The sequence below is a fragment of the Sulfitobacter sp. GN1-4 genome, assembly GCF_055693825.1.
This window is the reverse complement of sequence record NZ_JBVFUQ010000003.1, coordinates 3,863,238-3,919,180: the sequence shown is the minus strand read 5'-3', so window position 1 is coordinate 3,919,180 and position 55,943 is coordinate 3,863,238. Positions and strand designations below refer to the sequence as shown.

The window sequence follows — 55,943 nt, the reverse complement described above, 5'->3', positions numbered from 1 at the left end:
ATGGGCAGCACGTCTTCGGGGGAGGTGCCCCAGGTCACAACGGGTGCGATGTCTTCGCCTTTGAGCGTGATGACCATGTCCCATTCTGCGTCGTCGTCGGAATAGAGCGTTTTCCACCATTCCATCGCCGCTTCCCACTGGGCGCCTTTTGGCGCGTGGGGACGGCCCATGCAGTATTCAAAGGTCTTTTCATCTGGCGCAATCAGACCGGCGCGCGCGCCGCCTTCGATGGCCATGTTGCAGACGGTCATGCGGCCTTCCATGCTGAGATCGCGGATCGCTTCGCCGCAATATTCGATCACATAGCCGGTGCCGCCTGCGGTGCCGGTTTTGCCGATGACGGACAGTGTGATGTCCTTGGCGGTCACACCGGGGCGCAGTTTGCCGGTGATCTCAACCTTCATGTTTTTGGATTTCTTCTGGATCAGCGTTTGGGTGGCCAGAACATGTTCCACCTCAGACGTGCCAATCCCGTGGGCCAGCGCGCCAAAGGCGCCGTGCGTGGCGGTGTGGCTGTCGCCGCACACAACCGTCATGCCCGGCAGGGTCCAACCCTGTTCGGGGCCCACGATGTGCACGATGCCCTGACGGACATCAGAGACGGGGTAGTAGTGGATGCCAAAGTCTTTGGCGTTTTTATCAAGGGCGGCCACCTGGATGGCCGAATCCTCGGTCATGTTTTTGGGATCTTCGCGCCCGGCTGTGGTGGGCACGTTGTGATCTGGCACCGCGATGGTCTGATCGGGGCGGCGCACCTTGCGGCCGGCCATGCGCAAACCTTCAAAGGCCTGGGGGCTGGTCACTTCGTGTACGAGGTGACGGTCAATATAGAGCAGGCAGGTCCCATCCTCGGCTTCGTGCGCGACGTGGGCATCCCAGATTTTGTCATAGAGTGTTTTGGGGGACATGTGGTCCTCTCCCGAATAAGTGAGTTGTGGCTGTGTGGCTGCGGACGTGCCGCGAAGGCACGCTTATAGTCGGGCCAGCACCGTGTGGGTGGCGCCGAAGAAACGTTCGCGCAGGCGCGCGCGGTCAGTTGAATCGAAGATGCGTTTCATGGGACCGGCATACCTTCCCTGCGCCTTTGTCGCAAGGGTCTCAGGGTTGCGGCAGGTGGATCAAACATGCGACGATTCCAGCCATAGGAGATCTGATGACCGAAGAGACAGACCCGTTTTTCGAATTTCTGAGCCTGCTGCAAGAGCTTTGGATCAGCGCGCAGAGCTTTTTGCTGGGGGTTTTGACGCCGGGGTGGCGGCAGAACCAGCTGATCATCGTCTTAGTTTTGGCAGCGGTAGCGTGGGGGCTGCACCGGTTATCTGACCGGCGTGTGCAAGAGTATGTGCGGGCGCGGGAAGGCTGGCAGAAGTGGCAGCTGCGGTTGATCGTGCAGGTGCGGCGCAGGCTGGGGCTGATTTGGTTCGCGCTGATGGCTTATGGCGTTTACCTGGTGATGCAGCAGATCACCTGGCCATCGCGTTCTTATCTGATCGGCGTTGCTGCGGCCCTGTCAGGTGTGCTGGTGGGCATTTCCATTGCCACGCAACTGGTGCGCAACAGGCCGCTGAGGCGGATCGTGACCTGGGCGCTGTGGATCTATGCCACGCTGTATCTGCTGAACTTGTTGGAGACCTTTACCGCGTTTCTGGACGGTCTGGCGCTGGAGTTTGGCGAATTTCGGCTGTCTGTTCTGACGTTGATCACGGCGCTGGTGGTGCTGGGTGTGCTGATGGCTTTGGCGCGCTTGGGCAGTCAGGCGGTGTCTTCTACGATCCGGCGCAATGATGAGATCAGCCCCTCCATGCAGGTGTTGGCCGTCAAGGGTGTGCAGGTGGCCTTTTACGGGTTGGCGTTCATTTGGGGCGTGCGGGCGGTTGGTATTGATCTGACCGGTTTGGCGGTTCTGTCGGGTGCGATTGGTGTGGGCCTTGGCTTTGGTCTGCAAAAGGTCGTGTCGAACCTGGTGTCGGGTGTGATCATCCTGCTGGATAAGTCGATCAAGCCCGGAGATGTGATCAGCCTGGGCGAGACCTTTGGCTGGATCCAGACGCTGGGCGCGCGCTATGCCAGCGTGGTGACCCGTGATGGGCGTGAGTATTTGATCCCCAACGAAGATCTGATCACCGGGCAGGTGGTGAACTGGTCGCATTCCAATGACTTTGTGCGCTTGGATATCTATTTTGGCACTGCCTATGACGATGATCCGCATCTGGTGCGCAAATTGGCGATTGAGGCGGCGCGCGGCGTGGACCGGGTGCTGGCAGACCGCCCGCCTGTTTGTCATATCGTGGGGTTTGGCGACAGTTCTGTGGATTACATCCTGCGGTTTTGGATCATGGACCCCACCGGCGGGCTGACCAACATTCGCGGCAATGTGTATTTGGCGCTGTGGGATACGTTTAAGGCGCATGACATTTCCATTCCGTTCCCGCAGCGTGAGGTGAAGGTGTTGGACGACAGCCAGCTAACGCTGAGCAAAGCGGCGCTGGACTGACGCGGATTGGCGGCTATCTGTGGCCCCGGACGAAAAGGGGTGCGGTATGGCAGCGGATGGACCGGTCGTTTTGATCTTGGGCAGCGGGCCGAATGTGACGGCGGCGGCGGCCTGGCCGAAGGGCTGGTTTGACCAGGTGATCGTGATGAACAACGCCTGGCGGGTGCGGCCCGATTGGGACGCGCTGGTGTTTCCCGAAGATTTCCCGAGCGACCGGATGCCGCCCAAGATCGGTGCAGCGCAGCGGTTGGTGGAGGCGGATGCCTTTGTGCCGGCGCAGAACCGGTATGGGGGGTTTGTTTTTGCGGGGGCGACGATGGCCTATACCACCGGCTACTGGGCGCTGGATGCGCTTAGGCCGCGGGTGATGGCGTTTATGGGATGCGACATGGTTTATCCCAAGGCGGGGGCCACGCATTTTTATGGCACGGGCGCGCCGGATCCGTTGCGCGATGATGTGTCTTTGCGGGATTTGGGGGCGAAATCAGCGCGGCTTGGGGCGATGGCTGCGGCTGAGGGATGTGCTTGTGTGAACCTGTCGGCTGATCCGTCCTCACTGCTGTTTGAGCGGGCAAGCGCGCTGGCGCTGCGGGGGTGGCAGCCGGAGGCGGCGGTCGACAGTGCGGCGGTGGCGGAGGTGCGCGCGCGGGAAGACGCGTTGGGGTATTTCACGCCTGAGGGGCGCTATGACGTCACTGGTGCCGCATTTGACCTGGCGGCGCTGGACGCATTGGACCGCGACTGGCGTGCGGTGTTCGAAGGTCGGGCCCCGTAGCGCCAAGCGTTATAGGGGCAGCTGGGGCCCGTAAGCAGCTACCCCCGACATGGACATCGGCGCAGGCATAACCTGGCCGGGCAAGGTGAAGATCACCTTGGTCCCTGATTGCCGGACACGGTTAGAGACCTTGAACGTCCCACCGCGCGCATGGATCAACCTGCGAATGCCCAAGAGGCCAAAGCCCCCTTTGCCGAGGATTTCTGTCCGCTGAGAAACAGCATCGTCGGATCATCAATGCCCAAGCCATTGTCATCCACGACGACTTCGACAAAGTCTTCATCAAGTTGGCGCAACTGGATGCTGAGAATGCTTTGCCCGTCTTTGAGGGGGCGGCCATATTTCAGCGCGTTGTCGATCAGGTTGCGCAGGATGATCTGTGTTGCGGTTTGATCGCCCCGCAGCCAGGCCTGAGTACATTCGACTTCTGCGGTTGCGTGGGGGTCCATCAGCCCGGCCAGATCTGCGACCAGCGCCCCAAAATCAAATTCCGTTTCACATATGCCAAGCGAGGCCGTTTGCGCATGATCCAGCACGTCGCCGATCAGACGCAAGGCGCGTTCGCCCACCTGGTCCAGCATGTCGATCATCGGGGAGAGGGCGGCGTGTTCTGCGCCGATGTCTTCGCGCAGGAAACTGGCGATCTGGCAGATTTGCAGCATCGGAGAGCGCAGATCATGGGCCGCCATGCTGATGAACTGCTCCATCTCGGCGTCCATTCCGCTGTGGTCAACCTGGCGGGCCTGAAAGACCTGGGTGCCTGAGATATCAGCAGAGCTGCCGACGATACGGTCAAGCGTGCCATCGGGGTGCAGCACGGGGCGCAATGTGGTGCGGATCAGCGAGTTGCCCTGATCCAGCGGCAACATGATCTCATAGGCGGTTGGTTGCAGGGTTTCGGCGCAGATTACGTGATGGTTATAGGCGATGGCCCCCAGCCTGCCGGGATAGACCTCTGATGCGGTGTGCCCGATAATCTCCTCCATCTCTCTGCCAATGACCCTGGCGGCAAAAAGGCTCATCCCGCAATAGCGTGGGATGCCCGTCGTATCGGGTTTGAGAATGAAAACGGCATGCTCCATCGAGGCGAGCAAAATGTCATCTGAGTTTTGCATAGGCAGGATGCTCCTTGCGGCCTTGCATAAGCGGGTAGGCGTAAGGAAGGGCTTAACCGGGCGGGGATTTGGCCGCACACCTTTCCGCCCGCCCGCGCGCGCGCCCCGTTTGCAACAGGCCGCCGATGTTGCCACGGGTGTCATTGAATTGTCATCTGCGCCTTGATACGTTGGACATAACCCCAGCGCCGGGGGTGAGCGGCGCGCCACCATGGAGGACGTTGTCCTGGCAACCCTGACAGACGCACCTAAAACTGCGGACACCGAAGCGGCCCTGATGGCGGCTTCTGATACGGCCACAAGCGATACGATCCTGGCCACCATCCTGAAATCCCTTGATGACGACAAAGCCGAAGACATCGTGCAGATTGATCTGCGCGGCAAAACGGAAATTGGCGATTACATGGTCATCTGTTCGGGCCGGTCCACGCGGCAGGTTTCCTCCATCTCGGAGAAGCTGGCGCAAACGATCAAGGATGCGTATGGCCGGACACCGAAGGTGGAAGGCAAAGACATCGGCGACTGGGTCTTGATCGACACAGGCGATGTGATTGTGCATGTCTTCCGGCCGGAAGTGCGTGAGTTTTATCAGCTGGAAAAGATGTGGATGGACGGCGGCGAAGTCGCGGCCCCACAGAACTGATCCAGACGCGGGAAGACCCCATGCGCGTGCACATTTGTGCGGTGGGCCGCCTGCGCGGCGGTCCCGAAAAAGACCTTATTGACGACTATCTGATGCGATTTGACCGCACCGGGCGGGCCTTGGGCCTGGGCCCGGCGCGGGTGATTGAGGTGGAGGATAAAAAGGCGCGCGGGATGCGGGCAGAGGCAGCGCTGCTGGAAAAGGCCATTCCTGCGGGGGCGTTGATCTGTGCGCTGGATGAGCGTGGGCGGGTTGAGCCTTCGCCTGCTTTTGCCAAACGTCTGGGCGGCTGGCGGGATGCAGGGCGCGGGGATGTGGCCTTTGTCATTGGCGGGGCGGACGGGATTGACCCAGGCCTGCGCGCCCGTGCCGATCACGCGCTGTCCTTTGGCCAGATGGTGTGGCCGCATATGTTGGTGCGGGTGATGCTGAGTGAGCAGCTTTACCGCGCCGCGTCTATTCTGTCAGGCGGCCCGTACCACCGGGTGTAACGTATGCTGGTGCCCCGCAGGGGCGATGGTTGAGTTTTAGCGCAGTTTGACGGTGGTGATTTGTGGCCCCCAGCCGGTGACGTTGTCACGGGCTTGAATGCCCACCTCGGTCACGCCTTCGGGGATTTGCACGCCAGAGAGGGACCGCGTGAACGGTTGTTCGTTCACATGTGGATGGGCCAGGTTGCGCAGGCCCAGTTCCTTGCCGTTGCTGTCCAGCACACGCCAGCCATCGGCATAGTGATCCCATCCGGTATCGCCGTGGCTGAGGGTGACGTCAAAGCGCCACAGATCGCCCGATTTGTTGACGGTGACAGCATTGATCACCGGCGGGTCGGCCGCCGCGGGCAGGGCAAGCAGGGAGAGGGTGAGTATCAGACGTTTTAACATGGCTCTGACCTTTGGGAGAGACTCATACCATACAGGTATATAAATCGCTGTACTACTTTTCCAAGAGGATGCTACGGGAATGTGAAGCGAACTCTCGCCGCCAGATGACGATGAGCGTGACCAGCGCGCTGCCCATCAAAAGGACCGGCCCGCCCAGCCAGGCCACCGCGGCCAGGGCGAAATACACCGAACGCAGGCCGCGGTTAAAGCTGCGGGTGGCGGTGATGTTCACCTCTGCCGCCTTTTGCGCCATGCCTTCGGCGCGGGGGTCTTCGGGTTCATTGGGCACGGCGGCCATGATGACGGAACAATAGCCAAAGAGGCGGTTGGACCAGACGAATTTCAAAAACGCGTTGGTCAGAAAGAAGACGATCAGCAGCAGTTTGATTTCCCACACGATCAGCGGATGGCTGACCAGCGTGAGATCCTCTGCCACGTTCACCAGGTTATCCGCGTTGCCAATAAGCGCCAGCACTGCGCCAAGCGCGATCATGCTGGTGGAGGCAAAGAAAGACGTGCCCTGGCGCAGGGTTGAGATGGTTTGCGCATCGAAGATGCGGGGCTGGCGCGTGATCATCTGGCGCATCCATTCGCGGCGGTAATCGGCCATGATCATCGAGACGGATTTGGATTTGAACACCGGGCTTTCGATGCGCCAGGAGATCAGCAGCCAAAGCGCGATCAGCATCGCCAGTGCGGCGTAATCGAGGGGGGAAAAGTGGGTCAGCGCAACAGAGAGGTTCATGCCCCGCTGATACGCGAGGCGTAAGATCATTGCCAATTGGAAAAATTGGTAATATAAATTTACCAAACCGATGCTGGAGGGACTCTCATGGAAATGCCAACACCCAATCCGCAGGTGCTTGCCCGCAAAGACCGTGTGATTGAACGGCTGTCGAACGTGCTGCCTCAGGATGCGGTTATTCATGATGTGCGCGAGACCAAAGCCTATGAGTGTGATGCGCTGACCGCTTATCGCTGTCCGCCGATGGTGGCGGTGCTGCCAGCCTCCACCCAGGAGGTGTCGGATGTTTTGCGGATTTGTCACGAAGAGGGGGTGCCGGTGGTGCCGCGTGGGTCGGGTACATCGCTGGCGGGGGGCGCGCTGCCGACGGCGGATTGCGTGATCCTGGGCGTGGCGCGGATGAATGAGGTTTTGGAGACCGATTACGACAACCGGCTTATTCGGGTGCAGACCGGGCGCACGAACCTGAGCGTGACAGGGGCAGTTGAAACGGATGGGTTTTTCTATGCGCCTGACCCGTCGTCGCAATTGGCCTGTGCGATTGCGGGCAATATCGCGATGAATTCAGGGGGCGCGCATTGTCTGAAGTACGGCGTGACCACCAACAACCTGCTGGGCGTCAAAATGGTGATGATGGACGGCGAGGTGGTTGAGATTGGTGGCGGGCATATGGATGCGGGGGCTGGACCTGTTGGGCTTGATCTGCGGCTCAGAAGGGCAGTTGGGCGTGGTGACAGAAGCCACATTGCGCATCCTGCCCAAGCCCGAAGGGGCGCGGCCTGTGTTGATGGGATTTGATGACAATGAGGTTGCCGGTGCCTGTGTGAGCGACATCATCAAGGCAGGTGTTCTGCCGGTGGCGATTGAGTTCATGGACCGGCCTTGCATTGAGGCCACGGAGGCCTTTGCCAAGGCGGGGTATCCGATGTGCGAGGCGCTGTTGATCGTGGAGGTCGAAGGCTCAGACGCGGAGATTGATCATCAGTTGAGCCTGATCAAACAGATCGCATTGCGCCACAACCCGGTTGAGCTGCGCGAGAGCACGAGTGCGGAGGAATCAGCCGCGATCTGGCTGGGGCGCAAATCGGCCTTTGGGGCGATGGGGCAGATCAACGATTATATGTGTCTGGACGGGACAATCCCGGTGTCGAGCCTGCCGATGGTGCTGCGCCGGATTGGTGAGATGTCTGAGGAGTTCGGACTGAAGGTGGGCAATGTGTTCCATGCAGGTGACGGCAACATGCATCCGCTGATCCTGTTTGATGCCAACAAACCTGGCGATCTGGAGCTGTGTGAGGCCTTTGGTGCGGAGATCCTGAAGCTCTGCGTCGAGGCGGGGGGCTGTCTGACCGGGGAGCATGGCGTGGGCATTGAAAAGCGCGATCTGATGACCGTGCAATATGCGCCTGAGGATCTGGAAGCGCAGATGGCGGTGAAGGATGTGTTTGACCCCAATTGGCTGTTGAACCCGGCCAAGGTGTTCCCTTTGGCTGTATCAGATCCCCGCCGCACGGTGGCTGTGGCGGCAGAGTGAGCAGAAGGCCCCAAAGGGGCCTGTGAGGGCTCTGCCCTCAAACTCCCGGAATTGTAGTGGAAAGATGAAGCGGTGATGGAAACGGAAGCGGCCCTGGCGGCCTTTGTGGCAGAGGCGAAAGCGCCCATGCGGGTCATGGGCGGTGGCACGCGCGGGTTTGCGGCTGAGGGGGAGGCGCTGTCGGTGTCTGGGCTGTCGGGTGTGACGCTTTATGAGCCTGGCGCGCTGACCATGGTGGCGCAAGCGGGCACGCCGGTGGCGGAAGTGGAGGCGGCGTTGGACAAGCAAAACCAGCGGTTGGCCTTTGAGCCGATGGACCATCGCAGCCTTTTGGGGGGGCAGGGCACGCCGAGCATTGGCGGGGTTTTTGCAGCCAATATAAGTGGCCCGCGCCGGTTGAGCGTGGGGGCCGCGCGGGATTTCTTGCTGGGCGTGCGTCTGGTGGATGGGACGGGCACCGTGATCAAGAACGGTGGTCGGGTGATGAAGAACGTCACAGGCTATGATCTGGTGAAGCTGATGGCGGGGTCTTTTGGCACATTGGGGGTGTTGACTGAGGTGTCCTTTAAGGTGCTGCCCAAGCCCGAGACGCAAGCCAGCCTGGTGATGCATGGATTGGATGAGGCCGCAGCGGTTGCGGCCATGAGCAAAGCGATGGGCAGCCCCTATGAAGTCAGTGGGGCCGCGCATGATGGGCAGGCGGGCCAGACTGTGCTGCGGCTTGAAGGATTTGAAGACAGCGTGGCCTACCGTTTGGACGCGTTGAAAACGCTTTTGGTACCGGATGTGGCGCAGATGTCGGTCCTGGCGTGGGAGGCATCCGTGGCGTTTTGGGCGGCACAGCGGGATGTGCTGGCCTGGGCGGATGCGCCGGGCGATGTTTGGCGGGTGTCGTGCAAGCCTTCAGATGCGCCAGCTTTGGCCGAAAGATCAGGGGCTGAGGCGCGGCTTTTTGACTGGGCGGGCGGGCTGATTTGGTTGCGGGTTGCGCCGCAGACGGATCTGCGCGCGCGACTGGGCGCCTTTGACGGGCATGCCACGCTTGTGCGTGCCGCCCCTGAGACCAAAGCCCAGTTGGGCCAGTTTCAGCCGCAGGCGGCAGGTGTGGCGCGGCTGAGTGCGGGGCTGCGGGCGCGGTTTGATCCAAAGGGTTTGTTTAACCCCAACCTTTTGGCTGCGGCCGGCTAGATTTTCGGAGACATCATGCAGACGACTTTTACGCCAGAGCAGTTGGAAAACCCCGGCATTGCGCGCAGCAATGAGATTTTGCGGGCCTGTGTGCATTGCGGGTTTTGCACCGCCACCTGCCCGACCTATCAGGTTTTGGGGGATGAATTGGACAGCCCGCGCGGGCGCATCTACCTGATCAAGGACATGTTGGAGAATGACCGCGACCCCGATGCCAAGACGGTCAAACACATCGACCGTTGCCTGTCGTGTTTGGCCTGTATGAGCACCTGCCCGTCGGGGGTGCATTACATGCATCTGGTGGATCATGCGCGGGAATATATCGAAGAACGCTATAAGCGGCCTTTGGGTGACCGGGTGTTGCGGTGGATTTTGGCGCGCATCCTGCCCTATCCGATGCGGTTTCGTGTGGCGCTTTTGGGGGCCAAGATCGGGCGGCCATTTGCGCGGTTGATGCCGGATGCGCGGTTGAGAGCGATGTTGGAGATGGCGCCATCGGTGATCCCGCCGGTGAGCCGCAACGATGATCCGCAGACCTTTGCCGCGCAAGCGCCGCGGCGCAAGCGGGTGGCGCTGATGACGGGCTGTGCGCAAAAGGCGCTGAACACCGATATCAACGATGCCACGATCCGTTTGCTGACCCGGATGGGCTGTGACGTGGTGGTGGCCGAAGGGGCGGGGTGTTGCGGGGCGCTGACCCACCATATGGGCAAGACCGCTGAGAGCCATGCGACGGCAGCCAAGAACATCCGCGCCTGGGCGGCGGAGATGGATGGCGACGGGTTGGATGCGATTGTGATCAACACCTCGGGCTGTGGCACGACGGTGAAAGATTACGGACATATGTTCCGCAATGAGGCTGGGTTGGCAGAGGACGCCGCGCGCGTGTCTGCGATTGCCAAAGACGTCTCAGAGGTGCTGATTGATCTGTCCAAAGACGCCCCAGCCCCCAACGCGGGCAAGGCCCCGGAGGAGATGGTGGTGGCCTATCATGCGGCCTGTTCGCTGCAGCATGGCCAGCAGATCAAGACGTATCCTAAGGATTTGCTTAAAGCGGCGGGTTTTACGGTGGTGGAGCCTGCGGATCCGCATTTGTGCTGCGGGTCGGCGGGTACGTACAACCTGATGCAGCCTGAGATTTCGGGGCAGTTGAAGGCGCGCAAGGTGCGCACGTTGGAGGCCAAGAACCCCGATGTGATCGCGGCGGGCAACATTGGCTGCATGATGCAGATCGGATCGGCCGCAAAAGCGCCGATTGTGCACACCGTTGAGCTGCTGGATTGGGCGGCTGGTGGGCCACGTCCGCCCGCACTTGATGCCGATAATATGCCGAAAGCTGAGATTCCGAAACTTCGTTGACACATTTGCCCTAATTTTGCCTCAACTCTGAGTTACGCAGATTCGTACAAATTGAATTGGGGAGTGTTTGTGCGACGCTGGATGTCTCTTTCGTTGATGATTGTCGTGGTTTCTTCTGCGTCCTTCGCACAGGACGCAAAGATGAAACGGCTGAACTCTGGCGTGGATGCGGGGGTCTGGGAGGCGGTTGGCCGCTTGGACATCGGCGGGGCTGGTTTTTGCACAGGCGCGCTGATTGCGCCGCGGCTGGTTTTGACGGCGGCGCATTGTCTTTTTGACCGCGACACCAAGGAACGGATTGATCACCGCAATGTGCAGTTTCTGGCCGGGTGGCGGAACGGGCGCGCGGGGGCGTACCGTGATGTACGCCGGGCGGTGGTGCATCCAGATTTTGTCTATGATGGCGCGGTGTCTTCGGACCGGGTGCGCAACGATCTGGCCCTGCTGGAGCTGCAACAGCCCATTCGGAACACCACGATTGAGCCCTTTGGCACCGCCGCACAGCCCCGTCCGGGAGATTCTGTGGGCGTTGTAAGCTATGCCAAGGACCGGGCGGAATCACCTGCGTTGCAAGAGGTTTGTTCGGTTATTGCACAGCAGGATGGGGTGCTGGTGACCTCGTGCTCCGTTGATTTTGGATCGAGTGGTGCTCCGATTTTCACCATGTCCAACGGCGTGGCTCAGATCGTATCGGTGGTGTCGGCCAAGGCTGAGGTGGAGGGCGAGAACGTGTCGCTTGGCACCTCATTGGGGGCCTCGCTTGCGGTGCTGCAGGCTGAGCTGGTGGCCGGTAAAGGTGAATATGAAGGCGATGACGGACCGCGGCGCAAGCGGGTGGTTGTCGGCAGTGCAAACGCCCGCACGGGTGCAAAATTTGTAAAGCCATGAGGGGCGTTGCGATATGGGGTTTGGTGTCAGCGCTGCTGATGCTGGTGGCCAGCCTGGCGCAGGCGGATTCCACGTCGCTGCGCAAATTGAACACCGAAAATGACGCGCTGGCCTGGCAGGCGGTTGGGCGGTTGGACATCAAGGGATCGGGCTATTGCACGGGCACGTTGATTGCCCCTGATTTGGTGCTGACAGCGGCGCATTGCATTTACCGCAAATCGGACGGGGCGCTGGTGGCACCGGAGGACCTGACCTTTCAAGCTGGGCTGACCCATGGCGCGGCGGCCGCCAAGCGGGTTGTATCGCAGGTTGAGGCGCATCCGGGGTATAACCCCAAGACCCGCCTGAACCGCACGAACATTGAGCATGATCTGGCACTGGTCCGTTTGGCGCAGCCCATTCCCACCCATGAGCTTGCGCCTTTTTCCGTCTATCCCGGCAAGTTGCCCAACGGGCCGGTGAGCGTTGTTTCTTATGGTCAGGGACGCTCTGACGCGCTGTCGCGGCAAAATGCCTGTCAGGTGCTGGGCGAGCTTGAAAAGATCATCGCGCTGGATTGCGATGTCACCTTTGGCTCAAGCGGGGCACCGGTGTTTACCCATCTGAATGGCCGCGGGCAGATTGCGTCGGTGATTTCGGGTGGCGGGGTTTATGACGGCGATCGTGTCGCCTTTGGCATGGCCTTGCCTGAACGTATCGCAGAGTTAAAGCGCCAGATGTACGCCAACAAGGCGCGTCCCACCGCCAAGGTCCGCCGCCTGGGTGTTGGGGCCAACAAATCCTCTTCGGGGGCGAAGTTTGTGACCGCCAAAGGGTCTTGAAACCGCCAATCCCTCTTCCCAAATAAGCGATACCGGGGTGCCGCAGACGGGCCCTGGTGCTGAAAATCGGGCCTGTCCAATGGTGGAAGGTCCGCACATTCAATCGCTCAAAGATGAGGATGAACATATGCGTACGTTTGATTTTGCACCCCTTTACCGTTCCAGCGTTGGGTTTGACCAAATTGCCAACATGATGGACCGGGTGCTGAGCACCGATGGTGCGACCCCAAGCTATCCCCCTTACAACATCGAAAAAACAGATGATGATGCCTATCGCATCTCCATCGCGGTCGCCGGATTTTCCGACGCGGACCTGTCTGTTGAAGTGCGGGAAAAATCCCTGATCGTATCGGCCAAGAAGGTCGAGGACGATGCAGAGAAAACCTATTTGCACCGCGGCATCGCGACCCGCGCGTTTGAGCGTCGGTTCCATTTGGCTGACCACGTGCATGTGACAGGTGCCGCCCATGAAGACGGCATGCTGCACATTGAGCTGGAGCGTCAGGTGCCTGAGGCCCTTAAGCCACGTCGCATTCAGATCACGTCTGATACCCGCGTTCTGGAAAAGGACGTGGTGGATGCGAAATCCGTGAACTAAGGCAAAGGCCTTTGTGATCTAGACCTGAACCTGTCCCCCCAGAGAAGGTCTGATAAGGCCCGGTGCGTTATGCACCGGGCCTTTGTTTTCAGGGCGATCTGCGGCTGGGCTGTACCGCTATTGCGCCGACAGGCTTTCGGCCAGGCGCATCAGTTGAATGGCCTCTGCGCGGTAGCCAAAGGGATCATCGCCCTTGGTGGCATTGGCCAGTGCGATGGCATCCGTAAAGCGCCAGTCGCCCAGATAGGGGCTGCCCCGCAGCAGTTGTCCAAAGCCCGCGATGCTGGCGGCGAAACTGGCGGTGCCGGTGATATCTGCGCGGATCGGCGTTTCAATCAACGTGCTGTCGCTGGCACCGGGTTCTTTGTAGCGCAGGCGCAGGAAGGCCAGCTCATCACTGGTGTTGATGGCGGGTGTGGGTGCGCTGTAGCGCAGATCATCGTTCAGGATGGCAGGAGAGCCAACGGGCGTGACCTCATAAAGCGCGGTGACTTGGTGGCCTGCGCCGATGTCGCCTGCGTCCACTGCATCGTTGTTGAAATCCTCGCGGCGCAGGGCGCGGGTTTCATAGCCGATGAGACGGTATTCAGCCACTGTGGCGGGGTTGAACTCCACCTGAATTTTCACGTCATCGGCGATGGGGAAGAGCGCGCCGGTCAGCTGATCGACCAGCACTTTTTGCGCTTCGCTGAGCGTGTCGATGTAGGACGCGGTGCCGTTGCCGTTCTGGGCCAGCGCCTGCATCGTGGTGTCATCCAGATTGCCACGGCCAAAGCCAAGCACACTGAGGTACGTCCCGCTGTTGCGTTTTTCGGTGATGTATTCCTTGAGCAGTTCGGGGTCAGAGAGGCCCACGTTAAAGTCGCCGTCGGTGGCCAGCAGAATGCGGCTGACCTCACCTTCTGCGGCCATAGACTGGGCCGTGGCGTAGGCCTGTTGCAGGCCGGCCTGCCCGGCGGTGGAGCCGCCCGCGTTCAGATTGTCCAAGGCGGCCAGGATCGTGCTGCGTTCAGACGCGGGGGTGGGGGCCGGGACCTGACCTGCTGAACCGGCATAAGTGATAATGGCCACCTCATCCTCGGGGCGCAGTTGGCCCAGCATCAGCCGAAAGCTTTGCTTGAGAAGCGGCAGTTTGTTGGCGGCGTCCATGGACCCTGAGGTATCTATCAGGAACACCAGATTAAGCGGAGGGCGATCCGCCACCGGCAGGTCGGCCCCTTGGATGCCGATTTCCAGCAGCTGGGTGTCTGCGTTCCACGGTGTCGGGCTGAGGGTGACGGTTGGCTGAAAGCCGGTGTCGCCTGTGGGGGCGGTGTATTGATAGTCAAAGTAGTTGATCATCTCTTCCACGCGCACCGCGTCTTGGGGCGGCAGTTGGCCCCGGGTCAGGCTGTTGCGCACAATGGCATAAGAGGCGGTATCGACGTCCACCGAAAAGGTAGAGACGGGGGTTTCCTGGGTGATGCGCTGGGGATTTGCGTCAGCGTTGGCGAAGTTTTCCGTGTCTGCCTCCAGCATCGGCATGGGAGGTTCCAGCGCCAGGGTGGTGGCCTGTGGCGCAGAAAGCTTGGCGCGGTTTTGCACCATTGGTGCGGCGGCCAGACTGTCATTGGCGGTTTGCAGCTCAACCATCGGGGCGGCTTCCTCTGCGATAGCAGGTGAGACGACTTCGGGTTCAGCCACAGCGGTGTCCAGATCGCTTTCCAGGACCGCGGAGGGGGCGCCCTGGCCGCGCAGATCACCTGTCATCAGCCGATCGCCCAAGGGTGATAGCATCACGATATAGACGGCAACCAAAGCGGTGGAGGCGGTCAGCAGGCCGCGGGTGGGAATGGAACTCAGCATGTTTCTTACTCCTGAAATGAGGCCCGTTTTCGGGCGTTCAGGAGTAGGACGTGCGTGCCCCCAGAATTCTTGGAGGTTGTCGAAATTTTTTTGCGCCAGGGCGATGTTTTCCGCTTTGCGCTGGGCATCGGGTTTGGGCGTGGCGGCGTTTATCATCGCCTTGATGTCATCGAGGTCGTCGCTCATTGCGTCTCCTCCTGTCGCAGGGCTGCGAGGTGTTTTTTGGCCTCAGACACCCGCCAACTGACGGTGCCTTCGGAAATGCCGAGGATGTCGGCGGTTTGGGCGTGGGTCATATCATCCAGGACAAGCGCCAGCGTGTCGCGCAGGTCTGGGGGCAGCTGGCGCATGGCCTGAGTGAGCCATTGGGTGGCCTCAGCCGCTTCTTCATTCGCAGCACGGCGGTTCACCTCCCAATCGCCCCAACCGGCAGCGGCTTTGGCGTGAGTGGCCTGTTTGCGGCGGCGGTCGTGGGCGGCGTTGACGCCGATGCGGTAAAGCCAGGTGGTAAACTGCGCCTCGCCCCGAAAGCTGGGCAGTTTGGCGGGCAGGGCGGCGCAGATGTCTTGGGTCAGATCCTCAGCCTCTGCCGCGCTGCCTGTGAGGCGAAAGCACAATCGAAAGAGCCGGTCATAATGGTTTTCCAACAGCACCGCGAAAGCGGCGGCATCGCCACCGGCGGCCGCCAGAGCGAGAGAGTTATCGTCGCGCGTCATGAGCATAACAAGAGTATGACGCGGCGCATCGGTCAATCCTTGGCGGGAATTGTAAGTTTTTTGATGTTTTTTGGACTCAGATGGATTTTGGTCAGGCCAGCAGATTCGCGCACTGGTTCTGCTTTGGGAAACAATGCGCCCCTTGCGGTTGTATTGGTCAGGGATCGTCAACAATGAACCGGCCCGGCGCTGCTTGAGCGGATCGCATTGCCGTGATGGTTAATTTCCGGGCGATTAATTTTTATTAACATTTTCAAATGTTTATTCAGCATCTCCCTGCGTGACGTCTGCGGTGAAGCGGCGCAGGGGGAAATCTCGCGCTTTTTCACGTCCCCTCTGCCGCACAAAAGTCTAAATTGCTGATCGACATCCAACACGGGTTGGATTTGTGGTTTGAAAGAGAAAGGGACGGAGTATGTCCGGTTTGAAATCAGTACGACTTGTGGCGTCAGCATCTCTTTTGGTGCTCAGCCTGGCGATGCCTGCGGCGGCGATCACCGGATCAAGCGAGCCTTCGGCGGCCCCTTCAAAAGGGGACAGCGGTGCCAGCGCGGGTGAGCAGGGCAACAGCGGCAAGGGTCAGGACACCTCTGGCAACAGCGGTAACAACGCACCGGATAAGTCCGAGCCTGAGACGCCTTCCACGCCGGAAACACCCTCCACGCCTGAGACGCCATCAACGCCTGAGACACCGTCCACCCCTGAGACACCCTCGACGCCTGAAACACCGTCCACGCCTGAGACACCATCGACACCGGAGACGCCGACAACACCGGAGAACCCATCGACCGTGCCAAACGATGGCGACCGGGAACGGGATCAGGTTACCACCAATGGCCGGCGTCCGGTCTGTGAGACATCTGATCCACGCCTGATTTCATCCGAAGGGGCGTTGGTTGGTAACATTGGCAAGATTGAGTGCTTGGCGGACGGCACGGTGCTTTACCACGTGCACCTTGTGCATCCCTTCAACGATGAAGCGCGCCGGGTGACCCTCAAGTCCACGGTACGTCCGAACCCGAAAAGCTATGTTCAGCTGGGGTTGAATAACCACCAGATCAGAAAGCTGATTTGGATGGCCGCGCCGCACTAAGGCGCGCATTGGATAAATGTCTCGGCCCGTTGGGGCGTATCACCTGAGACAGAAAAGGCCGACATCCATTGGATGCCGGCCTTTTTCTTTCGTGTTCTGCAGGCGTCAGACGCTCATGCAGATGTATTTCATCTCAAGGTAATCTTCGATCCCGTGGTGCGAGCCTTCGCGGCCCAGGCCGGACTGCTTGACGCCGCCAAAGGGGGCGACCTCAGTTGAGATGATGCCGGTGTTCACGCCGACGATGCCATATTCCAGCGCTTCGGCCACTTTGTAGACCCGCGACAGATCCTTGGCGTAGAAATAGCTCGCCAGGCCAAAGATCGTGTCATTGGCCATGGCAATCACGTCATCGACATCGTCAAATTTAAAGAGCGGCGCGAAGGGGCCAAAGGTTTCATCGGTGGCCACCAGCATGTCCTGGGTCACGTCTGTCATGATGGTGGGCGGCAGGAAGTTGCCGTCCATCGCGCCATTGCCGCCCAGAATCACTTGCGCGCCTTTGGCTGTGGCGTCGTCGATGTGTTCTTTTACCTTTTCACCCGCCGCAGGGTTGATAAGCGGGCCGAGATCCACGCCCGCTTCAAAGCCGTCGCCGATTTTCATCGCCTCAACACGCGCTTTCAGCTTGGCGGCAAAGGCGTCATAGACGCCGGATTGCACGTAGATGCGGTTGGCGCAGACGCAGGTTTGGCCGTTGTTGCGGAATTTGCACATGATCGCGCCTTCGACGGCGGCGTCGATGTCGGCGTCGTCAAAGACGATAAAGGGCGCGTTGCCGCCCAGTTCCATGGAGCATTTCATCACCTGATCTGCCGCCTGACGCAGCAGGATGCGCCCCACCTCGGTGGAGCCGGTGAAGGTGAGTTTGCGCACCGCTGGGTTTTCGCAGAACTCTTTGCCCACCGCAGAAGAGGACGAAGACGGCAGCACGTTGAAGACGCCAGCGGGGATGCCCGCGCGTTCGGCCAGCACGCCCATGACGATGGCAGAGAGCGGCGTTTCCGCCGCAGGGCGCGCCACAAAGGAACAGCCCGCAGCCAGCGCAGGTGCGGCTTTGCGCGTGATCATCGCGTTGGGGAAGTTCCACGGTGTGATAGATGCCGCCACGCCGATGGGCTGTTTGAGCACCATGATGCGTTTGTCACGCTGGTGGCCGGGGATGGTTTCGCCATAGATGCGTTTGGCCTCTTCACCGAAAAACTCGATGAAGGAGGCGCCATAGCCGATCTCACCCTTGGCTTCGGCCAGTGGCTTGCCCTGTTCGGCTGTCAGGATTGCGCCCAGGTCGTCCTGGTTGGCCATCATCAGGTCAAACCATTTGCGCAGCACAGCGGCACGTTCCTTGCCGGTCCATTGCGCCCATTCTTTCTGCGCTGTCTCAGCGTGGGCGATGGCCTGGGCCACCTGGGCGCGGCTTAGATCGGCCACTTGGGCGATGACATCGCCGCGCGACGGGTTGGTGACGTCAAAGGTGCCGTCCTCACCCGCGACCCATTCGCCGTTGATATAGGCGCGGGTTTCCAGCAGGCTGGGGTCCTTGAGCATTGATTTCAGATCTGTGGCATCGGTCATGTGGGTTTCTCCGCTTGCGATTTCGCCTGTGCAAAGCAAGTCTGCCCATGAATGTCCAGTTTGTTTGTTAAGACCAGATAGCCAGCGGGATCACGCCAGCCATGACCAATGCCGGACAGCCCACGCAAACAGGAATGCAGCGTAACCTGACGCTTTACCCTTGGTTCAAGGGGGCGCAATCGCTGCTGTTTTGGCAGGCGATTTGGTTTTTGTATTTCCAGGAGGCGCTTTCGCCCGCCGCGGCGATTGCGCTTTATGCGGTTTATGATCTGTCGGTGACCGTGCTGGAGGTGCCGCTGGGCGTGGTGTCAGACCGTTTGGGGCGCAAAAAGACGCTTGTTGCGGCGACGCTGTCGGCGGCTGCAGGGTCTGCGCTGCTGGCTCTTGGCGATAGTTTCGCGATTTTTGTGCTGGGTCAGGCCTGTCTTGGGGCGGGGGCGGCTTTTGCCTCGGGCACAGACAGCGCGCTTTTGTACGAATCCCTCGCCGCATCGGACCGGTCCGAGGATGTTGAGCGGCAAGAAGCCGTGGCGCAGCGGTTTTCGCTGGGCGGTTATGCGCTGTCGGCGTTGGTGGGCGGGGGAATTGCGCTTTGGTCCTATGAGGCGACGTTCTGGGGTGCGGTGCTGGCCGCGCTGGTGGCGATGGCTCTGGCGCTGCGGCTGACCGAGCCGCCCAAAACGCTGCGCAAAGAGCGCCAGGTGGCGCAGCTGCCTGCGTTAAAAGAGGCCTTTGCCCAGCCGGTGCTGCGGTGGCTTTTTGCCTTGGCGGTGGTGATGTACGGCTTTAGCCATTTGCCGTTTGTCTTTGGCCAGCCTTTCATGGACACCGCCCTGCGCGAAGTGGGGTTGCAAGCTCAGGTGCCGCTGGTGAGCGGTGCTGTGACGGCGGTGATGATGGGCCTGTCGGTGGTTGCGTCGTTCTATGCCATCGGCCTGCGTGCGCAGGTTGGTTTGACGCGCATCCTGTTGTTGGCTTTCGGGCTGCAGATCGCGTTGATCACGGTGCTGACGCTGACGCAAAACTGGCTGGCGATTGCGGTTCTGTTCTTGCGGATCGTGCCTGACGCGCTGTCACATCCGTTTCTGATGGGGCGGATCCAGCCGCTGTTGCGCGATGAGGTGCGCGCGACATACGTGTCCTTGCAGGGGCTGGGCGGCAAGCTGCTGTTTTCGATGTCTTTGCTGGTGTCGGCGGGGGCGGCATCCGATGTGGCGGCGCTGCCTTACGGGGATATCAGGATGATCTTGGGCTGGTACGTAGGCGCGGGCGTGCTGATCTGGGCCTCTTTAGCGCTGACGGCAAACCGTGCCGGGGTTCAGCCGTCTTGACCCTTTCCATGTGCGCGGAGTTTTGCGACACTTGGGCAGGTGGGGATGTAAATGGCCGTAACATTCCCTATATTACGATGAACGGATTGAAAAACAGGGGACAGGTGTGGCGAATTTAGATGCACAGGTGAAGGAATCTCAGGCGCAGGTTGAGGCCGCGCAAAGCAAGATTGCCGAACTGACCAGCCGGATTGAAACAGCGCGGGCGAAAATGAAGGCCGGCGACGACGCGGCGGCGATTGATATTGAAAACGCCACGCTGGAAGATGTGCATGCCCATACGGAAGTGATGAACGCCAATATCGCAGAGCTGATCATGGGGCTGGATGACGTCACCGCCGGGTTCAGCCGTGATTTTGATGAGATGCGCAACAAGACCGGCTGGGAGAGTTTTGTCGGGATTTTCAACCGCGCGAAATCAGACAGCATGCGGCAGGAACGGGTGCGCACGGCCTCTATCGACGACAAGCTGCAGGATTTGATTGCCAAGTCCGACACCATCGTTTCCCTGCTGGAAGGGCAGCTGAGCATGCTCGAAGAGCAGAAGGTGAAGGTGGAGGGCAATCTGTCTGAAACGCTGGATGAGCGGGAGCTGACTGTTTCAGAGTTGGAAACAATCAGGTCGGACATTCAAGGGATGGATCCCAACATCATCAAGCTGGAAAATGCCATCGCCTCTGAGACGGATGCGGCCAAACGCACCAAGCTTGAGACCGAGCTGGCCGAGGCCAACGCCAAATACAACGCGCTGGTTCAGGAAGAACAGGTGAAGCTGGCCAAGAGCCAGACGCTGGAGCGTTATATTGAGAAGGGCAAGACCTGGATCGACAGTTTGCAGAACCAGGCGGCGACGCAGATGGTTCTGATCAACAAGCTTCAAACTGACACCAAGCAGCGGGTTGTTCTCTATGATGCGCTGACTAAATCCCTAAAGACGGCGCAGCAGCAGGACGTGGCGCACCGGATCAATGAGATCGGGGTGCAGACAGACCAAGAGGCGCAGTCGGCCATGGCGGGCATTGGGGCCGCCACCAACGCGCGCATGGCAGAGATGATGGAGAAACACGAGGATCACATGGTGTTCGCGCGCGACGTGCTTGAGGCGAAAGCCAAGGCGGATGAGCGGTTTGCGCGGCGGTTCCAGGCGATCGTCGATAAACACGACAGCAATGCTTACGGAGCTTAAATGCGACTTCTTGAGACACGTTACGCCCCTTTGATGACCGCCGGTTTGATGATCGGTATCCCTTTGCTTTTGGCCTTTAAAGCGGGTGCGGGGGCGGGCACGGTGCTGGCCCCTTTGACCGACTTTGCCGGGACGCTGTGGTCCGTTTATGGCGGGGCCAGTTTGATCCTTGGGACGGCTTTGCTGGCCTGGACGTTGCTGTCTGCCTGGCGCGCCGGTGAACTGACGGGTTCAAACGAGCTGAATGACTAAGAACGCCTCATCGCGCCCGTTTTGGGCGCTCTTCGCACGGATGCGTCGCGGCTGATGGCGGATCCGGGACAAGACCACGTCGATCTGAGCGACACCTATGCCTCGCGGCGCTACTTCAAGAAGTTCGAAGGGATCATGCAGCATATGCTGCATGTGGCCGGTGTGTTGCGGGCCGAAGGGCAGTTGGATGAGGATGAAGTTGAAATCCTGACCCGCTACGCGGTCAAGCTGACACATACGTTCAAGGCGTTGGGGCTGAAGTATCTGATGGCCGGGCGCGACACGGGCCGTTTTGCGACTGCCCTGACCATTGACGCCCGCGACAGCGGTTTTCCGATTGCCGAAGAGATCATGACCATGGCCAATGACGCCCAGCAGGCGGCAGGCCATCTGGCGGGGATGGGCACGGCGGAGGGGTATAAGGACCAGATGGTGCAGACCATTCTGGATCAGCGCAAGGTGCCTACGAAGCTGCAATTCGCCCTGTCCCAGCGGCTTTATTACGAAGAGCTGGCGAAGGGGGACCTGTTCTGGGTGCAGAATGACGCGCAGTCGCAGTGGCTGGGCAATCTGGAAGATCGCCGCCGGCGGTTCCGGCTGCATTGGGCAAGCTATGACAGTCAGGTCAATCTGCCGGTGATCTACCTGATGGAGCTGGAGGACACGGGCCGCGTTGGCCTGCCCAAGGACCAGCGCCGCTGGCCCGAGGTGCAGGCGCATCTGTCGGCTCAGGCGTTGGGCGGGTTGCAGTTGTTGACCATCGCCAAGGGCTTTGACGAGGATTTTGACGATCTGCATCCCAAGCGGCTGCGGCGGTTTCATCTGGGGCCGATGTATTCCAATTCCTACACCCGTCAGGCGGGGCCCTTGCGCGTGGTCCTGTCAGAGGCGCAGGCCCCTGAGGGGCAGGATTGGTCGTTGGTTTGGACCGAGGAAGAACTGGTCAGTGACCGCGCGATTGAAGCGCGGTCGGGGTGGTTTTCAACCGTTGAGCGGCAGGTGTTTGCGCTGGATCCCTTTGCGCAGGCGAAGGGTGAAGATTTGGGGGCGACGCGCCAGGAGCGCAGCATCATCCTGCCGCAGCGGGTGTTTCAGGTATTGGAAGAAAAGCGCCCGCCGGGGTTTGGCGGAGTGCGCAAGTTTGTCGTCAATGCCTCGGGCCGGGTGTTGCAGTATTGAGGCCATCGCGCGGTGCGCGCGTGGCTATAAGTTGTAGTGGAAAGATGAAGCAGGGGGTGTGCCATGAGCCAGACGTCTGACGCGATGGAACTGCGGGAAGAGGATATTGAAGCGCATGTGGCCGTGGCTCAGGCGTTGTTGGAAGGGTTTGATCATGCGCCGCGCATTGGCCGGGCCAAGGATGCGCCTGCGGTTGAGCGGTCCTCTGGCATTGGGACGCGGCGGCGGTTTCGGTCCACAACGCCGGGGTTGGTGACGCAGCGGCGCGTGGCGGCGGGGGCGGTATCTGTGCTGGCTCGGGTTGAGGGGGCGGATGATGATGCGTTGATGACGCCCTTGCAGGCGACGGTGTTGCATGCGGTGCGCCGTGCCATCGCGATTGCTTTGGCGGTGGCGGAGAATGTGGCGGAAACTTCAGGCTTGGGGGATTTGAAGCGGGCGAACCTGGAAGGGTCTTTGCCGGGCGCGCGGAAGGCTGAGTTTGAGGAATTGCTGGGGGCCGAAGCGGTTGTGACGCTGTATGTCTTTGGCAATGCCTGTGCGTATCTGTTGTCGCCACATCTGCCAGAGGCCACCGTGGAGGTGGGCGATGTGGAGGAGGTGCTGGTTGATAACGGGCAGACCGCTTTGCATGGGGCGCTTTGGGAGTTGGATCAGGACATCGCTGCCTTTGCTGTGGATGATGCGAAGTTGGTGGCGACGGTTTCGGCTTTTGCAGAGGCGTTGATGGAGAAGGTGGCGTTGCGCGCGGCTGCCATGCCGCGGCTTGCGGGGTTTGAGGCGGCTTCCTGGCGGGTGGCGGCGGATGATTTCACGGTGAGCGGCTTTACCCCCGCGGCCAAGGCCAAATCCACCACGCTGACCATGACGTTCAAGAAGCCCAATGAGATCGTGGGCAACCATATTGCCAAGTATCAGGCGCTGAAGCTGTCGAAAATGCTGATGTGTTATGATTTTGAGCGGCGGTTGAACCCCTTTGTCGATCTGGGGGGCTTCATCTTTACGTTCATGGGTGACGGGGCTCCGGGGACCGGTAAGACGATTCTGATCCAGATGATGGCGGGGTTGATCAACGACTATTGCCAGAATGCGGGCTATCCGTTTCGCTATCAGAACCTGAGCACGGACAATATCGACAGCTATCAGGGCAAGTCAGGGCAGAATGCGAAGGCCTTTATCAACAACATCATTGATCCCTCGGTGATCGGCTTTGGCACGATTGACGATATTGATCAGCTGGCCGGCAAGCGGGGGGACCGGCAATCCTCTGCCGGGCAGTTGGAGATTACCGCCGTGTTGATGGAGAGTTTTGCCGGGGCCAATACCGTGGTGCGTGGGAATTGCACCTTTGGGATGTTTTCCAACTATCCTGAGAATGTGGATGACGCGCTGCGCCAGAGGGCGGGGGCGCGGTTTTTGGTCGATGGGCCGCAGACGCGGGAGGATTATGTCGACATCCTTTATCTGTTGATGGGCAAGAACCATGACATCCCGCTGGGCGATCATGAGGTCTTCGAGGCGCAGGAGATCAAGCGCGCGGTGGCGGCGTCATTTGACGCGCATGGTAAGCCGCATGAGGCGGGGTTGTTGAAGGTTTATGAGGATGTGCGCGCGCAGGTGGGCGAGCTGGATACTATCAACAAGCTGGGGACGTACCTGAAGGGCATTCAGGAGGCGGATGAGCGGTTCACGGGGCGGGCGATCAAGAACATCACGGACGCGGTGAAGGTGCGGGCGATGGATTTTGAACTGCCCGATGAGTGGATGGAGGAGCCGGACCTGTTCCTGTTCAAGGGGTACGATGAAAAGAAAGCGATGATCGCGGAGATGCGCCAGCCGATTACGGTGGAGATGGTGGTGCAGGAGATCAACCGCTACGCGGATAGTGAGTTCCGCTATGCGGATAAGTCGGACGAGGTGGCGATTGAGAATGCCGTTCGGGATATGGGGCGGATGGAAGAGGCGAAGAAGCGGTTTTTGTCTGGGGGTGAGCGGTGATTTCTCAAATCGAGCTCTGGTTGCAGCAGCATCAAGTACTTGCCTTTTCCTTGATTGTTCCAGTGATTAGCGGAATTGCCGCTTGGTTTTCTGCCGTTTTTTCAACCAAGCGGGCGATTGCTTCCGCGAATACTGAGCGCAATCTGCAGCGTCTCCTCAAACTGTCTGACTATAGACAGGAATGGATAAACGACCTGCGTTCTGAATTCGCTACATTTCTTGGACTTCTAAGCGGCACACAGCCAATGCCGCCTGAACGAATTGACGAAATGAGCCTGACATATTCTAGAATATTACTCCGCATGAACACTAGTGACCAAGACTATCGGAAGCTTGGAGAGCTCATGCAGGCTGCGATCCGAAGCGTTCGAACCGAGCCGGGAAATCAACATAGCGCAATAGCCGATCTTCTCCTTTTAATGAATTCGGTTCTAAAGCGCGAATGGGATCGTCTCAAAAGAGATCTGAATTCATTTGAGACCTTTGGTGACCTGGCATGAACCGCCTCATCCGCCACGGCCTTATGTCCTGCCACACCACCCCTACCGCATGTCATGCGCCCTTCCCCATGGGGGGAAGGGAAGGGCGCGCATCTGCTTTGCAGATGCAGGACAGACTGAGGGCGCAGTATGGCAGGGGGATGAAATGCAACGGTTGATAAAAAACGGCCTCATGTTTGGCAACCTGTTCCACGTCTCTTCGCCTGCGCTCATCGACCGATATAACCGGGCATTGGGGCATTTGACCGGGAAAGAGACGGCTCTGACCGATTTCCACATCGACATCTCCGGCTATTCGCCTGAGGTGGGGGACGAACTCCAAGACCATCTCTATCTCAACCACGCGGGTGTGAACCGGCAGTTCATTCTGCTGAGCGTCGAGCAGCGGCATTCACCGCTTCTCAACACCAAATTCTCCACCTCGCGCGGGATTCTGCGGCAGTTCATCGACACCAACGAGGCGCAGCTTTTTGCGCTCACCGCCCGCGACGCGGTGGCGGGGGAGTTGGTGAACTCGGTCTATGATGTGTCCTCGCCGCAAAAGCTGTTCGACATTCGCCGCATTGAGGTGGAGGCCGATACCGTGGGCGGCACGGTGCGCGATGCGGCCAAGCTGGGCGAGATGGTGGACCGCTTCAAATCTGAGCCGGATGGCTGGTACGATGACGTGTTGATCGCCCAGATGATTGAGATGGCGGGCAAAACCGGGGATGTGGTGCGCAATCCGGTGCGGCTGAAACAGATGGGGTTTGATCAGCGCAACTTTTGGACGGCGCATTTTGGCGGGCTTTATGTGTTTCAGGACGTGGACCACCCGGCGGTGATCGCGCCCAGCGGGGCCGGGCATCTGGGGGATCTACCGATCAAATACACCTTTGAGGCCAGCCAGCGGAACCAGATCGCCAAGTTCTTTGAATACAATGATCTGACAGAGACCCTGGTGGAGGGGCGCAAGGATCATGCGGCGGCGATTTTGCGTCAGAAGATGGATTTCATCCTGGTTGATGCGGTGGCAGACGAAGCTGTGGATCTGAGCGGGGCGACACGGTCAGACCTGCGCCGCTTGGCACGGCAGTATCAGAGCCTGCTGCCTGAGGAATGGCATGCGCTGGGCGCGCTGGTGCGCTGGGCTGAGAACGGGGGCAAGTGGCCGCGGATTTCATCGGATCATCCGGCCTATTTCTATACCCTGCGCGCGGCGGATACGCCGGATGCGGCGTTGGTGAACATGCTGCTGGCAGAGCTTGCCCCCAAGGACGCGCGGCAGATGTTTATCTGTCACAAAGAGCTCTTTTATCAGACCTACCAGCGCTGGCCGGAGGCCAAGAAGGCTTTCGTGGTTGATTTCCTGGTGGCCGAGTATCAGGTGGATAAGGCGGGTGCGCGTCAGACGCTTTTTGGCCATGATGCCCCGATGGAAGAGCCGCGGCCCAAACCGGTGCCGGATATGATTGCGCGGGTCGGCCCCTGGGGGCTGTGAGGAGGGGAAGATGATCGGATTTATACGCCTGGTCGTGATGCTCTTTGTCGCGCTGACGGTGATTTATGTGTGCCTGTCTTTCTATTCGCGGGCGGTGCGCAGATCGAAGCTGAAGAAAAAGTGGCACGATGGTAAGCAATTGGTGGACCGCGATACCTTTGTGCAGCGGGGCTTGGAGCGGTATGACGGCTCCATCCGGCGCAAGCTGCTGTTGGGGGTCTATGTGGTGCCGATGGTGGTGATCGCTGTGATCGTGTACCTGACTAATTTTACCTAAGAAGGATGTGATATGTTCACGGTGATCAAATGGGTGTTCTGGACCACCTTCTGGGTGCTGGTGGTGGCTATTTTTCACTACACGCTGCCGCAGACCGATATCGTGCGGGTGACGGACACCTATGAGAAGCGGATTGATCTGGGCGGTGAGAATTCGCTGTTCTGGGCGCAGGCGGATGTGGGATCAGACGCGACGGTCACGAACCGCGATGTGTTCTTTATCCAGACGCGGCGGGCCAAGGGTGACGTGATGGTCTACCGCAATGAGGACACCGGCTGGGGTTGGCCGCCCTATTTCAAGTTCGACACCTCAAACCTGCAGGCTGAGGCGGCAGACGCCAAAAGCACGGCGGATGCGCCACAGTATTACGCGATCAAGCATTACGGCTGGCGGAATGAGTTCTTCACGATCTTCCCCAACGCGATTTCCTTGCGCGCGGTGGAGGGGCCTGAGGCCTCTAAGGGCATTCCCTATCTGAACATCTTCATCATCATCGTCCTTGCCGCGATTGCCTGGGCGATCTATGTGCGCTGGCGGCGGTTCCGCATGGCGCGGATTGATCCCACGCTGGAGGCGATTGAGGACGACATGGCAGAGCGCAGCGGCGCGCTGCGCCGGTGGTTGGGCACCTGGCGGCGCAAAGGCTGACACCCGTCTGCGGGTGCTGATGTGCGTTAGGCGAAGGGGTCGTCGACCACACCAATGAGCTGGACCAGGAAGGTGCCGCCGTCCGACGCGCTGGCGCTTTCAAAGTCCGCGTCTGCCGCTGCCTTGGCCGCATCAATGCTGTCTTGGGTGCCATCAAACAGCGCCATCACCGATTGCGCATCGTTAAGATCGCTCATGCCGAGGATGGCAGAGAAATAGATGCCCACGTCGATCTTGTCGTTGAGGTAGGCAATGTCAGCGGCTTTTTGGTTGGCGAATTGCACAGAGGTGCCCGAGGGCGTTTCCGCGCGCGCCCCTTGCAACAGCGCCAGCACGAATTCGCCGCGCGTGACGTTGCCATTGTCCAGCACCGAGACCCAGAAGGCGGCCCCATCGCTGTCGGACGCCCGGCCCAACACGTTCTGATAGATCGTTTCAACGAACACGTCGGTTGTGGCGTTTGAGGGGTAAAGCGCTTGCGCTTCTGAGGAGGTGGCAAAGTGGCCTGCGATCTCTTGCATTGAGGTGCCAGAGGCGAAAGCGCTGGCCCAGAATGCCAGGCCCAGGGCGTCAGGTGCTCTGTTGAAATAGGCGATGTACATCTCAGTGAACGAAGTGAACTCAGAGGCGCTGAGGTTTGCGACGTTATCGAATTGCCACAGCGGCAGCGTGTTCTGGCCGTTGCCAAAGCTGAGGTTTTCGATGCTATGAAGCGTGTCCGTGCCAGTGGCGCCTGTGCGGTCCTCAATCTCAGTTGTGCGACCAATCCGCAGCGTAAAGCTGGAGACATCCTGGCTGTAGGCCACGGTGTCATAGCCGCTTCGACCAAAGATCGAATCGTTGCTGGCACTGCCTGGCACAACGTCATCATTGGTGGACCCAAGCCGAGTGACGCTGGGCAGCGGCCCAGGTGCTGGAGGGTCTTCTGCTGGGGGATCCTCAGCCTTTGGTTCCTCCGGTTCCGGTTCGGGCTCCGGTTCGGGCTCGGGTTCAGGTTCCGGCTCGGGTTCCGGTTCGGGTTCTGGCTCCGGTTCTGGCTCGGGTTCCGGCTCTGGCTCGGGTTCCGGTTCGGGCTCGGGCTCCGGCTCGGGTTCGGGCTCAGGTTCCGGCTCGGGCTCGGGCTCTGGCTCGGGCTCAGGTTCCGGCACTGGCGGCTCTTCGGGCGGGGTGCCGCCGCCGTCAACGATCGGGGTCAGATCGCCCTCATCGCGCAGGGTATCAATGTCTGAATTCCACTGCAGCGCGCCCAAAAGACCGCCGTCAGGCAGATCGGAAAAGTCGATCAGCAACGTGGTATAAAGATCGCCCACCGGATCCGCGTCGCCCAAGCTGACAACGCCAGAGTAGGTGGCTGAAATGCTGCCGCTTAGGTCTTCGTAATCGGTGCCCACAAGGAAGGGGAAACCGTTGTTGGAAGTTTGTGTTGATCCGCCATCCGGGTCGTCATCCAACGGGAAAGTCGTATCGAACACCGAATTGGCGGGCTTGAGGTCAATCTGCAGGCTTTCCAACCGCTTGGTTGTGGTCAGATCGTGGATCTCAAAGCCGAAATTCATGTCGATGTCGGTGCCGGTGGCCCCGCCAAAGGTATAGGGATCAAGCGCTGCCCAGGTCAGTGTCTCTTGGGTGCCGTCGGTGAAGACCGCGATGATCTCAGCGCCCGCAAGGTCCACGCCGCGCGATGAGGTGTCAGCGCGAATGCCGAATTCCGTTTTATACGGATCTACGTCGTTCCGCGTGATATTAATTGTGGGCATCGGGGGCTTCCCATTGGTTACTCAATACATGGTGCAGCGCCGTTGCGCACCTATTCGGAAGCGGGACGAGCGTTACTTTCGCCACGGTTGTATAAAGAGACATGGGCGATAATGGGGCGCAAGGCGGACCAAATTCGCACAAGTTCAACCATGAAGCGGCAGGTCTTAGGCGGTGGAACGGAGGTAAAGCGGCGGTGCCTTAATCGGCGAACAGATAGCTGCTTTGCGCAATTTCACGGGCTTTGTCCCGCGGGATTGCCAGGAATTCCTTGAGCGCTGCGGCATTCACCTCAATATCTGCGGTTTCCTGCATCAGGCTGAGGTGATCGAACTGCGCGTCGCGGATCATGTCGCTTTCGTGGACCATGTCGTTGCGAATGGTGGGCAGCAGACGTTCGAGGGTTTCATTTGAGGTTTGCTCCCCCGCCAGGCCAACGCGCATGGCGTGACCGGTCAGGTAGTCATCGCTGAACTGGCATTCGATTTCCATGATCCGGGTGGTCGACCGGTCAGAGGCAAAATCGTTCAGCAAATCAAGGCTGGCCGGATCCATGCAGACAATCAGCCGGTCCGTTTCATAATAGTCGAACAGCATCCGCATGAGCGCGCGGCGATGGCGGTGACGTTTTTCAAGCGTGTTCTGGATGCCGCCAAGGTCTGGTAGGGGCGTTTCAAGCTCATTAAACAGATACTCAATCGCCGGTACATTCGTGACCTGGCGAATGCGTTCCAGCACCCGCTTGGCGACGTGCCATTTTTTGCAGATGACGATCAGCAGTTCGCGGTCACGGCCCAGGGTGCTTTCTGTTTCCCAGAACCGTGTGGCAAAACGCCGGCCATTGCGCCCTTTGCCGGTGAGGAATTGAAACAGGCTGCGGCCTTCGTTGCTGATCTGAAAGTCGACGCCTTTCGCCACATAAAGCAATCCTAACCTACGCTTGAGGTCTTGTGCCTCTGGGCTGATTTTACGGGCAAAGAGGTAATCCTGCGACAGAAGCAAATCGTAGTGATCGTTGTAGAAGGTCACCGGCATGCCGTAGTCGGTGAACATCAGGAAGGTCAGCGTGCGCGACCGGATTTCCTCCCCCGGCACCAGATGGCGGACGAGGGTTTGAAAAACGTCTCATCCGGGATCCAGGTGGTTTTGAAGAACCGCACAACATCGCGGCGCTTTTTGATGAACTCCAGCAGCGCCTCAACGGTTTGCCGGCGCAGGCACCACCATTGTGACCCGATCATGATTTGCAGATCATCAGGGATTTTGCGGGTAAGACCGAGGCGCTTTTGGGCCTCAAACATCGCATAAAAGAGCTTTTTATGTTCCCGTTCGTTCACGTAGTGACGGTAAATCAGCCGCTCTTCTTTCCAGCCTGTCTTGATCCAGTCGCTTTCGAAATAGTCGAAACTTTCGATAAAATCGGCGTCTTGGCGTTCCACAAAGTCGTGGGTGTATTCAGCCGATTTGATCGCCATGCAGTCGCCTGACAGCATGTAGAAATGCGTGGCCCGCGGGAAGGTGGTGATCGCAGTTTTGACGGTGTTCAGCGTGGCCTGCACCAAAGACCATTCCCCCCAGCCGCATTTGACCCGTTTCTGCGGGAAGGCCACATTGGGGTTTTTCGCAAGCGCCTTGGTGATTGATAAATAGTCGGCCGGGTCAGCGGAGGCGTCAAAATGGATGGCCATATAGTCACCCACCGCAGTCAACCGCTCCGCCTGCCGGATCACGGCATCGGGGTCCTTATGACATAGGAGAATATAGGCGATATTGGCCATTTTTGGGGTGCACTGCGCTTTTGTCTTTGTTTGTGTACAATGTTAAAGGTGAAGACAGATTGAATAAACACCATTAATTTGGTTTTTTGAGGCTATAGAGAACTGTTGCGAAAAACAGTCATTTGAGCAGAGGGCGTGCAATATGGGTTTTCCCGGCACATGGATGACGCAGAGCGAAAGCGTGGTGTACCGCGTTGTTCCAAAATGCGCATGTTCGACCATCGGACAGATCATGTACTATTCCGATCATGGGGCATTCTTTGACGGCGACATCCATGATGCGCAATCAGGGATGCATAAATGGGCGCTCGATGCCTCGCATGAGGCGATTTCGACCAATGTGATCGGGCACAAGTCCTTTGCCTTTACCTGCGTGCGCAATCCCTACACCCGTATCCTGTCGTCGTTCTTTGACAAGATCTGTGGCATTCAGCGCAATGGCAAACGCTATCGCGGCAACCTGGTGCCGCTGCTTGTTCAGAAATACGGGATTGAGGTCGGCGGGGATGATGGCAAGCAGGAGTTTGACCAGATCAAGAGCTTCCGCCGTTTTTTGCTGTTTGCCCGCGATACCATTCGGTGGCGTCGCCCGATGGATCCTGACATTCACTGGTCCGCGATGTCTGGCCATGTCAGCACGTTCATCGTGAACGGCGGCACTTATGACAGGATTTTCTGGACGGAGGCGTTTAACGACGGGATGCAAGAGGTGCTGGACGCCATTGAGACGCCGCATCCTGTCGACCTCAACGATATCCCCCGGTTCAACGAAAGCGAGGGGCACGGGCCCAAGCGGGCGCATCCGGTTGAGGACTACTTTGACGATCTGTCGATGCATCTGGTGCGCGAAATCTACAAACGTGATTTCGACCTTTTTAAGTACGATTTTGAGAACCCCGGCAACAAGATGCCTGTGGGCGAAATTGACCTTGATGAGGTCCACGCCAAGCTCGGCGATTAAGGGTGTGGCCTTGCGCTGAGCAGGGGCACCCTCTACATCGCTGCCATGGCGCAGGTGAAATCAAAATCCAAGTCTGATCCCAATTATAAGGTCATTGCGGAGAACCGCAGGGCCCGGTTTGACTATGCCATTGATGATGACATCGAATGCGGCATCATCCTGGAAGGGTCTGAGGTGAAGTCCCTGCGCGGGGGTGGGGCAAACATCGCCGAAAGCTATGCCGCCGTTGAGGATGGAGAGCTTTGGTTGGTGAACTCTTACGTGGCACCCTACGCCCAGGCCAAGACCTTTGCCCATGAGGAACGCCGCCGCCGCAAATTGTTGGTCAGCCGCAAAGAGATGGCCGATCTGTGGAATGCCACCCAGCGCAAGGGCATGACGCTGGTGCCGTTGGTGATGTATTTCAACCATCGCGGCATGGCCAAGATCAAGCTGGGCATCGCCAAGGGCAAAAAGAACCACGACAAGCGCGAAACAGAGGCCAAGCGGGATTGGTCGCGCCAAAAGTCCCGGCTGCTCAAAGATCATGGCTGAGCGGCTTACGCTCATTGGGTTCAAACATTCGGTCTATACCTGGATCGTCCGCATGGCGCTGCATGAGCTTGCGCTGTCAGTGGAGTATGTTGAGGCCAACCCCTTTGCCGATCCTCCTGACGCCACATTGGCGCATTTCACGCCCTTTCGGCGTGTGCCCGTGTTGATGCATGGCACCTTCCGTCTGACCGAAACCGCCGCGATCCTGCGCTATCTGGATGCGCACTGGGGGCAGGGGCGGTTCAGCCCGAAAGGGGCCAAAGCACAGGCGCAGATGGCGCAGGTCACGGGCCTTGTTGATGCGGATGTTTATCCCATTTTGGTGCGCCAGGTCTTTTCGCAAGGTTATTACCTGCCCGTTGTGGTGCAGCAGCAAGGGGATCCGGGCAAGGTGACCGCTGGTTTGCAGGCGGCTGGCCCCGTGTTGCAGGTTTTGGCGCAGATCGCCTCAGACGGGCGGGTGCTGAACGGTGCTGAGATCACACTGGCGGACCTGCAGCTGGCCCCGATGATGTCTTATGCGATGCGCGTGCCGGAGATGGCCACGGTGCTGGCCAGCTTTCCCGCGCTTGACGCCTGGTGGCAGGACATCCGCCAGTTGCCCAGCCTGACCCAGACCGACCCGCTTAGCCAGATTTGACCGAAGCGCCCCGGCGCAGTCTTGTCACGCGTTGTCCACAGGGATAGGGACTAGACATGCTGCGCTGAAAGGATTCCCCCATGTCTGATGACCCAAAAACACTGGTTTCGACAGAGTGGCTCGCGCAACACCTCAAAGACCCGGACCTGCGGCTTTTGGATGCCTCTTGGTATCTGCCCGACGCGGGGCGGGATGCGAAGGCGGAATATGACGCGGCGCATATCCCCGGGGCGCGGTTTTTTGATATTGATGAAATCTCAGACCGACGGTCGGACCTGCCCCACATGGCCCCCCCGGTGGAAAAGTTCATGTCCCGGATGCGCGCCATGGGCGTTGGCGATGGCCATCAGGTGGTGGTTTATGACGGCGCCGGGCTTTTGTCTGCGGCACGTGTCTGGTGGCTTTTCAAGTTGATGGGGCAAGAGAATGTCGCGGTGCTGGATGGCGGTTTGCCCAAATGGGTTGCCGAAGGCCATGACACCGAAGACATGCCGCCCATCCCCCGTGACCGCCACATGACGGTGCGGTTGCAAAACCAGCTGGTGCGGGATGTGACGCAGGTGGCCCATGCCTCCAAGTTGGGGACGCCGCAAATTGTGGACGCCCGCGCGCCAGAGCGGTTTCGCGGCGATGCGCCTGAGCCCCGCGAAGGCCTGCGCGCTGGTCATATTCCCGGCGCGCGCAACGTCTATTACGCGGATCTGTTGAACGCCGATAAGACGATGAAGCCCGTCGCGGATACGCGCGCCATCTTTGAGGCGGCAGGCGTTGATCTGGGCGCGCCTGTGATCACCTCATGCGGGTCCGGTGTGACAGCGGCCATCCTGGCCCTGGCGCTGGAGCGTATGGGGCACAAAAACTGGTCCCTTTATGATGGTTCTTGGGCGGAGTGGGGGATGTTCCCCACCGTGCCCGTTGCGACAGGAGACGCATGATGTTCGAAAACCTACAGGCCCAGCCGGCGGACAAAATCCTCGCGCTGATGCAGATGTTCCGGGAAGACCCACGTGAGACGAAAGTCGATCTGGGTGTGGGTGTCTATAAGGATGCCACGGGTCTGACGCCTGTGATGCGTGCCGTCAAAACGGCAGAGCAGCTGATTTGGGAAGCCCAAGATACGAAGGTCTATACCGGTTTGGCCGGGGATCCCGCCTTTGCCGATGCGATGGTTGCACTGGTGCTTGGCGGTGCGGTGCCACGCGCCACGGTTGCCGCTGCTGCCACGCCGGGGGGCACCGGTGCTGTGCGTCAGGGGTTTGAGCTGGTTCAGATGGCAAAACCCGATGCGCGGGTCTTTGTGTCAGACCCGACATGGCCCAACCACCTGTCTATCCTGAAGTATCTGGATATGGAGATGGTGCCCTATCGCTATTTCGACAATGAAACCCGTGGCGTTGATTCCGATGGCATGATCGCCGATCTGAAAACCGCCAAAGCGGGGGATGTGGTGCTGCTGCATGGCTGCTGTCACAACCCAACCGGTGCCAACCTGAATGCAGCGCAGTGGGATGCGGTGATTGCGGTGTTGCTGGAAACCGGTGCGACGCCGATGATTGATATCGCCTATCAGGGGTTCGGCGATGGGTTGGACGCGGATGCGGCCGCGACGCGCAAACTGGTGGCCGCCGTGCCTGAATGCCTGATCGCGGCCAGCTGTTCCAAGAACTTCGGCATCTACCGTGAGCGGACAGGCATGTTGATGGCCGTGGCTGCAAACACCGACACCCATGCGTTGAACCAGCAGACCTTGGCGTTCCTGAATCGCCAGAACTATAGCTTCCCGCCCGATCATGGGGCACGGATTGTGACCACCATTCTGAACGATCCAACGCTCAAAGCCGATTGGATGGCCGAGCTGGAAGAGGTGCGCGTCAGCATGTTGGGCCTGCGCCAGCAGTTGGCCAGCGAACTGCAGCAGCTTTCAGGCTCGGACCGTTTCGGCTTTCTGGCAGAGCATCGCGGCATGTTCTCGCGGATCGGGACAACGCCTGAAAAGGTGGAGCTGATGCGCGAAAAGCATGGCATCTACATGGTCAGCGACAGTCGCATGAACATCGCGGGCCTGAACGCCCAAACTGTGCCGGTGTTGGCCGCTGCCATCGTTGACGTCGGCGTCTAAGGCCAGCCTAGGCCGGGTGACGCTACGTATTTCACGGCTTGACCGGGAAATCGCTTTGGCGGTCTGTCGAAAGCCGTCAATCATGCCCAGGTTGGCACGGTCACACATTGGAAAGGACACAGCATGAGCGCACGGGACATCGATATCACCATTTATGGGGCAACCGGGTTTACCGGGGCGCTGGTGGCTGAATACCTCGCCGGTCTGGGTGGGCAGGAGGCGGGCCTGACGCTGGCCTTTGCGGGGCGCAACGGCGAAAAGCTGCGCGCCTTGGCTGCGGCTAACGACTGTGCGGACCGGGTCACGTTGATTGAGGCGGATGCCGCGGATCGCGGGGCGCTGGATGGTTTGGCCGCGCGCAGCAAAGTCGTGATCGCGATGGCCGGTCCTTATGCGCAATACGGATCAGAGCTGTTGGCGGCCTGTGTTGAGGCCGGGACAGATTACGTCGACCTTTGTGGTGAGCCGCAGTGGATGCGCGAGATGATCGAAACCCATGGCGCGCGGGCCAAAGAAACCGGTGCGCGGATTGTGCATTCCTGCGGGTTTGATTCCATCCCTTCTGATTTGGGCGTGGTGCACCTGCAGGCGCTGGCGCAGGAAAAGTTCGGCGCCGCCTTCCCACGCGTGAAGGGCCGCGTGGAGCGTATCCAAGGGGGCCATCAGGCGGCACGGTTGCCAGCCTCAAAGGGTCCACCATGGCCGCGATGGCCGATACGTCTGTGCGCGATGTGATGATCAGCCCCTTTGGGCTGACCCCCGGTTTCGAAGGCCCCAAACAACCCCACGGCCAAGCGCCCGTCGAAGACGAAGATCTTGGCACCTGGGCTGCGCCTTTCGTGATGGCGGTGATCAACGTCAAGAACGTGCACCGTACCAACCTGTTGGGTGGCTTCCCGTTTGGCGAGGATTTCGTTTATGACGAAATGCTGGTGACTGGACCGGGCGACAAGGGTGCCGAAGCCGCAAAGCAGATCGCGGCCATGGGGCCCGGCGGTGGCATGGGGCAATCCAAGCTGCAACCGGGTGACGGCCCGTCCAAGGAAGAGCGTGAGGCGGGCTTTTTTACCATCGCCTTGCATGGTTCTGGCGCAGGGGAGAACGCGGGCGTTGTGCGGGTCTCTGGTGATAAGGACCCCGGCTATGGCTGCACGTCGATGATGATCAGCCAATCCGCGCTGTGCCTGTTGCAGGATGGTGTGGATGCAGCGGGTGGGGTTTGGACGCCCGGTGCCGTGATGGGGGATAAGCTGATCACCCGCCTGCAAGATGCGGGTGTGCTGACTTTTGAGGCGGCTGTTTAGGGGCACGCCTTTGGTGCGCAATGAATGCGCACCCTACGGAATATGTGAAAGACGGCCCGCAGAACTGCGGTGCCGTCTTTTTTGTTGGCCTTCCGACGGGTGTGGCAAAGCCTCTCTGTCTCCGCGCATACAAAAAGGCCCGACGCGCTGCGCCGGGCCTTTCTGCCGCTAAGTGGGAGGTGCTTAGCTTAGCCTTTGGAGAACTCTGGATAGGCTTCCATGCCCAGCTCAGAGGTATCGAGACCGGTGATCTCAGCTTCTTCGCTGACCCGGATGCCCATGATGGCTTTCAGGATGAACCAGACCACGGCAGAGATCACAACGGTGTAGATGCCGATCACGAGGATGCCGTAAAGCTGTGTGCCGATGTTTGCGTCACCGTTGCTGAGGACAACTGCGATGGTGCCCCAGATGCCTGCAAAGAGGTGCACAGGGATCGCGCCAACAACATCGTCGATCTTCAGCTTGTCGAGCAGTGGGACAGTGAAGACCACAACCACACCGCCGATGCCGCCGATCAGGGTCGCCAGACCCAGGCCAGGCTGCAGAGGTTCAGCTGTGATGGAAACCAGGCCCGCCAGCGCGCCGTTCAGCACCATGGTAAGGTCCGCTTTCTTGTAGAGGATCTGCGTCAGGATCAGGGCCACAACCGCACCACCAGCTGCCGCTGCGTTGGTGTTGGCAAAGATCCGGGAGACGTCAGCGATGTCACCAACAGAGCCCATTGCCAGCTGAGAGCCGCCGTTAAAGCCGAACCAACCGAGCCACAGGATGAACATACCCAGGGTCGCCAGCGCCAGGTTGGAACCAGGCATTGGGTTTACTTTGCCGTCCTTATACTTGCCCAGACGTGGGCCCAGGATGATGGCACCGGTCAAAGCTGCCCAGCCGCCTACGGAGTGCACGATGGTGGAGCCCGCGAAGTCAGAGAAGCCAGCCTCAGAGAGGAAGCCGCCGCCCCAGGACCAAGACGCCTGCAGAGGATAGATGAAGCCGGTCAGCACAACAACGAAGACCAGGAAGGGCCACAGCTTGATGCGTTCGGCCACAGCACCAGACACGATGGAGGCGGTCGCCGCACAGAACATCAGCTGGAAGAAGTAGTCAGAACCGGTTGAGGCATATTCACCATCGTCAGCACCTGCCAGATCGATGCCAACCGCTTCAAGAACGCCAACAGCAGGGAAGAGCGCGGAGAAGACGCCCTCAACAGCCCAGTCGCCCAGCGGGTACATCAGGTTATAACCGATCGCCCAGTAGGCGATTGTGGCCAGAGAGAAGAGCGCCACGTTTTTGGTCATCTGCATGGTCACGTTTTTGGACCGCACCAGACCCCCTTCGAGCATGGCAAAACCAGCGGCCATGAAGAACACCAGGAAACCACCGATCAAGAACAGCAGCGTGTTCATGATCCAAACCATTTCGGCAGAGACGGCAGCCGCGTCCTGCGCCAGCGCAGCAGACGGCAGTGCAAGGACTGCGGCAGCGGCTGGAATGAGATATGTCTTTTTCATCATTTCGTCCTTTGATTAGATAGCGTCTTCGCCGGTCTCGCCGGTACGCACGCGCACCGCCTGTTCCACGTCGAGGACAAAGATTTTGCCGTCACCGATTTTGCCGGTTTGTGCTGTGCGCGAGATCACCTCGACCATTTGGTCTGCGACCGCGTCAGCGACAACAAGCTCCAGCTTTACCTTTGGGACGAAATTCACGACGTATTCCGCGCCGCGGTAGATTTCTGTATGGCCAGACTGTGCGCCAAAGCCTTTGATCTCTGTCACCATCAGCCCGCGGACGCCCGCTTCGGTCAGCGCTTCGCGCACTTCCTCAAGCTTGAATGGTTTGATTGTTGCAATGATGAGTTTCACCGTTGGATCCCTCTTCCGTTTTGCAGGCTGGCCCTGCGTGTGCTCGGAGAGAAACGGCCATTTTCTGCCGAGTTAAAAGGATTCTGGGGCAGGGGAGGCGGTGAAAACCGGACATAATGCACAAAAATTATGCGCAAAATTGAAAGTGTATAAAATTTTGGCAAACAGCAAATCATATTGAAATCGACGCAAGCGCTAAACAAATCGTTAAAGAAGCGGTATTCTGTCCAAAAGAGCAGCCGAGCAGGCCAGTTATGAGTGATTCATCCAAGCGAAAGCGCCCGCTCGTGGCGGACAAACGCTATCCGTCTGCCGGCAAGGCGAAAAAGCCAGCCCAAAAGCGGAAGGTCAGCAAGGCTGCGCCGAAAAGGCGCAAGGCCCGCAAACCGGCGCGGCCCCCGCGTGGGGGGATCATCGGATTTTTTCAGCGCATCCTGCGGTGGCTGTTGGCGTTCATCTGGAAAATCACCTGGCGGCTGACGGCGGTTGTGGTTGTCGTGCTCGCCCTCGCGGTGGGCTACCTTTATACCACGTTGCCGCCGTTAGACGCGCTCTTGGATGGGCGCGCGCGCGGCTCCGTGACGATGCTGGATCGCAACGGCGATGTCTTTGCCTGGCGCGGGGATCAGTTTGGCGGCGTTGTCACTGCCAGTTCCGTGTCCCCCCATCTTAAGAACGCGGTGATCGCAACCGAGGACAAGCGGTTCTATCGTCATTTCGGTATCAGCCCGCGCGGGATTGCGTCAGCGGTGCGGATCAACCTGTCCGAAGGGCGCGGACCGTTGCAGGGCCATGGCGGTTCAACAATCACACAGCAGGTGGCCAAGCTGATCTGCCTTGGTGAACCTTTTGATCCATCCGCAGGCATTACTGAGCGCGAGTATGAGGCCAACTGCCGCCGCACGTCTTTGCAGCGCAAAGCGAAAGAGGCGCTGTTTTCCATAGCGATGGAGGTGAAATACACCAAGGATGATATCCTCTCCATCTATCTGAACCGGGCCTATATGGGCGGCGGTGCCTTTGGTGCCGAAGCGGCAGCGCAGCGGTTCTTTGGCAAACCTGCCGCGATGGTGACGCCCGCAGAGGGTGCGATGCTGGCAGGTCTGTTGACCGCGCCCACGACACTGTCGCCCACCAATAACCTCGACCGGTCGCAAAATCGCGCCGCCACCGTTGTGCGCCTGATGCGCGAGCAGGGCTATCTTTCGCAGCGCGAAGCGGACTTTGCCCAGGCCAACCCGGCTGTTCTGTCAGAAGCCGCCGAAGCGCGGGCGGGCGGGTATTTTGCCGATTGGGTGATGTCGACGGGTCCTGAATTCTTTACCCGCAACACAACGGAGGATGTGCGCATCACCACCACGCTGGATCAGCGCATACAGGCCGCCGCCGAAGAGGGGCTGAAGTGGGTCTTTGAAAACAAGGTCCGCGAAGGATCAAAAGCGCAAGCCGCGATTGTTGTGATGTCTGCGGATGGCGCGGTGCGGGCCATGGTGGGCGGGCGCAAGACCAAGGTGGCCGGGGCCTTTAACCGTGCCACACAGGCGCTGCGGCAAACCGGCTCTGCGTTCAAACCCTTTGTCTATGCCGCCGCTCTTGATCTGGGCTATTCGCCCAATGACACGATTGTCGATGAGCCTTATTGCATGAACATCCCCGGGTCGGGTGAATGGTGCCCCAGGAACTACACCAACAAGTTCTACGGCGAGGTTGATCTGACCACCGCGCTAAAAAATTCGCTGAACATTCCAGCGGTGAAAGTTTCAGAAAGCGTGGGCCGCGATAAGGTCAGCCTGGTCGCCACGCAGTTTGGCATTGAAAATGACCTGGCTGCCGGGCCTGCGCTGGCGCTTGGCGCATCGGAAAGCACGTTGATTGAGATGACGGGCGCCTATGCCGGTATCTTGAACGGGGGTCTGCTGTGACCCCTTACGGTTTGGTTGAACTCACGCTTTTGGGCGATGATGAACCCTTGATGGGGACAGGCGGCGGTATTGGTGAGCGTGTCATTCAAGACGACGCCGCCCAGCAACTGGTCTTTATGATGGAGAAAGTCATCTCTGAGGGCACTGGTGCGCGGGCGCAGTTTGGCGGGCGGCAGTTGGGCGGCAAGACGGGCACCACCTCTGCGGCCAAAGATGCCTGGTTTATCGGCTTTTCTGCTGATTATGTGGCCGGCGTCTGGATGGGGTATGATGACAACACGCCTTTGACCGGTGTGACGGGCGGCGGGTTGCCTACCGACATCTGGCGCGAAGTGATGAGCCGGGTGCATGAGGGCCTGCCGGTCAAACCTCTGCCCATGCAAGACCCCGCCGCCCCTAGCGGCTTTGGCGAAAGTACCGGGGCCCAAGAGACAGGCGGCAGCACAGGCAACATCATTGACCAAGTGCTACGCGACATCTTTGGCAGCAGCGGTGACGGCAGCGCGGCCCCCGCGCCCCAAGCCGGGGATCGATAACCCGCGCCGTTTCAAGCGAATTTTAAGCGGCCTCTGTCACAAAGCGGTTTGATGACACGCTTTGGTCCTGCCCGGACCAAGAACGGGGCAGCGAATGCGCATGCGGAACGACGACAGCGGCCTGAGAGAGTTGCAAGAGGCAAGGCGGCCGCTGATGCGCTATGCCTGGGCCGTTGTGGTGTTCAGTTTTTGCACCAACCTGCTGTTGCTGACCGGTCCGCTTTACATGATGCAGGTGTTTGACCGGGTGCTGATGTCAGGGTCTGTTGAAACGCTGGTGGGGCTGAGCGTTCTGATGTTGTTTCTCTATGCTGTGATGGGGTTTTTGGACCTTGTTCGGGGGCGCATCATGGTGCGGCTGGGCGCGCGATTTGGGCGCGCTTTGCAGGGGCGCGTGTTTCATGCCGTTCTGCGCAAAGCCGCCGTGATGCCCAGTGCAGAGACGAAAAAGGGCCTGTCAGAGCTTGCCGCTGTGCAGCGGTTGATCATGTCGCCGGTGGTGTTCTCACTCTGTGATTTGCCGTGGCTTCCAATTTTCTTTGCGATCATCTTTGTGTTTCACCCTGTGCTTGGGGTGACTGCCCTGTCCGGGGCACTGGCGCTGCTGTTGCTGACAGCGTTGCACCGCAGGCTTGCCGCGGGCAGAAAGCGGGAAGAGCAGCGCGTGGCCGCCCAGGCGCAGCATGTCGCCGATCAATGGCACGACAGCGCTGAAAGCCTGCGCGCGCTTGGCATGCAAAAGACGGCGCAGGCGCGTTGGGTGCAGATGCAGAGCAAGGCCAACAGGATGTCAGCCGGGCTCAGCGATCTGTCGATGGGGTTTTCGACGGTCACGAAGGCGTTCCGCTTTGCCTTGCAGTCGTTGATGCTGGGGGTGGGGGCCTGGCTGGTTATTCAGGGCAACATGACCGCCGGCGGCGTCTTTGCCGGGACATTGCTTTTTGCGCGCGGGTTGGCCCCACTTGAGGGGCTGTTGATGCATTGGTCAGATCTTGAGGAGGGGCGGCGCGGGTGGCGCCACCTTGCGGATCTGCTGGAAGAAGTGCCTGCCGAGCCGCCCGTGCTCCCCCTGCCTGAGCCTGAGGCCACGTTGGACGTACAGAGCATTACGGTTGTCCCGCCGGGCCAGAAGTTCGCAGCGCTCAGATCGGTAAGCTTTCGTGTGGCACCGGGGCAGGCCTTGGGCGTGATCGGCCCGTCAGCGGCGGGCAAACCGACGCTGGCGCGGGCCTTGCTGGGCGTTTGGCCGGTGGCGGGCGGGCAGATCACGCTAGGCGGCGCAGGCTTGGCGCAATACGGGGCTGAGGCTCTGGGCAAGCATGTGGGCTATCTGCCTCAGGCGGCGCGGCTCTTTGACGGCACGCTGGCTGAGAATATCGCCCGGTTTGATGAGACCGCATCAGAAGACATGATCATCGCCGCCGCCGAAGCTGCGGGCGCGCATGAGATGATCCTGGCAATGCCACAAGGCTATGACACGCCGGTGACCGCGCTAAGCGCGCGGTTGTCGGGGGGCAAATTCAGCGCATCGGATTGGCCCGCGCGCTGTTTGGGGACCCGCAGGTGTTGGTGCTGGATGAACCCAATGCCAATCTGGATAACGACGGGTGTTTAGCGCTGAACCAGGCGATCCGGCAGACCACTGCACGGGGCGGCGCGGTGGTGGTTATGGCGCATCGGCCAACGGCGATACAGGAATGCGATCACCTGCTGGTTCTGGACGGCGGGGTGAGAACGGCATTTGGCCCGAAAAAGGATGTGCTGTCTGCCTTGGTGCAAAACGCGCGTGATGTGCAAACCATGCCGATGGCTGGTGGCATGCGGTGAGGGGCGCGCAGGATGGGCTTGGCGCTTATGTCTTGGCGGGGCTTGCCGTGCTGGCGCTGCTGGTCGGGGGCGTCTTTGCGTGGTTGGCAAGTGCGACGTTATCTAGTGCGATCGCGGTGCATGGGGTGCTGGCCCCCGCAGGCAGCCGCCATGTGGTGCAACATCAAACGGGCGGGACGGTTGCGGAAATCCTGGTGGCCGAAGGCGCGCGGGTGCAGGCGGGTGCGGTTCTTTTGCGTCTGCAGGCGGAGGCTGCGCAAGAGGAGTTGGCGGCCCTTAGACACCTGCTGTTTGATCTTGGGGCCAAAAAGGCGCGTCTGCGTGCGTTGCTTGAGGCCCCTGAAGGCGCATCACTGGCATTCGCGCTGTCCCAAACGCCTGCCCAGGCGGAAATTGTGGCGCAAGAGCGTGACATCTACCGCGCCATGCGCGCAGCAGAGGTGTCTGCGCTTCATCAGCATAAGGCCCGTTTGGCGCAGATTGACCAGTTGCTGACCGGCATTGACGCCCAGATTGGCGCGCTCTTTGCCCAGCGGGCGCTTTTGGACGCGGGGCTGGCCGATCAGCATGCGCTTTTGGAGCGCGGTCTGACCTCTGCCCAGCAGGTGCGCGTGTTGGAGCGTGAGCGGGCTGCGTTGCAAGGCCAGTTGGGCGAGGTGCTGGCCGAACGTGCGCGCACGGAGGCCAACAGATCAGAATTGATTGAAGCCGAAGCGCTGGGGCAAGCCCAGCGGCGGGCCGCGTTGCTGGAAGAACGGCGCGCGGTTGAGCATCAGGTGATGCGCAGCCAAATGGCGCTGCGCCAAATCGCGGCGCAGATAGAAGAGGCAGAGATTGTTGCCCCTGTGGGCGGCATCGTCTTTGGTCTTGGTCCAATCACGGTGGCCTCTGTCGTGACCCCGGCACAGCCCATCCTGTCCCTGATCCCCAGCGATGTAGCGCAGCAAGCGGCGCTGCGGGTGGCTGCACGGGATATTGATGAGGTGAAGCTGGGACAGGATGTGACCTTGATGCTGACCGCGTTGGGGCAGGGCGCGCCGCCTGAACTGGCAGGCAGGGTCATGCGCATTTCGCCAGATGCCCACCGGGATGACCACACGGGCCAGCCTTATTTTGAGGTAGACGTGGCGTTTGTGGCTGAGGATGCCACCCCTGAGCTGGCTGAGACATCCCTTAAGGTGGGCACGCCGGTGGATGCTTTTATCAAGACCGGCGCGCACAGCCCGCTGACCTATCTTGCCCGCCCCCTTGCCACCTATTTTGCCCAAGCGTTTCGCGAGCGGTAACTCAGGCCTTTCCGTCGCGAGACAAGACCGCTAGCGTCCGCGCAAGTGGAATTGGAAAGGACGTAACCATGAGCATCACCGAAAAACTGGCAGAACTTGGTGTGACATTGCCCGATGCCCCAGCCCCTGCGGCAAACTATGTGCCCTTCGTGCAGGTGGGATCGACGGTCTATGTCTCTGGCCAGATATCAGCGGACGCCAATGGGCTGATCCTTGGCAAACTGGGCCAGGACATGGAAGTTGAGGCCGGCGCGGCCGCCGCGAAGGTCTGTGCCATCTCTCTTTTGGCGCAGGTGAAAGCGGCCTGTGGTGGTGATATTGAACGGTTGGAGCGGGTGGTAAAGCTGACCGGGTTTGTGAACTCCACCGGTGATTTCACAGACCAGCCCAAGGTGATCAACGGCTGCTCTGATTTTCTGGTAGAAGTCTTGGGGGACAAGGGCCGCCATGCGCGCTCAGCAGTGTCTGCGGCGTCCTTGCCCCTGGGTGTCGCGGTTGAGATTGAAGGTATATTTGAGATCAAATGAGCCTGCCGCGCGTTTTCCAGGATATCCCGCTGGCGCACCGGGCGTTGCATGATGTGTCACAGGACCGGCCCGAAAACAGCCGTGCTGCCATCCGTGCAGCACTTGCGGCAGGTTACGGGATTGAGATTGACGTCCAGCTCAGCGCCGATGGCGCGGCGATGGTCTTTCACGACTACGCGCTGGAGCGGCTGACCAACGCCACGGGCGCCGTGCGCCTGCGCGGCGCGGATGAGTTGCGTCAGATCGGGCTGACGGGAGGTGCTGAAGGCATCCCCGATTTGCCCGAAGTGCTTGATCTGGTGGCAGGACAGGTGCCGTTGGTGATTGAGCTGAAGGATCAGGATGGCGGCATGGGCCCCAATGTGGGGCCCTTGGAACAGGCGGTCGCTGAGGCGATTGCGGGCTATGCAGGGCCGCTTGCTGTCATGTCGTTTAACCCGCATTCGGTCGCTGAAATGGCGCGGCTGGCCCCATCGGTGCCGCGTGGCATCGTCACCAGCGCCTACCGCTATGCGGAGTGGCCGTTGCCGCGTGCCACCTGTGATGCGCTGCGTGACATACCTGACTATGACCGTGTCGGTGCCAGTTTCATCTCGCATGAGGTGGATGATCTGGCGCGTCCACGCGTGGCTGAGCTTAGGGCCGCGGGTGCGATGATCTGCTGTTGGACAGTGCGCGACGCCAAGACAGAAGCCACTGCGCGCCAGATCGCTGACAATATCACCTTTGAGGGCTATGAGGCTGCATTGCCGTCTTGATCCCTGCGGCAGGTGCCACAGATTGTAGGGTGGCAAGCAAGGCAGCACATGAGCGTTCAGGAAATTGAAATTCGGCTGGTTCCCAGCCTGGCCGAGGTTGGCCAGAGCGATTGGGATGCCTGCGCCTGTCCTGAGGCCGCAGATGGCGCGCCGCCGATAGATCCGTTTACGACCTACCGGTTTTTGCACGCCCTAGAAGAAAGCGGCAGCGTCGGGCCGGGCACAGGCTGGCAGCAGCAGCATCTTGTGGCCTATGTTGAGGGCGAAGTGATCGCTGTGGCCCCGCTTTATGCCAAAATGCATTCGCAGGGTGAGTATATTTTCGATCACAACTGGGCCCATGCTTATGAACGCGCGGGCGGCCAGTATTACCCTAAATTACAGATTGCCGTGCCGCACACGCCTGCCACGGGGCGCAGGTTTTTGGCGCGGCCGGGTTTTGAGGAAACAGGCAAGCGTGCGTTGATCCAAGGCGCGGTTCAGGTCACGCAGAACAACAACCTGTCTTCGTTCCATGCCACCTTCTGCACCAAAGAAGACGCAGCCTTTGCCGAAGAGATGGGTCTGATGGTGCGCAAAAGCCAGCAGTTTCACTGGCGCAACGACAATTACGGCGACTTTGACGGTTTTCTGGCCAGCCTTAATTCCCGCAAGCGCAAGAACATCCGCAAAGAACGTGCGCAGGCCCAGGGGTTTGGCGGCTCCATCCAGGTTTTCAGCGGTGATACGCTGCAGCCTGAGCATTGGGACGCTTTTTGGCGTTTTTATCAGGACACAGGGGCGCGCAAATGGGGCACGCCCTATCTGACGCGCGCGTTTTTTGACATCGCACAAGAGACGTTGCGCGATGACATCGCGCTGGTCCTGGCCGAACGTGAAGGGCGCTGGGTGGCGGGGGCGTTGAACTTTATCGGGGCAGAGGCGCTTTTTGGCCGGTACTGGGGCTGTGTTGAACATCATCCCTGCCTGCACTTTGAACTGTGCTATTATCAGGCCATCGACATTGCGATCAGCCGGGGCCTGAAGACAGTTGAGGCTGGTGCGCAGGGTGAACATAAATTGGCCCGCGGCTACTTGCCCACGCCGACCTGGTCAGTGCATTGGATGCGCGACGAAGGGTTCGCGGATGCCGTTGGCAGTTATTTGCAGGCCGAACGCGAAGCGGTTGATCATGAGATCGAAGTGCTGACGGAATACGGACCTTTCAAACACGTCGATGTTGAGGAACAAGAATGACCGAAAAACTAAGTGATGAGACACGCGGCACCGTGCTGCAGCCCCTGTTTGACAACGGCTGGGCCATGGTTGAGGGGCGCGATGCCATCCACAAGACCTATGTCTTTGCCGATTTCGTCAGCGCCTTTGGCTGGATGACGCAGGTCGCGATTTTTGCGGAAAAGTGGAACCACCACCCTGAATGGGACAACGTCTATAAGACGGTGAATGTCACGCTGACCACCCATGACGTGGGCGGGGTCAGCGCGCTGGACGCCAAGCTGGCGCGGAAAATGGACACCCTTGCAGGTGCAGAGCCTGCCTGATGTTCGACAACTTGATGAATACGGTGATCTGGCAGGGCAAAACTGTCGGAGACTTTCTGACGATTGAATTCCTGGCCTCGGCTGTTGGATCAGTCATGGCGGCGATTGGCATCCTGCTTTTGGGCTGGATCGTATCCAAGTGGCTGCAAGGCCGGGTGCGCAACCTTGGCCGGCGGCACAAACATCTTGATGACATGCTGTTCGACTTTCTGGCGTCGATTGTGCGCTATGTCGTGCTGGGCTTTACGGTTCTATTTGTCCTGAACACCTTTGGGGTGCAGACCACGTCAGTGGTGGCGGTCATTGGTGCGGCGGGGCTGGCCATTGGTCTGGCACTGCAAGGCACGCTGTCCAATGTCGCGGCGGGGGTGATGCTGATCCTGTTCAGGCCCGTGCGCAACGGTGATTTTGTCGAAGTCGCCGGGCAGATGGGCACGATCAAAGAGATCACGTTGAATTTCACCGAACTGGCCGATCTGAGCAATGTGCAGGTGATTGTCCCCAACGCGCAGGTCTGGGGGAATGTGATCGTCAACTATTCGGTCAATGATGTGCGCCGGGTCGAGTGGACGTTTGGCGTGGGCTATGGTGCCAATCTGAAAGCGGCGGAAACCATCATCCGTGACACGATCATGGCCGACACGCGCGCGCATGCGGATCCTGAACCCTTCGTTCAGGTGACCAACCTGGGCGACAGCTCGGTCGATTTTACGGTGCGTGTCTGGTGTGATGCGGGCGATTTCTTTGCCTTCAAATCGGATATGACCCGGCAGGTCAAAGAAGCGCTGGATGCAGGCGGCGTGGACATCCCGTTCCCGACGCGCACCATCGTCAACGTCTCTGATTGAACGGCGCGGGGGTTTTTCAAAAACAAGGGGCGCAGCGGTAATCTGCGCCCCTTGGTATTTTCGGGCGTTTACATGCTGTCCAGCAGCGCCTCACCCCCGGATACATCGCAGACACCGGGGTTTTCTTCGGCTTGCAGCAGCGTGACTTTGCCATCATCGACCAGCATCGCGTAGCGTTTGGAGCGCGCGACAAGCCCGGCGGGGGGCGCATCAAAGTCCATGCCGATGGCCTTGGTGAACTCTGAACTGGAATCGGCAAGCATTGTGATGCCCGCCGCCTCAGCACCCGTGGCCTCACCCCAGGCTTTCATCACAAAGGGGTCGTTGCAGGAAACGCAGATGATCTCATCCACGCCTTTGGCGTCGAACTGATCCTTGGTGCGCACAAAGCTTGGGACATGGGCGGAATGGCAGGTGGGTGTGAACGCACCGGGCACCGCAAACACGACGACTTTGCGGCCCTTCAGCTTGTCCGCCATCTGTACAGGCGCTGGCCCTTCGGCCCCCATTTGAACCAATGTGGCGTCGGGCAGGCTGTCGCCTTGTGAAATTGTCATGTCAGATCCCTTTCTGGTTTGCGTTCTTCGCTGACAGACATATAGCTTCCGTCCATATACGCGACCAGTCATGTGGGGAGAGTTTTCATGGGGCATGTTATCGTGATCGGTGCAGGGCAGGCGGGATCGTCTTGCGTGTCCAAGCTGCGCAGTGGCGGATACGACGGCCAAATCACCCTGATCGGCGCTGAACCTGTCGTGCCGTATCAGCGCCCCCTCTGTCGAAAGCCTATCTTCTGGGGGATATGGCGCTGGAGCGGCTCTTTCTGCGGCCTGAAACCTATTATGCAGAGCAAGATATCACGTTGCGATTGAACCAGCAGGTTGAGGCGATTGATCCTGGGGCGCGAACGGTCTCCCTCGGCGATGAGGTGCTGGCCTATGATGAGTTGGTGTTGAGCACGGGTTCTGTGCCCAATCGTTTGCCCGCAGCGATTGGTGGCGCGCTGGACGGCGTGCATGTGGTCCGTGATCTGGCTGATGTCGATGCGATGTCACCGCGGTTTACCGAAGGGGCCAAGGTGCTGATCGTGGGCGGTGGTTACATCGGGTTGGAAGCGGCTGCGGTGGCGGCAAAGCTGGGCTTGCAGGTCACGCTGGTAGAAATGTCAGAACGCATCCTGCAACGCGTTGCGGCCCCAGAGACCAGTGATTTCTTTCGGGCGCTGCATGGCCGGCACGGCGTGGATATCCGCGAAGGCGTCGGGCTTGAGACCCTAACAGGTGAAGGCGCGGTAAGCGGCGCGAAGCTTAGCGATGGCAGCACGCTTGAGGTGGATTTCGTGATTGTCGGCGTGGGCATCCGGCCTGGCACGGCCCTGGCCGAGGCGGCAGGGCTGACGATTGAGAACGGCATCAAGGTGGACACGCAGGGGCGTACCTCTGATCCGCATATCTGGGCCGCCGGTGATTGCGCATCCTTTCCTTATCGCGATACGCGCATTCGCTTGGAATCGGTCCCCAACGCGATTGAGCAGGCTGAATGCGTGGCTGAGAACATCATGGGGGCAGGCAAAGACTATGTCGCGAAGCCCTGGTTCTGGTCTGACCAATATGATGTGAAGTTGCAGATTGCCGGGTTGAACACAGGCTATGACCGCATCGTCACCCGCCGCGTTGACGCAGACAGCGTGGGGTTCTGGTATTACCAAGGCGACACACTGTTGGCGGTGGATGCGATGAACGATCCGCGTGGCTACATGGTGGGCAAACGCTTGATTGAGACGGGCAAATCGCCCGATCCAGCATTGATCCAAGATCCCGAGACCGACCTCAAAGCGCTTTTGCGCGCGTGAGGATCATCGCAGGCAGTTTTCGGGGTACGGCCTTGGCCAGCCTGGGAAAAGGCGATGCCGGAGCGCACCTGCGCCCCACCTCTGACCGTGTGCGCGAAAGCCTGTTTTCGATGCTGACGCATCACGACGTGATCGAAAACGCGCGGGTGCTTGATGTTTTCGCGGGCACCGGCGCACTGGGCCTTGAGGCGCTGTCGCGCGGTGCGGCGCATGTGACCTTTGTTGAAAACGGGCGCGTGGGCCAGAAGCTGATTGCGCAAAACGTCGACAAGCTGCGCGTGCAGGATGATGTGCGCGTGCTCAGATCAGATGCGGTGCGGCTGGGTCCCTGCGCGGCTGCGCCCTATGACCTGATTTTCCTTGATCCACCTTACGGCAAAGGCATGGGGGCGCAGGCCCTCAACGGCTTGCGCGCCGGCGGATGGTGCGCCCCCGGTGCGATGATCGTCTGGGAAGAAAACGCGCCAATGCGGGCCCCAGACGGCTTTACGCGGACAGACACCCGCCGTTACGGCGACACGCATGTCACCTTGTTGACCGCTGACGCCTAGAGCAACGACGCAATCGCAGCGCCCAGCCGCTGCATCCCGGCTTCAATCTGCGCGTCATCGGCCAAAGAAAAGCTCAGGCGCAGGCTGTTCGCACCGGATCCATCGGCAAAAAACGCCTGACCGGGGACAAAGGCCACCTTCTGCGTCTCAAGCGCTGTGCGCAACAGCTCTCCGCCGTCCATGGATTTGGGTAATGTCAGCCAGACAAACATGCCACCTTCGGGCTGGGTCCAACTGACCCCTTCGGGCATATGCGCGGCCAGCGCGGCCAGCATGACGTCCCGCCGCGCAGAATAGGTTGCGCGCAGCTTGGCGGTGTGCCCCTCATAAACCTGGCGGGCCACGGTGTTGATCGCCATCTGGTTCAGCGTTGCTGAATGCAGATCTGCGGCCTGCTTCATCAACACCAGCTGAGAGATCACCTCGGCCGCGCCGCAGACCCAGCCCACGCGCAGCCCAGGGGCCAGGGTTTTGGAGAAACTGCCGCAATAAAGCGTGCGGCAGGCGTCAATGCTGCCCTTGCGCGCAATCTCAAGCGCCAGCATCGGCGGAATGGCCTCTCCATCATAGCGCAGGGCCTGATAGGCGGCGTCTTCGATTACGGCCATGTCCAGGGCATCGGCCATGTCCAGTATGTTTTCCCGTGCAGCCAGGTCCAGCGTTTCACCGGTTGGATTGGCAAAATCAACAGAGGCATAGGCGAATTTCACCCGTCCACCTGCGGCCTTGGCGGTTTGTGCATAATCCTCAACCGATCGATTGCCGCCGGGGATCAACCTGTCAAAGGTCGGCTCATAGGCGTTGAACGCGCCCAAGGCACCCAGATAGGTGGGCCATGTCACAAGTGCTGTGTCTTTTGGCGACAAGAGCAATTTGCCCAGATAATCAAGCGCTTGCTGAGAGCCGGAGGTGATCAGGATATTGTCGCGCGTACAGGGCACGCCGATCTTGGCCATCTCATCCGCGATCCAATCGCGCAGGGGGGCGTACCCTTCTGAGACCGAGTATTGCAGCGCCGCGCTACTGTGTTCTGGCGATAGCGCCGTTGCAAGCGCCTCTTGAAAGGCTTGGGTGGGAAACAGCGCGGGGTCAGGGATGCCGCCCGCAAATGAGATAATATCGGGCTGATCCAAGAGCTTAAGCAGCTCGCGGATTTCACTGGCCTTCATCCGGGTCATCCGGGTGGCGAATATCTCTTCCCAATTCATGTCAGAATCCCTTCCCTATTTTTGGCAAGACACCACAGATGATAATTTATGGCAACACTTATTACCTATTTGGCGAATATTATTGCGCAAAGGGCGGGCCAGCCGTCACGCTTTGGAAAAGGGGGATGTGGTGTACATTTCGGGCATGACCGATGCCACACAGATAGGCTGGCGCACCGCGCCGCCCCAAAGCCAAGCCAAAGCGGTGCATCTGCCCCCGCCTGATCCGGCGGTGGCGCCGGTCTTTATCTATGATTGCGTGACGCCCTGGGGCGGTGAGACGTTGCTCTCACTGCTCATGAAACGCATGATGCAGCGCGCAGACGGCCCGAGCGGTGGCGATCAAACGCCCCGCTAGTATGTCGGGTGAAACTTGTCCGCAGGCGACAGGGTGAAAATTTCATACCCGGTCTCAGTCACCCCAACGGAATGCTCAAACTGTGCGGACAGGGATTTATCGCGAGTGACGGCTGTCCAATCATCGGCCAAGGTCTTCGTCTCTGGCCGACCCAAGTTCACCATCGGCTCAATGGTAAAGAACATGCCCGGCTCCAGCACGGCACCGGTGCCGGGGCGGCCATAATGCAGCACGTTTGGCGGGGCATGAAACACCCGGCCCAGCCCGTGACCGCAGAAATCTGTGACCACTGACATGCGGTGCCCTTCAACAAAGCTTTGAATGGCGTGGCCGATGTCACCGAAGGTGTTGCCGGGTTTGACCGCCTCAATGCCGCGCATCAGGGCATCATGGGTCACTTCCACCAGCCGCTCAGATTTGCGCGACAGCTTGCCTGCAACATACATGCGCGAGGTGTCGCCGTACCAGCCGTCCACAATCACCGTGACGTCGATGTTCAGAATATCGCCATCCTTTAGCTTTTTATCGCTGGGGATGCCGTGGCAAACCACGTGGTTGACCGAAATGCAGCTGGCGTGCCGATAGCCCTTGTAGCCAATGGTGGCTGAGGTGGCGCCTCGCGGCGTTCACCTTGTCTTCGATGATCCGGTCAAGCTCACCCGTGGTTTGGCCGGGCACCACATGCTCTGCGATCTCATCCAGAATGGTTGCGGCCAGCTTTCCGGCGGCATGCATTCCGGCGAAATCGCTGGGGTCATAAAGTCGGATGCCATCACGGGTCTGTCGGACGCGCTGCTGTTCGTTCACCGGGTTCTCCAATCCATCGTTCATCTGCCTTTTAGCCCTATGGACGCCCAAGAACCAGAGGCGCGGCAAGTCTGACCTCTTGGGGGGTTATATGGGTTCCGACGCAAAGTGTTTCCACCCCGGCGCGCGTTGCCTCTGTATGCGCGGCGGCATAGGTCGGATCAATGTCCTCAGCCATGGCAACATGCGTGCAATCAGTGCGCTGCACCAGATACAGCAACACAGCGCGATGGCCCGCGCGCGCAACCTCGGCCAATTCGCCCAGATGTTTGGCCCCGCGGGCTGTGACACTATCCGGAAATTCGGCCAGCCCTGCCTGGCGCGACAGCGTGACTGACTTCACCTCAACATAGGCATCAGGCAGGCCTGGTCCGCTCAGCAGAAAGTCGATGCGAGAGTTGGTGCCATATTTCACCTCTGCCCGCACATCGGGGTAGGCGGATAGGGCTGCGATGTCACCTGCTTGTAGCGCCGCGCGCACGGCCTTGTTGGGCAAGCTGGTATCGACGCCGGTGAAATGCCCGTTTTCATGCTCAACCAACCGCCAGCCGAATTTCAGCTTTTTCTTCGGATCATCGTTGGGTTCCAGCCAGATCTTTGTGCCCGGCTCTGCCAGCCCCATCATTGAGCCGGGGTTGGCGCAGTGGGCCACCACCTCGCGCCCATCTTCCAGCGTGCAATCGGCTAGGAACCGTTTGTAGCGGCGGATCAGGCGGGCGGGGACAAGTTCGGTTTGAAAGCGCATGGGGTGCGCCCTATACCCAAGATCATGTCTGCTCAAGGAGAACGCCGTGCCTAACCCAACTGCTGCCATGATTGTCATCGGGGATGAAATCCTCTCAGGGCGCACGCGCGACAGCAATATGCACCATCTCGCGGGGCAACTGACGCAGGCGGGCATTGACCTGAAAGAGGTGCGCGTGATCGGGGATGAGCGCGATGTGATCGTCCCAACCGTGCAGGCGATGTCCCAGACCTATGATTACGTCTTTACCAGCGGCGGTATTGGTCCGACCCATGATGACATCACCGCAGATTGCATTGCGGCGGCCTTTGATGCCGCCATTGATGTGCGCGAAGATGCGCGCCAGATTTTGGCGGATCATTACGCGAAGGCGGGTACGGATCTGAACGAAGCCCGGCTGCGGATGGCCCGCATCCCCAAAGGTGCGGCGTTGATTGACAACCCGGTCTCTGCCGCCCCCGGTTTCCGGCTTGAGAACGTCCATGTGATGGCGGGCGTGCCTGCGGTGTTTCAAGCCATGGTGGCCTCTGTTCTGCCAACGCTGACGGGGGGCGATCCCTTGATCAGCAAAACGCTGCGGATCGAAAGAGGTGAGGGTGATATCGCTGGCCCGCTTGGGGCGCTGGCGGCGCGCTATCCGGAGTTGTCGATGGGATCCTATCCCTTTCAGAAAGACGGCAAATACGGCGCACATGTCGTCATACGGGGTACAGCCGAAGGTGAAGTAGACGCCGCTTTGGCCGCGCTGCAGGCGGCCTTCCCGTGAGCCTGGATCTGCCCCAGCTTTACGCCGCGGTTGAACACACCTGGCCTGCCGCACACCTGCACCGAAAGGGGCCATGGATGCTGCGCGACGGGCAAGGGGGCGGCAAGCGAGTGTCAGCGGCCACCGCAGAAGCCCCTGTTGCGGCCGCTGATCTGGCGGTGGCAGAAGCGGCGATGCGGCAGATGGGCCAGCCGCCGCTGTTTATGATCCGGCTGGGCGAAGACACGCTTGATGCTTTGCTGGCTGACGCAGGCTACGCCGTGGTGGATCCCGTTGTTCTTTACACATTGCCCACCCAACAGCTCACCGATATGCCCATCCCCCGCGTCACCGCGTTTGAGATCTGGGAGCCTTTGGCGATCATGCGCGAGATTTGGGCCGCAGGGGGCATCGGCCCCGCGCGACTGGCGGTGATGGCGCGGGCCAAGATGAAAACCGCCATCTTTGGCCGTGCAAATGACCGTCCCGCAGGCACCGCCTTTGCGGCCATTCATGATGGCATCTGTATGGTCCACGCGGTTGAAGTGTTGCCCCAGCAGCGCCGCCATGGCGTGGCCCAGTGGATCATGCGCCGTGCTGCTTTCTGGGCGCAGGCGCAGGGGGCGCAACATATCGCGGTGCTTTGCGTGGAAGAAAACGCAGCGGCCAATGCGCTCTATCTCGGGCTAGGCTTTTCCAGAGCGGGCGGATACCATTACAGGTACTTGCCAGATTAAGGATGTTGCCCATGGCCGATGACATGCCAACCGCGTTGAATTTGCCAATGGTTGATCCTTTGCCGCAGGAAACGCAGGCCTATTTCGATCTGTGTACCGAAAAGCTTGGGATGATTCCCAATGTGCTGCGGGCCTATGCGTTCGATATCGAAAAGCTGAACACATTCACCGCGATGTATAACGACCTGATGCTGGGGGACAGCGCGCTCAGCAAGTTGGAGCGCGAGATGATCGCCGTTGCCGTGTCATCCGTGAACAAGTGTTACTATTGCCTCGTGGCGCATGGGGCAGCGGTGCGCCAGCTGTCAGGGGACCCCGCCTTGGGTGAGGCGTTGGTCATGAATTACAAGGTCGCCAACATCTCAGACAAACAGCGCAAGATGTTGGATTTCGCCGTCAAACTCACCCGTGAAAGTGCAGCTGTCGAAGAGGCTGACCGCCAAGCACTGCGCGATGTCGGGTTTTCAGACCGCGATATCTGGGACATCGCCAGTGTTGCAGGTTTTTTCAACATGACCAACCGGGTGGCAAGCGGCACCGACATGCGGCCCAACGCGGAATACCACGCGCAAGCCAGATGATCGCCCGCGCCTTTGCAGCATTGTGTCTTTTGGCGGTGCCAGCCGCTGCGCTGGAATTGTCGCTGCCTTCCAATGCGCGCCAGACGGTTGAGCGGAACACCAACCCCGATACGTATCTTGCGCCCGTCGGGGTCTTTGACGGGCAATCCGTGCCAACGCGCCTGATTGAGGGCAAGGTGGACCGCGCGGCATGGCGCATCGTGTCCCCTGGTTTGACGCCTGTGCAGGTCATCCGCCCCCTGCGCGCGCAGCTGGCACAAGCGGGCTATGAGATTGTGCTGGATTGTCCCAATCAGGCCTGCGGCGGGTTTGATTTCAGGTTCGCCACGGAAACGCTGCCGGGGCCGAACATGTATGTGAACCTGCGCGCCTTTCACGTGGTGACAGGTGTAAAGGGTCCTGCATCTGCGCCGGATGAGGTTGTAACCCTGCTTGCCAGCGCATCAGAAACAACGGCCTATGTGCAGATCATCCATGCAGGGCAGGAAAAAGACAGCACCCTAGAGGCAACCCCCGCTGCCGCCCCCCAGGTGGCCACGCCCCAGCCTGGATCCACACAACCTTTTGCGGCGGCACTGGTGCAAAGCGGTCATGCTGTCCTGAACGATCTGGATTTCGCCACCGGCAGCACGGATCTGGGGGCCGGGCCTTTTGCAAGCCTGCAAGCACTGGCTGCGTTTTTGCAGCAACAAGAAGGGATGCGGGTGGCCTTGGTCGGGCATACCGACACCGTCGGTGGGCTGGACGCAAACATCAGTATTTCGCGGGCGCGCGCGGGATCTGTCCGGGACAGGTTGATCGCGCAATACGGCATTGCGGGCGACCGGCTGGATGCCGAAGGCATGGGCTATCTGGCGCCCGTGGCCAGCAACCTCACAGCAGAGGGCAGAGACCAGAACCGCCGGGTTGAGGTTGTGTTGCTGGGGGCCAACTGACGCCTGGCCCATGTTTTGGGATCAAAGGACGAGACGCGCAAAAGCCCCGGATGCATTCCGGGGCTTTCGGTTTTTCAGAAGCGCGTGCGTTTTACAGCA

At 59.8% G+C, this 55,943-nt stretch carries 54 protein-coding genes and 6 pseudogenes (2 of these 60 cut by a window edge); 44 read left to right on the top strand and 16 right to left on the bottom strand.

What is annotated here, in order from left to right:
- Nucleotides 1–908, bottom strand: partial view of a 3-isopropylmalate dehydratase large subunit gene (gene leuC / locus ACZ1HM_RS20155; RefSeq protein WP_472744373.1) — the 5' portion only. The gene continues 499 nt to the left of window position 1, outside the view; 908 of the gene's 1,407 nt are visible here — the first part of the coding sequence; it begins with the start codon at nt 906–908; the stop codon falls past the left edge of the window.
- Between the two features lie 245 nt (nt 909–1,153).
- On the opposite strand from leuC, the gene ACZ1HM_RS20150 reads away from it, so the two are divergent.
- Both ACZ1HM_RS20150 and ACZ1HM_RS20145 read left to right on the top strand, forming a co-directional pair.
- Complete coding sequence (locus tag ACZ1HM_RS20150; protein ID WP_472744372.1) at nt 1,154–2,494, top strand: mechanosensitive ion channel family protein; 1,341 nt, start codon at nt 1,154–1,156, stop codon at nt 2,492–2,494.
- Between the two features lie 46 nt (nt 2,495–2,540).
- The gene (locus ACZ1HM_RS20145) at nt 2,541–3,269 is read left to right on the top strand and encodes a hypothetical protein (protein ID WP_472744371.1); all 729 of its coding nucleotides are present in this window, start codon (nt 2,541–2,543) and stop codon (nt 3,267–3,269) included.
- A 155-nt stretch (nt 3,270–3,424) separates the two neighbouring features.
- Here ACZ1HM_RS20145 and ACZ1HM_RS20140 read toward each other — a convergent pair whose 3' ends face one another.
- Entirely contained in the window at nt 3,425–4,384 is a 960-nt protein-coding gene (locus ACZ1HM_RS20140) for a PAS domain-containing sensor histidine kinase (protein WP_472744370.1), read from the bottom strand.
- A 211-nt stretch (nt 4,385–4,595) separates the two neighbouring features.
- On the opposite strand from ACZ1HM_RS20140, the gene rsfS reads away from it, so the two are divergent.
- Both rsfS and rlmH read left to right on the top strand, forming a co-directional pair.
- Nucleotides 4,596–5,027 carry a ribosome silencing factor gene (gene rsfS / locus ACZ1HM_RS20135; protein ID WP_472744369.1) on the top strand — a complete coding sequence of 144 codons (432 nt, stop codon included), beginning with the start codon at nt 4,596–4,598 and terminating at the stop codon, nt 5,025–5,027.
- A 20-nt stretch (nt 5,028–5,047) separates the two neighbouring features.
- Complete coding sequence (rlmH, locus tag ACZ1HM_RS20130) at nt 5,048–5,518, top strand: 23S rRNA (pseudouridine(1915)-N(3))-methyltransferase RlmH (protein ID WP_472744368.1); 471 nt, start codon at nt 5,048–5,050, stop codon at nt 5,516–5,518.
- 36 nt (nt 5,519–5,554) lie between these two features.
- Here the strand turns inward: rlmH and ACZ1HM_RS20125 are convergent, their stop codons facing one another.
- Nucleotides 5,555–5,908 carry a hypothetical protein gene (locus tag ACZ1HM_RS20125; RefSeq protein WP_472744367.1) on the bottom strand — a complete coding sequence of 118 codons (354 nt, stop codon included), beginning with the start codon at nt 5,906–5,908 and terminating at the stop codon, nt 5,555–5,557.
- Between the two features lie 52 nt (nt 5,909–5,960).
- A complete protein-coding gene (locus ACZ1HM_RS20120) occupies nt 5,961–6,653 on the bottom strand; it encodes a DUF599 domain-containing protein (RefSeq protein WP_472744366.1) in 693 nt (230 codons plus the stop codon).
- Between the two features lie 87 nt (nt 6,654–6,740).
- Between ACZ1HM_RS20120 and ACZ1HM_RS20115 the strand changes: the two are divergent.
- From ACZ1HM_RS20115 to ACZ1HM_RS20090, 6 genes and pseudogenes are all read left to right on the top strand, one after another.
- Nucleotides 6,741–8,187, top strand: a pseudogene (locus ACZ1HM_RS20115) (FAD-linked oxidase C-terminal domain-containing protein).
- 75 nt (nt 8,188–8,262) lie between these two features.
- Nucleotides 8,263–9,375 carry an FAD-binding protein gene (locus ACZ1HM_RS20110; protein WP_472744671.1) on the top strand — a complete coding sequence of 371 codons (1,113 nt, stop codon included), beginning with the start codon at nt 8,263–8,265 and terminating at the stop codon, nt 9,373–9,375.
- Between the two features lie 15 nt (nt 9,376–9,390).
- Nucleotides 9,391–10,734, top strand: coding sequence for a glycolate oxidase subunit GlcF (gene glcF / locus ACZ1HM_RS20105; RefSeq protein WP_472744365.1), 1,344 nt, complete (start codon nt 9,391–9,393; stop codon nt 10,732–10,734).
- Nucleotides 10,735–10,875: 141 nt separating this feature from the next.
- Nucleotides 10,876–11,622, top strand: coding sequence for a trypsin-like serine peptidase (locus tag ACZ1HM_RS20100; RefSeq protein ID WP_472744364.1), 747 nt, complete (start codon nt 10,876–10,878; stop codon nt 11,620–11,622).
- A 23-nt stretch (nt 11,623–11,645) separates the two neighbouring features.
- Entirely contained in the window at nt 11,646–12,443 is a 798-nt protein-coding gene (locus ACZ1HM_RS20095; RefSeq protein ID WP_472744363.1) for a trypsin-like serine peptidase, read from the top strand.
- Nucleotides 12,444–12,570: 127 nt separating this feature from the next.
- Nucleotides 12,571–13,041, top strand: coding sequence for an Hsp20 family protein (locus ACZ1HM_RS20090; RefSeq protein WP_472744362.1), 471 nt, complete (start codon nt 12,571–12,573; stop codon nt 13,039–13,041).
- Nucleotides 13,042–13,158: 117 nt separating this feature from the next.
- Here the strand turns inward: ACZ1HM_RS20090 and ACZ1HM_RS20085 are convergent, their stop codons facing one another.
- Both ACZ1HM_RS20085 and ACZ1HM_RS20080 read right to left on the bottom strand, forming a co-directional pair.
- Nucleotides 13,159–15,072 carry a vWA domain-containing protein gene (locus ACZ1HM_RS20085; protein WP_472744361.1) on the bottom strand — a complete coding sequence of 638 codons (1,914 nt, stop codon included), beginning with the start codon at nt 15,070–15,072 and terminating at the stop codon, nt 13,159–13,161.
- Nucleotides 15,069–15,602, bottom strand: a complete 534-nt coding sequence (locus ACZ1HM_RS20080; protein WP_472744360.1) for an RNA polymerase sigma factor — start codon at nt 15,600–15,602, stop codon at nt 15,069–15,071. The genes ACZ1HM_RS20085 and ACZ1HM_RS20080 overlap by 4 nt, the downstream gene beginning before the upstream one ends.
- Nucleotides 15,603–16,017: 415 nt before the next feature.
- Between ACZ1HM_RS20080 and ACZ1HM_RS20075 the strand changes: the two genes are divergently transcribed.
- Entirely contained in the window at nt 16,018–16,695 is a 678-nt protein-coding gene (locus ACZ1HM_RS20075) for a hypothetical protein (RefSeq protein ID WP_472744359.1), read from the top strand.
- Nucleotides 16,696–16,800: 105 nt separating this feature from the next.
- On the opposite strand, the gene ACZ1HM_RS20070 is transcribed toward ACZ1HM_RS20075, so the two are convergent.
- A complete protein-coding gene (locus ACZ1HM_RS20070) occupies nt 16,801–18,270 on the bottom strand; it encodes an NAD-dependent succinate-semialdehyde dehydrogenase (RefSeq protein WP_472744358.1) in 1,470 nt (489 codons plus the stop codon).
- A 134-nt stretch (nt 18,271–18,404) separates the two neighbouring features.
- On the opposite strand from ACZ1HM_RS20070, the gene ACZ1HM_RS20065 reads away from it, so the two are divergent.
- The 9 genes from ACZ1HM_RS20065 to ACZ1HM_RS20025 all read left to right on the top strand — a co-directional run bounded on the left by ACZ1HM_RS20065 (nt 18,405) and on the right by ACZ1HM_RS20025 (nt 27,121).
- Entirely contained in the window at nt 18,405–19,601 is a 1,197-nt protein-coding gene (locus tag ACZ1HM_RS20065; RefSeq protein ID WP_472744357.1) for an MFS transporter, read from the top strand.
- A 106-nt stretch (nt 19,602–19,707) separates the two neighbouring features.
- Entirely contained in the window at nt 19,708–20,787 is a 1,080-nt protein-coding gene (locus ACZ1HM_RS20060; protein WP_472744356.1) for a hypothetical protein, read from the top strand.
- Nucleotides 20,788–21,039 (top strand): hypothetical protein, encoded by a 252-nt coding sequence (locus ACZ1HM_RS20055; protein ID WP_472744355.1) that lies wholly within the window; start codon nt 20,788–20,790, stop codon nt 21,037–21,039.
- A 54-nt stretch (nt 21,040–21,093) separates the two neighbouring features.
- Nucleotides 21,094–22,218, top strand: a complete 1,125-nt coding sequence (locus tag ACZ1HM_RS20050) for a hypothetical protein (RefSeq protein ID WP_472744354.1) — start codon at nt 21,094–21,096, stop codon at nt 22,216–22,218.
- 63 nt (nt 22,219–22,281) lie between these two features.
- Nucleotides 22,282–24,216, top strand: a complete 1,935-nt coding sequence (locus ACZ1HM_RS20045; protein WP_472744353.1) for an AAA family ATPase — start codon at nt 22,282–22,284, stop codon at nt 24,214–24,216.
- A complete protein-coding gene (locus tag ACZ1HM_RS20040) occupies nt 24,213–24,716 on the top strand; it encodes a hypothetical protein (RefSeq protein WP_472744352.1) in 504 nt (167 codons plus the stop codon). The genes ACZ1HM_RS20045 and ACZ1HM_RS20040 overlap by 4 nt, the downstream gene beginning before the upstream one ends.
- Nucleotides 24,717–24,861: 145 nt before the next feature.
- Nucleotides 24,862–26,196, top strand: a complete 1,335-nt coding sequence (locus tag ACZ1HM_RS20035; RefSeq protein WP_472744351.1) for a DUF6638 family protein — start codon at nt 24,862–24,864, stop codon at nt 26,194–26,196.
- A gap of 10 nt (nt 26,197–26,206) precedes the next feature.
- Complete coding sequence (locus tag ACZ1HM_RS20030) at nt 26,207–26,473, top strand: hypothetical protein (protein WP_472744350.1); 267 nt, start codon at nt 26,207–26,209, stop codon at nt 26,471–26,473.
- A gap of 12 nt (nt 26,474–26,485) precedes the next feature.
- A complete protein-coding gene (locus tag ACZ1HM_RS20025) occupies nt 26,486–27,121 on the top strand; it encodes a DUF1523 family protein (protein ID WP_472744349.1) in 636 nt (211 codons plus the stop codon).
- A gap of 26 nt (nt 27,122–27,147) precedes the next feature.
- Here the strand turns inward: ACZ1HM_RS20025 and ACZ1HM_RS20020 are convergent, their stop codons facing one another.
- The gene (locus ACZ1HM_RS20020) at nt 27,148–28,878 is read right to left on the bottom strand and encodes a DUF4214 domain-containing protein (protein WP_472744348.1); all 1,731 of its coding nucleotides are present in this window, start codon (nt 28,876–28,878) and stop codon (nt 27,148–27,150) included.
- A gap of 199 nt (nt 28,879–29,077) precedes the next feature.
- Nucleotides 29,078–30,654, bottom strand: a pseudogene (locus ACZ1HM_RS20015) (DUF5928 domain-containing protein).
- A gap of 142 nt (nt 30,655–30,796) precedes the next feature.
- On the opposite strand from ACZ1HM_RS20015, the gene ACZ1HM_RS20010 reads away from it, so the two are divergent.
- The 7 genes from ACZ1HM_RS20010 to ACZ1HM_RS19980 all read left to right on the top strand — a co-directional run bounded on the left by ACZ1HM_RS20010 (nt 30,797) and on the right by ACZ1HM_RS19980 (nt 36,212).
- Nucleotides 30,797–31,615 carry a sulfotransferase family protein gene (locus ACZ1HM_RS20010; protein WP_472744347.1) on the top strand — a complete coding sequence of 273 codons (819 nt, stop codon included), beginning with the start codon at nt 30,797–30,799 and terminating at the stop codon, nt 31,613–31,615.
- Nucleotides 31,616–31,660: 45 nt separating this feature from the next.
- Nucleotides 31,661–32,149 carry an SsrA-binding protein SmpB gene (gene smpB / locus ACZ1HM_RS20005; RefSeq protein ID WP_472744346.1) on the top strand — a complete coding sequence of 163 codons (489 nt, stop codon included), beginning with the start codon at nt 31,661–31,663 and terminating at the stop codon, nt 32,147–32,149.
- Entirely contained in the window at nt 32,142–32,789 is a 648-nt protein-coding gene (locus ACZ1HM_RS20000; protein ID WP_472744345.1) for a glutathione S-transferase family protein, read from the top strand. The genes smpB and ACZ1HM_RS20000 overlap by 8 nt, the downstream gene beginning before the upstream one ends.
- Nucleotides 32,790–32,869: 80 nt before the next feature.
- Nucleotides 32,870–33,724: a 3-mercaptopyruvate sulfurtransferase gene (gene sseA, locus ACZ1HM_RS19995; protein ID WP_472744344.1), complete on the top strand. Its 855-nt coding sequence runs from the start codon at nt 32,870–32,872 to the stop codon at nt 33,722–33,724.
- A complete protein-coding gene (locus ACZ1HM_RS19990) occupies nt 33,724–34,908 on the top strand; it encodes an amino acid aminotransferase (protein ID WP_472744343.1) in 1,185 nt (394 codons plus the stop codon). The genes sseA and ACZ1HM_RS19990 overlap by 1 nt, the downstream gene beginning before the upstream one ends.
- A gap of 123 nt (nt 34,909–35,031) precedes the next feature.
- Complete coding sequence (locus ACZ1HM_RS19985; RefSeq protein WP_472744342.1) at nt 35,032–35,643, top strand: saccharopine dehydrogenase family protein; 612 nt, start codon at nt 35,032–35,034, stop codon at nt 35,641–35,643.
- Nucleotides 35,607–36,212 (top strand): saccharopine dehydrogenase family protein, encoded by a 606-nt coding sequence (locus ACZ1HM_RS19980; protein ID WP_472744341.1) that lies wholly within the window; start codon nt 35,607–35,609, stop codon nt 36,210–36,212. Before ACZ1HM_RS19985 ends, ACZ1HM_RS19980 begins: the two co-directional genes overlap by 37 nt.
- A gap of 188 nt (nt 36,213–36,400) precedes the next feature.
- Here ACZ1HM_RS19980 and ACZ1HM_RS19975 read toward each other — a convergent pair whose 3' ends face one another.
- Together ACZ1HM_RS19975 and ACZ1HM_RS19970 are read right to left on the bottom strand one after the other, a co-directional pair.
- Nucleotides 36,401–37,726, bottom strand: coding sequence for an ammonium transporter family protein (locus ACZ1HM_RS19975; protein WP_472744340.1), 1,326 nt, complete (start codon nt 37,724–37,726; stop codon nt 36,401–36,403).
- A 15-nt stretch (nt 37,727–37,741) separates the two neighbouring features.
- The gene (locus ACZ1HM_RS19970) at nt 37,742–38,080 is read right to left on the bottom strand and encodes a P-II family nitrogen regulator (RefSeq protein WP_472744339.1); all 339 of its coding nucleotides are present in this window, start codon (nt 38,078–38,080) and stop codon (nt 37,742–37,744) included.
- Nucleotides 38,081–38,334: 254 nt separating this feature from the next.
- Between ACZ1HM_RS19970 and ACZ1HM_RS19965 the strand changes: the two are divergent.
- The 9 genes and pseudogenes from ACZ1HM_RS19965 (at nt 38,335) to ACZ1HM_RS19925 (ending at nt 47,325) form a co-directional block, all read left to right on the top strand.
- Nucleotides 38,335–40,538, top strand: a pseudogene (locus tag ACZ1HM_RS19965) (transglycosylase domain-containing protein).
- A gap of 94 nt (nt 40,539–40,632) precedes the next feature.
- Nucleotides 40,633–42,065 (top strand): annotated as a pseudogene (locus ACZ1HM_RS19960) (type I secretion system permease/ATPase); the annotation flags it as partial.
- 42 nt (nt 42,066–42,107) lie between these two features.
- On the top strand, nt 42,108–42,365 hold the full coding sequence (locus ACZ1HM_RS19955) for a hypothetical protein (protein WP_472744688.1): 258 nt from the start codon (nt 42,108–42,110) through the stop codon (nt 42,363–42,365).
- A complete protein-coding gene (locus tag ACZ1HM_RS19950; protein ID WP_472744338.1) occupies nt 42,362–43,651 on the top strand; it encodes an HlyD family type I secretion periplasmic adaptor subunit in 1,290 nt (429 codons plus the stop codon). The genes ACZ1HM_RS19955 and ACZ1HM_RS19950 overlap by 4 nt, the downstream gene beginning before the upstream one ends.
- Before the next feature lie 68 nt (nt 43,652–43,719).
- Nucleotides 43,720–44,178 (top strand): RidA family protein, encoded by a 459-nt coding sequence (locus ACZ1HM_RS19945; protein WP_472744337.1) that lies wholly within the window; start codon nt 43,720–43,722, stop codon nt 44,176–44,178.
- A complete protein-coding gene (locus tag ACZ1HM_RS19940) occupies nt 44,175–44,936 on the top strand; it encodes a glycerophosphodiester phosphodiesterase family protein (RefSeq protein ID WP_472744336.1) in 762 nt (253 codons plus the stop codon). Before ACZ1HM_RS19945 ends, ACZ1HM_RS19940 begins: the two co-directional genes overlap by 4 nt.
- A 48-nt stretch (nt 44,937–44,984) precedes the next feature.
- Complete coding sequence (locus tag ACZ1HM_RS19935; protein WP_472744335.1) at nt 44,985–46,172, top strand: GNAT family N-acetyltransferase; 1,188 nt, start codon at nt 44,985–44,987, stop codon at nt 46,170–46,172.
- Nucleotides 46,169–46,477, top strand: coding sequence for a 4a-hydroxytetrahydrobiopterin dehydratase (locus tag ACZ1HM_RS19930; RefSeq protein WP_472744334.1), 309 nt, complete (start codon nt 46,169–46,171; stop codon nt 46,475–46,477). The genes ACZ1HM_RS19935 and ACZ1HM_RS19930 overlap by 4 nt, the downstream gene beginning before the upstream one ends.
- A complete protein-coding gene (locus ACZ1HM_RS19925; RefSeq protein ID WP_472744333.1) occupies nt 46,477–47,325 on the top strand; it encodes a mechanosensitive ion channel family protein in 849 nt (282 codons plus the stop codon). Before ACZ1HM_RS19930 ends, ACZ1HM_RS19925 begins: the two co-directional genes overlap by 1 nt.
- 68 nt (nt 47,326–47,393) lie before the next feature.
- Here the strand turns inward: ACZ1HM_RS19925 and ACZ1HM_RS19920 are convergent, their stop codons facing one another.
- On the bottom strand, nt 47,394–47,882 hold the full coding sequence (locus ACZ1HM_RS19920; protein WP_472744332.1) for a redoxin family protein: 489 nt from the start codon (nt 47,880–47,882) through the stop codon (nt 47,394–47,396).
- Between the two features lie 87 nt (nt 47,883–47,969).
- Between ACZ1HM_RS19920 and ACZ1HM_RS19915 the strand changes: the two are divergent.
- The 3 genes and pseudogenes from ACZ1HM_RS19915 to rsmD all read left to right on the top strand — a co-directional run.
- Nucleotides 47,970–48,802, top strand: a pseudogene (locus ACZ1HM_RS19915) (NAD(P)/FAD-dependent oxidoreductase); the annotation flags it as partial.
- 81 nt (nt 48,803–48,883) lie between these two features.
- On the top strand, nt 48,884–49,177 hold the full coding sequence (locus tag ACZ1HM_RS19910; protein WP_472744670.1) for an oxidoreductase C-terminal domain-containing protein: 294 nt from the start codon (nt 48,884–48,886) through the stop codon (nt 49,175–49,177).
- Nucleotides 49,174–49,728, top strand: coding sequence for a 16S rRNA (guanine(966)-N(2))-methyltransferase RsmD (gene rsmD, locus ACZ1HM_RS19905; RefSeq protein WP_472744331.1), 555 nt, complete (start codon nt 49,174–49,176; stop codon nt 49,726–49,728). Before ACZ1HM_RS19910 ends, rsmD begins: the two co-directional genes overlap by 4 nt.
- Here the strand turns inward: rsmD and ACZ1HM_RS19900 are convergent.
- Entirely contained in the window at nt 49,725–50,936 is a 1,212-nt protein-coding gene (locus ACZ1HM_RS19900; RefSeq protein WP_472744330.1) for an aminotransferase-like domain-containing protein, read from the bottom strand. The two genes, rsmD and ACZ1HM_RS19900, sit on opposite strands and share 4 nt — an antisense overlap.
- Before the next feature lie 130 nt (nt 50,937–51,066).
- On the opposite strand from ACZ1HM_RS19900, the gene ACZ1HM_RS19895 reads away from it, so the two are divergent.
- Nucleotides 51,067–51,294, top strand: coding sequence for a hypothetical protein (locus ACZ1HM_RS19895; protein ID WP_472744329.1), 228 nt, complete (start codon nt 51,067–51,069; stop codon nt 51,292–51,294).
- Here ACZ1HM_RS19895 and map read toward each other — a convergent pair.
- Both map and sfsA read right to left on the bottom strand, forming a co-directional pair.
- Nucleotides 51,291–52,125: pseudogene (gene map, locus ACZ1HM_RS19890) on the bottom strand (type I methionyl aminopeptidase). The gene ACZ1HM_RS19895 and the pseudogene map overlap by 4 nt on opposite strands.
- A 13-nt stretch (nt 52,126–52,138) precedes the next feature.
- The gene (gene sfsA / locus ACZ1HM_RS19885; protein WP_472744328.1) at nt 52,139–52,846 is read right to left on the bottom strand and encodes a DNA/RNA nuclease SfsA; all 708 of its coding nucleotides are present in this window, start codon (nt 52,844–52,846) and stop codon (nt 52,139–52,141) included.
- 46 nt (nt 52,847–52,892) lie between these two features.
- Between sfsA and ACZ1HM_RS19880 the strand changes: the two genes are divergently transcribed.
- From ACZ1HM_RS19880 to ACZ1HM_RS19865, 4 genes are read left to right on the top strand one after another with little or no spacing between them, the layout of a single operon-like run.
- The gene (locus ACZ1HM_RS19880; protein ID WP_472744327.1) at nt 52,893–53,612 is read left to right on the top strand and encodes a competence/damage-inducible protein A; all 720 of its coding nucleotides are present in this window, start codon (nt 52,893–52,895) and stop codon (nt 53,610–53,612) included.
- On the top strand, nt 53,609–54,328 hold the full coding sequence (locus ACZ1HM_RS19875; protein ID WP_472744326.1) for a GNAT family N-acetyltransferase: 720 nt from the start codon (nt 53,609–53,611) through the stop codon (nt 54,326–54,328). Before ACZ1HM_RS19880 ends, ACZ1HM_RS19875 begins: the two co-directional genes overlap by 4 nt.
- An 11-nt stretch (nt 54,329–54,339) precedes the next feature.
- Nucleotides 54,340–54,909, top strand: a complete 570-nt coding sequence (locus tag ACZ1HM_RS19870) for a peroxidase-related enzyme (RefSeq protein ID WP_472744325.1) — start codon at nt 54,340–54,342, stop codon at nt 54,907–54,909.
- Nucleotides 54,906–55,844 (top strand): OmpA family protein, encoded by a 939-nt coding sequence (locus tag ACZ1HM_RS19865; RefSeq protein WP_472744324.1) that lies wholly within the window; start codon nt 54,906–54,908, stop codon nt 55,842–55,844. Before ACZ1HM_RS19870 ends, ACZ1HM_RS19865 begins: the two co-directional genes overlap by 4 nt.
- Before the next feature lie 91 nt (nt 55,845–55,935).
- Here the strand turns inward: ACZ1HM_RS19865 and ACZ1HM_RS19860 are convergent, their stop codons facing one another.
- Nucleotides 55,936–55,943, bottom strand: partial view of a hypothetical protein gene (locus ACZ1HM_RS19860; protein ID WP_472744323.1) — the final stretch only. The gene runs 349 nt beyond the window's last position; the window shows 8 of its 357 coding nt (coding positions 350–357); its start codon lies off the right edge, out of view — the gene reads right to left on this strand; the stop codon is at nt 55,936–55,938.

Coding starts and splice junctions, on each gene's coding strand:
- ACZ1HM_RS20010 (WP_472744347.1), top strand. CDS start 30,797: ATGGGTTTTCCCGGCACATGGATGACGCAGAGCGAAAGCGTGGTGTAC.
- ACZ1HM_RS20030 (WP_472744350.1), top strand. CDS start 26,207: ATGATCGGATTTATACGCCTGGTCGTGATGCTCTTTGTCGCGCTGACG.
- ACZ1HM_RS19870 (WP_472744325.1), top strand. CDS start 54,340: ATGGCCGATGACATGCCAACCGCGTTGAATTTGCCAATGGTTGATCCT.
- ACZ1HM_RS20020 (WP_472744348.1), bottom strand. CDS start 28,878: ATGCCCACAATTAATATCACGCGGAACGACGTAGATCCGTATAAAACG.
- ACZ1HM_RS20120 (WP_472744366.1), bottom strand. CDS start 6,653: ATGAACCTCTCTGTTGCGCTGACCCACTTTTCCCCCCTCGATTACGCC.
- ACZ1HM_RS20125 (WP_472744367.1), bottom strand. CDS start 5,908: ATGTTAAAACGTCTGATACTCACCCTCTCCCTGCTTGCCCTGCCCGCG.
- ACZ1HM_RS20070 (WP_472744358.1), bottom strand. CDS start 18,270: ATGACCGATGCCACAGATCTGAAATCAATGCTCAAGGACCCCAGCCTG.
- ACZ1HM_RS20080 (WP_472744360.1), bottom strand. CDS start 15,602: ATGACGCGCGACGATAACTCTCTCGCTCTGGCGGCCGCCGGTGGCGAT.
- ACZ1HM_RS19975 (WP_472744340.1), bottom strand. CDS start 37,726: ATGAAAAAGACATATCTCATTCCAGCCGCTGCCGCAGTCCTTGCACTG.
- sseA (WP_472744344.1), top strand. CDS start 32,870: ATGTCTGATGACCCAAAAACACTGGTTTCGACAGAGTGGCTCGCGCAA.
- ACZ1HM_RS20000 (WP_472744345.1), top strand. CDS start 32,142: ATGGCTGAGCGGCTTACGCTCATTGGGTTCAAACATTCGGTCTATACC.
- rlmH (WP_472744368.1), top strand. CDS start 5,048: ATGCGCGTGCACATTTGTGCGGTGGGCCGCCTGCGCGGCGGTCCCGAA.
- ACZ1HM_RS20035 (WP_472744351.1), top strand. CDS start 24,862: ATGCAACGGTTGATAAAAAACGGCCTCATGTTTGGCAACCTGTTCCAC.
- ACZ1HM_RS19865 (WP_472744324.1), top strand. CDS start 54,906: ATGATCGCCCGCGCCTTTGCAGCATTGTGTCTTTTGGCGGTGCCAGCC.
- ACZ1HM_RS20055 (WP_472744355.1), top strand. CDS start 20,788: ATGCGACTTCTTGAGACACGTTACGCCCCTTTGATGACCGCCGGTTTG.
- ACZ1HM_RS19935 (WP_472744335.1), top strand. CDS start 44,985: ATGAGCGTTCAGGAAATTGAAATTCGGCTGGTTCCCAGCCTGGCCGAG.
- ACZ1HM_RS20050 (WP_472744354.1), top strand. CDS start 21,094: ATGGCGGATCCGGGACAAGACCACGTCGATCTGAGCGACACCTATGCC.
- ACZ1HM_RS19920 (WP_472744332.1), bottom strand. CDS start 47,882: ATGACAATTTCACAAGGCGACAGCCTGCCCGACGCCACATTGGTTCAA.
- ACZ1HM_RS19900 (WP_472744330.1), bottom strand. CDS start 50,936: ATGAATTGGGAAGAGATATTCGCCACCCGGATGACCCGGATGAAGGCC.
- rsfS (WP_472744369.1), top strand. CDS start 4,596: ATGGAGGACGTTGTCCTGGCAACCCTGACAGACGCACCTAAAACTGCG.
- ACZ1HM_RS20110 (WP_472744671.1), top strand. CDS start 8,263: ATGGAAACGGAAGCGGCCCTGGCGGCCTTTGTGGCAGAGGCGAAAGCG.
- ACZ1HM_RS19940 (WP_472744336.1), top strand. CDS start 44,175: ATGAGCCTGCCGCGCGTTTTCCAGGATATCCCGCTGGCGCACCGGGCG.
- ACZ1HM_RS19925 (WP_472744333.1), top strand. CDS start 46,477: ATGTTCGACAACTTGATGAATACGGTGATCTGGCAGGGCAAAACTGTC.
- ACZ1HM_RS19945 (WP_472744337.1), top strand. CDS start 43,720: ATGAGCATCACCGAAAAACTGGCAGAACTTGGTGTGACATTGCCCGAT.
- ACZ1HM_RS20025 (WP_472744349.1), top strand. CDS start 26,486: ATGTTCACGGTGATCAAATGGGTGTTCTGGACCACCTTCTGGGTGCTG.
- ACZ1HM_RS20150 (WP_472744372.1), top strand. CDS start 1,154: ATGACCGAAGAGACAGACCCGTTTTTCGAATTTCTGAGCCTGCTGCAA.
- ACZ1HM_RS20100 (WP_472744364.1), top strand. CDS start 10,876: ATGAAACGGCTGAACTCTGGCGTGGATGCGGGGGTCTGGGAGGCGGTT.
- ACZ1HM_RS19985 (WP_472744342.1), top strand. CDS start 35,032: ATGAGCGCACGGGACATCGATATCACCATTTATGGGGCAACCGGGTTT.
- ACZ1HM_RS19980 (WP_472744341.1), top strand. CDS start 35,607: ATGGCCGCGATGGCCGATACGTCTGTGCGCGATGTGATGATCAGCCCC.
- ACZ1HM_RS20045 (WP_472744353.1), top strand. CDS start 22,282: ATGAGCCAGACGTCTGACGCGATGGAACTGCGGGAAGAGGATATTGAA.
- ACZ1HM_RS20145 (WP_472744371.1), top strand. CDS start 2,541: ATGGCAGCGGATGGACCGGTCGTTTTGATCTTGGGCAGCGGGCCGAAT.
- ACZ1HM_RS20090 (WP_472744362.1), top strand. CDS start 12,571: ATGCGTACGTTTGATTTTGCACCCCTTTACCGTTCCAGCGTTGGGTTT.
- ACZ1HM_RS19990 (WP_472744343.1), top strand. CDS start 33,724: ATGTTCGAAAACCTACAGGCCCAGCCGGCGGACAAAATCCTCGCGCTG.
- sfsA (WP_472744328.1), bottom strand. CDS start 52,846: ATGCGCTTTCAAACCGAACTTGTCCCCGCCCGCCTGATCCGCCGCTAC.
- ACZ1HM_RS19930 (WP_472744334.1), top strand. CDS start 46,169: ATGACCGAAAAACTAAGTGATGAGACACGCGGCACCGTGCTGCAGCCC.
- smpB (WP_472744346.1), top strand. CDS start 31,661: ATGGCGCAGGTGAAATCAAAATCCAAGTCTGATCCCAATTATAAGGTC.
- ACZ1HM_RS20075 (WP_472744359.1), top strand. CDS start 16,018: ATGTCCGGTTTGAAATCAGTACGACTTGTGGCGTCAGCATCTCTTTTG.
- ACZ1HM_RS19910 (WP_472744670.1), top strand. CDS start 48,884: ATGGGGGCAGGCAAAGACTATGTCGCGAAGCCCTGGTTCTGGTCTGAC.
- ACZ1HM_RS20085 (WP_472744361.1), bottom strand. CDS start 15,072: ATGAGCGACGACCTCGATGACATCAAGGCGATGATAAACGCCGCCACG.
- glcF (WP_472744365.1), top strand. CDS start 9,391: ATGCAGACGACTTTTACGCCAGAGCAGTTGGAAAACCCCGGCATTGCG.
- ACZ1HM_RS20065 (WP_472744357.1), top strand. CDS start 18,405: ATGCAGCGTAACCTGACGCTTTACCCTTGGTTCAAGGGGGCGCAATCG.
- ACZ1HM_RS20140 (WP_472744370.1), bottom strand. CDS start 4,384: ATGCAAAACTCAGATGACATTTTGCTCGCCTCGATGGAGCATGCCGTT.